The organism is Enterococcus lactis (assembly GCF_015751045.1).
GTDB lineage: Bacteria > Bacillota > Bacilli > Lactobacillales > Enterococcaceae > Enterococcus_B > Enterococcus_B lactis.
Genome location: NZ_BNJW01000003.1, coordinates 115,343 through 173,013, shown reverse-complemented (window position 1 = coordinate 173,013; position 57,671 = coordinate 115,343). Strand labels below are relative to the sequence as shown.

Annotated in this window: 59 protein-coding genes, 1 tRNA gene, 1 pseudogene, 1 riboswitch and 1 other annotated feature (2 of these 63 running past the window's edge); of the genes and pseudogenes, 52 read left to right on the top strand and 9 right to left on the bottom strand. The window is 38.9% G+C overall.

All coding sequences use genetic code 11. The features are described from left to right. The 5 genes from trxA to KFO35_RS02765 form a co-directional block, all read left to right on the top strand. On the top strand, positions 1 to 215 hold the 3' portion of the coding sequence (gene trxA, locus KFO35_RS02785; RefSeq protein WP_002290803.1) for a thioredoxin. 100 nt of this gene lie to the left of the window's left edge; the window shows 215 of its 315 coding nt (coding positions 101-315); the start codon falls outside the window, past its left edge; its stop codon occupies positions 213 to 215. Positions 216 to 396: 181 nt separating this feature from the next. Beyond that, on the top strand, positions 397 to 2,175 hold the full coding sequence (uvrC, locus tag KFO35_RS02780) for an excinuclease ABC subunit UvrC (protein ID WP_002290804.1): 1,779 nt from the start codon (positions 397 to 399) through the stop codon (positions 2,173 to 2,175). A gap of 143 nt (positions 2,176 to 2,318) precedes the next feature. Beyond that, positions 2,319 to 3,218, top strand: a complete 900-nt coding sequence (locus KFO35_RS02775) for an ABC transporter ATP-binding protein (RefSeq protein WP_002290805.1) — start codon at positions 2,319 to 2,321, stop codon at positions 3,216 to 3,218. Beyond that, positions 3,211 to 4,473 (top strand): ABC transporter permease, encoded by a 1,263-nt coding sequence (locus KFO35_RS02770; protein WP_002296456.1) that lies wholly within the window; start codon positions 3,211 to 3,213, stop codon positions 4,471 to 4,473. Before KFO35_RS02775 ends, KFO35_RS02770 begins: the two co-directional genes overlap by 8 nt. A gap of 160 nt (positions 4,474 to 4,633) precedes the next feature. Next, complete coding sequence (locus tag KFO35_RS02765) at positions 4,634 to 6,532, top strand: fructose-bisphosphatase class III (RefSeq protein ID WP_070872194.1); 1,899 nt, start codon at positions 4,634 to 4,636, stop codon at positions 6,530 to 6,532. A 480-nt stretch (positions 6,533 to 7,012) separates the two neighbouring features. Here KFO35_RS02765 and KFO35_RS02760 read toward each other — a convergent pair whose 3' ends face one another. After that, positions 7,013 to 7,732: a gamma-glutamyl-gamma-aminobutyrate hydrolase family protein gene (locus tag KFO35_RS02760; protein WP_002314650.1), complete on the bottom strand. Its 720-nt coding sequence runs from the start codon at positions 7,730 to 7,732 to the stop codon at positions 7,013 to 7,015. 189 nt (positions 7,733 to 7,921) lie between these two features. Further along, positions 7,922 to 7,969: a sequence feature (sodium ion sensor (DUF1646 type); this cis-regulatory element may regulate processes involved in with the transportation of sodium ions), on the top strand. Positions 7,970 to 8,068: 99 nt separating this feature from the next. On the opposite strand from KFO35_RS02760, the gene KFO35_RS02755 reads away from it, so the two are divergent. From KFO35_RS02755 to KFO35_RS02710, 10 genes are read left to right on the top strand one after another with little or no spacing between them, the layout of a single operon-like run. Beyond that, the gene (locus tag KFO35_RS02755; protein WP_002320976.1) at positions 8,069 to 8,401 is read left to right on the top strand and encodes a hypothetical protein; all 333 of its coding nucleotides are present in this window, start codon (positions 8,069 to 8,071) and stop codon (positions 8,399 to 8,401) included. After that, complete coding sequence (locus KFO35_RS02750; protein WP_070873139.1) at positions 8,388 to 10,391, top strand: V-type ATP synthase subunit I; 2,004 nt, start codon at positions 8,388 to 8,390, stop codon at positions 10,389 to 10,391. Before KFO35_RS02755 ends, KFO35_RS02750 begins: the two co-directional genes overlap by 14 nt. Before the next feature lie 18 nt (positions 10,392 to 10,409). Beyond that, the gene (locus KFO35_RS02745; protein WP_002292848.1) at positions 10,410 to 10,880 is read left to right on the top strand and encodes a V-type ATP synthase subunit K; all 471 of its coding nucleotides are present in this window, start codon (positions 10,410 to 10,412) and stop codon (positions 10,878 to 10,880) included. A gap of 20 nt (positions 10,881 to 10,900) precedes the next feature. Further along, positions 10,901 to 11,485 carry a V-type ATP synthase subunit E gene (locus tag KFO35_RS02740; protein ID WP_002308528.1) on the top strand — a complete coding sequence of 195 codons (585 nt, stop codon included), beginning with the start codon at positions 10,901 to 10,903 and terminating at the stop codon, positions 11,483 to 11,485. 14 nt (positions 11,486 to 11,499) lie between these two features. After that, positions 11,500 to 12,486: a V-type ATPase subunit gene (locus tag KFO35_RS02735; protein WP_070704768.1), complete on the top strand. Its 987-nt coding sequence runs from the start codon at positions 11,500 to 11,502 to the stop codon at positions 12,484 to 12,486. Beyond that, complete coding sequence (locus KFO35_RS02730) at positions 12,476 to 12,787, top strand: V-type ATP synthase subunit F (protein WP_070704765.1); 312 nt, start codon at positions 12,476 to 12,478, stop codon at positions 12,785 to 12,787. Before KFO35_RS02735 ends, KFO35_RS02730 begins: the two co-directional genes overlap by 11 nt. Positions 12,788 to 12,808: 21 nt before the next feature. Continuing rightward, positions 12,809 to 14,590 carry a V-type ATP synthase subunit A gene (locus tag KFO35_RS02725; protein WP_002292843.1) on the top strand — a complete coding sequence of 594 codons (1,782 nt, stop codon included), beginning with the start codon at positions 12,809 to 12,811 and terminating at the stop codon, positions 14,588 to 14,590. Continuing rightward, positions 14,583 to 15,959: a V-type ATP synthase subunit B gene (locus KFO35_RS02720; RefSeq protein WP_002313473.1), complete on the top strand. Its 1,377-nt coding sequence runs from the start codon at positions 14,583 to 14,585 to the stop codon at positions 15,957 to 15,959. The genes KFO35_RS02725 and KFO35_RS02720 overlap by 8 nt, the downstream gene beginning before the upstream one ends. A gap of 6 nt (positions 15,960 to 15,965) precedes the next feature. Next, positions 15,966 to 16,601, top strand: a complete 636-nt coding sequence (locus KFO35_RS02715) for a V-type ATP synthase subunit D (protein WP_002292841.1) — start codon at positions 15,966 to 15,968, stop codon at positions 16,599 to 16,601. Positions 16,602 to 16,630: 29 nt separating this feature from the next. Continuing rightward, a complete protein-coding gene (locus KFO35_RS02710) occupies positions 16,631 to 17,986 on the top strand; it encodes a TrkH family potassium uptake protein (RefSeq protein ID WP_002334872.1) in 1,356 nt (451 codons plus the stop codon). A gap of 198 nt (positions 17,987 to 18,184) precedes the next feature. On the opposite strand, the gene KFO35_RS02705 is transcribed toward KFO35_RS02710, so the two are convergent. Next, complete coding sequence (locus KFO35_RS02705; protein ID WP_002334871.1) at positions 18,185 to 19,579, bottom strand: aminotransferase-like domain-containing protein; 1,395 nt, start codon at positions 19,577 to 19,579, stop codon at positions 18,185 to 18,187. 91 nt (positions 19,580 to 19,670) lie between these two features. On the opposite strand from KFO35_RS02705, the gene KFO35_RS02700 reads away from it, so the two are divergent. Both KFO35_RS02700 and KFO35_RS02695 read left to right on the top strand, forming a co-directional pair. Continuing rightward, positions 19,671 to 20,642, top strand: coding sequence for an ornithine cyclodeaminase family protein (locus KFO35_RS02700; protein WP_002314658.1), 972 nt, complete (start codon positions 19,671 to 19,673; stop codon positions 20,640 to 20,642). Then, on the top strand, positions 20,639 to 21,421 hold the full coding sequence (locus KFO35_RS02695) for a PhzF family phenazine biosynthesis protein (RefSeq protein WP_002292837.1): 783 nt from the start codon (positions 20,639 to 20,641) through the stop codon (positions 21,419 to 21,421). Before KFO35_RS02700 ends, KFO35_RS02695 begins: the two co-directional genes overlap by 4 nt. A gap of 166 nt (positions 21,422 to 21,587) precedes the next feature. Here KFO35_RS02695 and gloA read toward each other — a convergent pair whose 3' ends face one another. Continuing rightward, the gene (gene gloA / locus KFO35_RS02690) at positions 21,588 to 21,959 is read right to left on the bottom strand and encodes a lactoylglutathione lyase (protein ID WP_002308538.1); all 372 of its coding nucleotides are present in this window, start codon (positions 21,957 to 21,959) and stop codon (positions 21,588 to 21,590) included. Between the two features lie 133 nt (positions 21,960 to 22,092). On the opposite strand from gloA, the gene KFO35_RS02685 reads away from it, so the two are divergent. Further along, positions 22,093 to 22,536, top strand: coding sequence for an NUDIX hydrolase (locus KFO35_RS02685; RefSeq protein ID WP_002314659.1), 444 nt, complete (start codon positions 22,093 to 22,095; stop codon positions 22,534 to 22,536). A gap of 48 nt (positions 22,537 to 22,584) precedes the next feature. On the opposite strand, the gene yidA is transcribed toward KFO35_RS02685, so the two are convergent. Genes yidA through KFO35_RS02670 form a run of 3 tightly spaced genes read right to left on the bottom strand, consistent with a single transcriptional unit; the run spans position 22,585 to position 25,594 of the window. Next, positions 22,585 to 23,394, bottom strand: coding sequence for a sugar-phosphatase (yidA, locus tag KFO35_RS02680; protein WP_002292832.1), 810 nt, complete (start codon positions 23,392 to 23,394; stop codon positions 22,585 to 22,587). 18 nt (positions 23,395 to 23,412) lie between these two features. Continuing rightward, positions 23,413 to 24,780 (bottom strand): HD domain-containing protein, encoded by a 1,368-nt coding sequence (locus KFO35_RS02675; protein ID WP_002308544.1) that lies wholly within the window; start codon positions 24,778 to 24,780, stop codon positions 23,413 to 23,415. Next, positions 24,764 to 25,594 (bottom strand): lipoate--protein ligase family protein, encoded by an 831-nt coding sequence (locus KFO35_RS02670; protein WP_002342855.1) that lies wholly within the window; start codon positions 25,592 to 25,594, stop codon positions 24,764 to 24,766. The genes KFO35_RS02675 and KFO35_RS02670 overlap by 17 nt, the downstream gene beginning before the upstream one ends. Positions 25,595 to 25,756: 162 nt before the next feature. On the opposite strand from KFO35_RS02670, the gene KFO35_RS02665 reads away from it, so the two are divergent. The 5 genes from KFO35_RS02665 to KFO35_RS02645 all read left to right on the top strand — a co-directional run bounded on the left by KFO35_RS02665 (position 25,757) and on the right by KFO35_RS02645 (position 29,559). After that, entirely contained in the window at positions 25,757 to 26,194 is a 438-nt protein-coding gene (locus tag KFO35_RS02665) for a YwiB family protein (protein ID WP_156272067.1), read from the top strand. A gap of 75 nt (positions 26,195 to 26,269) precedes the next feature. Further along, complete coding sequence (rpoE, locus tag KFO35_RS02660) at positions 26,270 to 26,890, top strand: DNA-directed RNA polymerase subunit delta (protein WP_002292825.1); 621 nt, start codon at positions 26,270 to 26,272, stop codon at positions 26,888 to 26,890. Positions 26,891 to 27,155: 265 nt separating this feature from the next. Beyond that, a complete protein-coding gene (locus tag KFO35_RS02655; protein WP_002292824.1) occupies positions 27,156 to 27,662 on the top strand; it encodes an RNA polymerase sigma factor in 507 nt (168 codons plus the stop codon). Positions 27,663 to 27,678: 16 nt separating this feature from the next. Continuing rightward, positions 27,679 to 28,578, top strand: a complete 900-nt coding sequence (locus KFO35_RS02650; RefSeq protein ID WP_002292823.1) for an RsiV family protein — start codon at positions 27,679 to 27,681, stop codon at positions 28,576 to 28,578. A gap of 90 nt (positions 28,579 to 28,668) precedes the next feature. Further along, the gene (locus KFO35_RS02645; RefSeq protein WP_070873138.1) at positions 28,669 to 29,559 is read left to right on the top strand and encodes a polysaccharide deacetylase family protein; all 891 of its coding nucleotides are present in this window, start codon (positions 28,669 to 28,671) and stop codon (positions 29,557 to 29,559) included. 115 nt (positions 29,560 to 29,674) lie between these two features. Here KFO35_RS02645 and KFO35_RS02640 read toward each other — a convergent pair. Beyond that, positions 29,675 to 29,746 (bottom strand) — tRNA-Arg (locus KFO35_RS02640). Between the two features lie 59 nt (positions 29,747 to 29,805). Here KFO35_RS02640 and rpoN point away from each other — a divergent pair. The 9 genes and pseudogenes from rpoN (at position 29,806) to KFO35_RS02595 (ending at position 39,455) form a co-directional block, all read left to right on the top strand. Then, positions 29,806 to 31,137, top strand: a complete 1,332-nt coding sequence (gene rpoN / locus KFO35_RS02635) for an RNA polymerase factor sigma-54 (protein WP_002346069.1) — start codon at positions 29,806 to 29,808, stop codon at positions 31,135 to 31,137. Positions 31,138 to 31,286: 149 nt separating this feature from the next. Further along, entirely contained in the window at positions 31,287 to 32,378 is a 1,092-nt protein-coding gene (locus KFO35_RS02630; protein ID WP_002316430.1) for a sugar-binding transcriptional regulator, read from the top strand. 40 nt (positions 32,379 to 32,418) lie between these two features. Continuing rightward, positions 32,419 to 33,420 (top strand): type I glyceraldehyde-3-phosphate dehydrogenase, encoded by a 1,002-nt coding sequence (gene gap / locus KFO35_RS02625; RefSeq protein WP_002292818.1) that lies wholly within the window; start codon positions 32,419 to 32,421, stop codon positions 33,418 to 33,420. A 109-nt stretch (positions 33,421 to 33,529) separates the two neighbouring features. Further along, complete coding sequence (locus tag KFO35_RS02620; RefSeq protein WP_002292817.1) at positions 33,530 to 34,720, top strand: phosphoglycerate kinase; 1,191 nt, start codon at positions 33,530 to 33,532, stop codon at positions 34,718 to 34,720. A gap of 103 nt (positions 34,721 to 34,823) precedes the next feature. Then, positions 34,824 to 35,579 (top strand): triose-phosphate isomerase, encoded by a 756-nt coding sequence (tpiA, locus tag KFO35_RS02615; RefSeq protein ID WP_002292815.1) that lies wholly within the window; start codon positions 34,824 to 34,826, stop codon positions 35,577 to 35,579. Positions 35,580 to 35,694: 115 nt separating this feature from the next. Beyond that, positions 35,695 to 36,993, top strand: a complete 1,299-nt coding sequence (eno, locus tag KFO35_RS02610; protein WP_002292812.1) for a phosphopyruvate hydratase — start codon at positions 35,695 to 35,697, stop codon at positions 36,991 to 36,993. 535 nt (positions 36,994 to 37,528) lie between these two features. Next, a pseudogene (locus KFO35_RS02605) lies at positions 37,529 to 37,732 on the top strand (hypothetical protein); the annotation flags it as partial. A gap of 2 nt (positions 37,733 to 37,734) precedes the next feature. Then, on the top strand, positions 37,735 to 38,097 hold the full coding sequence (locus KFO35_RS02600; protein ID WP_002346068.1) for a hypothetical protein: 363 nt from the start codon (positions 37,735 to 37,737) through the stop codon (positions 38,095 to 38,097). A gap of 218 nt (positions 38,098 to 38,315) precedes the next feature. After that, positions 38,316 to 39,455, top strand: a complete 1,140-nt coding sequence (locus KFO35_RS02595; RefSeq protein ID WP_002313485.1) for an ArgE/DapE family deacylase — start codon at positions 38,316 to 38,318, stop codon at positions 39,453 to 39,455. Positions 39,456 to 39,519: 64 nt separating this feature from the next. Here KFO35_RS02595 and KFO35_RS02590 read toward each other — a convergent pair whose 3' ends face one another. Further along, positions 39,520 to 40,095: an ECF transporter S component gene (locus KFO35_RS02590; RefSeq protein ID WP_070873136.1), complete on the bottom strand. Its 576-nt coding sequence runs from the start codon at positions 40,093 to 40,095 to the stop codon at positions 39,520 to 39,522. Between the two features lie 4 nt (positions 40,096 to 40,099). Then, positions 40,100 to 41,074, bottom strand: coding sequence for a nucleoside hydrolase (locus KFO35_RS02585; protein WP_070704333.1), 975 nt, complete (start codon positions 41,072 to 41,074; stop codon positions 40,100 to 40,102). A 23-nt stretch (positions 41,075 to 41,097) separates the two neighbouring features. After that, positions 41,098 to 41,142, bottom strand: a riboswitch (PreQ1 riboswitch). Positions 41,143 to 41,356: 214 nt separating this feature from the next. Between KFO35_RS02585 and KFO35_RS02580 the strand changes: the two genes are divergently transcribed. The 20 genes from KFO35_RS02580 to KFO35_RS02485 all read left to right on the top strand — a co-directional run. Further along, entirely contained in the window at positions 41,357 to 42,325 is a 969-nt protein-coding gene (locus KFO35_RS02580; RefSeq protein ID WP_002292805.1) for an alpha/beta hydrolase, read from the top strand. A 112-nt stretch (positions 42,326 to 42,437) separates the two neighbouring features. Next, positions 42,438 to 42,716: a GNAT family N-acetyltransferase gene (locus tag KFO35_RS02575; RefSeq protein WP_002300467.1), complete on the top strand. Its 279-nt coding sequence runs from the start codon at positions 42,438 to 42,440 to the stop codon at positions 42,714 to 42,716. A 117-nt stretch (positions 42,717 to 42,833) separates the two neighbouring features. Then, complete coding sequence (secG, locus tag KFO35_RS02570) at positions 42,834 to 43,070, top strand: preprotein translocase subunit SecG (RefSeq protein WP_002292802.1); 237 nt, start codon at positions 42,834 to 42,836, stop codon at positions 43,068 to 43,070. Between the two features lie 102 nt (positions 43,071 to 43,172). Continuing rightward, positions 43,173 to 43,928 (top strand): alpha/beta hydrolase, encoded by a 756-nt coding sequence (locus KFO35_RS02565; RefSeq protein WP_002308573.1) that lies wholly within the window; start codon positions 43,173 to 43,175, stop codon positions 43,926 to 43,928. Between the two features lie 2 nt (positions 43,929 to 43,930). After that, a complete protein-coding gene (gene rnr / locus KFO35_RS02560; protein WP_002342838.1) occupies positions 43,931 to 46,288 on the top strand; it encodes a ribonuclease R in 2,358 nt (785 codons plus the stop codon). Between the two features lie 21 nt (positions 46,289 to 46,309). Next, positions 46,310 to 46,774 carry an SsrA-binding protein SmpB gene (gene smpB / locus KFO35_RS02555; RefSeq protein ID WP_002292799.1) on the top strand — a complete coding sequence of 155 codons (465 nt, stop codon included), beginning with the start codon at positions 46,310 to 46,312 and terminating at the stop codon, positions 46,772 to 46,774. 301 nt (positions 46,775 to 47,075) lie between these two features. Then, complete coding sequence (gene atpB / locus KFO35_RS02550) at positions 47,076 to 47,795, top strand: F0F1 ATP synthase subunit A (protein WP_002300474.1); 720 nt, start codon at positions 47,076 to 47,078, stop codon at positions 47,793 to 47,795. A gap of 52 nt (positions 47,796 to 47,847) precedes the next feature. Further along, the gene (gene atpE, locus KFO35_RS02545; RefSeq protein WP_002292797.1) at positions 47,848 to 48,063 is read left to right on the top strand and encodes an ATP synthase F0 subunit C; all 216 of its coding nucleotides are present in this window, start codon (positions 47,848 to 47,850) and stop codon (positions 48,061 to 48,063) included. Positions 48,064 to 48,153: 90 nt separating this feature from the next. Further along, the gene (gene atpF, locus KFO35_RS02540) at positions 48,154 to 48,678 is read left to right on the top strand and encodes a F0F1 ATP synthase subunit B (RefSeq protein WP_002292796.1); all 525 of its coding nucleotides are present in this window, start codon (positions 48,154 to 48,156) and stop codon (positions 48,676 to 48,678) included. Beyond that, on the top strand, positions 48,665 to 49,207 hold the full coding sequence (locus tag KFO35_RS02535; RefSeq protein ID WP_002292794.1) for a F0F1 ATP synthase subunit delta: 543 nt from the start codon (positions 48,665 to 48,667) through the stop codon (positions 49,205 to 49,207). The genes atpF and KFO35_RS02535 overlap by 14 nt, the downstream gene beginning before the upstream one ends. Before the next feature lie 22 nt (positions 49,208 to 49,229). Then, entirely contained in the window at positions 49,230 to 50,786 is a 1,557-nt protein-coding gene (atpA, locus tag KFO35_RS02530; protein ID WP_002292793.1) for a F0F1 ATP synthase subunit alpha, read from the top strand. A 13-nt stretch (positions 50,787 to 50,799) separates the two neighbouring features. Continuing rightward, the gene (locus KFO35_RS02525; protein ID WP_002292792.1) at positions 50,800 to 51,702 is read left to right on the top strand and encodes a F0F1 ATP synthase subunit gamma; all 903 of its coding nucleotides are present in this window, start codon (positions 50,800 to 50,802) and stop codon (positions 51,700 to 51,702) included. Between the two features lie 22 nt (positions 51,703 to 51,724). After that, positions 51,725 to 53,131, top strand: a complete 1,407-nt coding sequence (gene atpD, locus KFO35_RS02520; protein WP_002289006.1) for a F0F1 ATP synthase subunit beta — start codon at positions 51,725 to 51,727, stop codon at positions 53,129 to 53,131. 13 nt (positions 53,132 to 53,144) lie between these two features. Beyond that, positions 53,145 to 53,567, top strand: coding sequence for a F0F1 ATP synthase subunit epsilon (locus KFO35_RS02515; RefSeq protein ID WP_002289005.1), 423 nt, complete (start codon positions 53,145 to 53,147; stop codon positions 53,565 to 53,567). Between the two features lie 336 nt (positions 53,568 to 53,903). Continuing rightward, positions 53,904 to 54,134, top strand: coding sequence for a DUF1146 family protein (locus tag KFO35_RS02510; RefSeq protein ID WP_002300479.1), 231 nt, complete (start codon positions 53,904 to 53,906; stop codon positions 54,132 to 54,134). A gap of 99 nt (positions 54,135 to 54,233) precedes the next feature. Next, positions 54,234 to 55,535 carry a UDP-N-acetylglucosamine 1-carboxyvinyltransferase gene (gene murA / locus KFO35_RS02505; RefSeq protein WP_070704330.1) on the top strand — a complete coding sequence of 434 codons (1,302 nt, stop codon included), beginning with the start codon at positions 54,234 to 54,236 and terminating at the stop codon, positions 55,533 to 55,535. A 12-nt stretch (positions 55,536 to 55,547) separates the two neighbouring features. Then, positions 55,548 to 55,724: a DNA-directed RNA polymerase subunit beta gene (locus KFO35_RS02500; RefSeq protein ID WP_002292789.1), complete on the top strand. Its 177-nt coding sequence runs from the start codon at positions 55,548 to 55,550 to the stop codon at positions 55,722 to 55,724. 131 nt (positions 55,725 to 55,855) lie between these two features. Continuing rightward, entirely contained in the window at positions 55,856 to 56,152 is a 297-nt protein-coding gene (gene yidD / locus KFO35_RS02495; protein WP_002308581.1) for a membrane protein insertion efficiency factor YidD, read from the top strand. Between the two features lie 179 nt (positions 56,153 to 56,331). Further along, positions 56,332 to 56,802: a GNAT family N-acetyltransferase gene (locus tag KFO35_RS02490; protein WP_070873132.1), complete on the top strand. Its 471-nt coding sequence runs from the start codon at positions 56,332 to 56,334 to the stop codon at positions 56,800 to 56,802. Between the two features lie 81 nt (positions 56,803 to 56,883). Continuing rightward, positions 56,884 to 57,671: the 5' portion of an ROK family protein gene (locus KFO35_RS02485; protein ID WP_002308583.1), read on the top strand. The gene runs 97 nt beyond the window's last position; 788 of the gene's 885 nt are visible here — the first part of the coding sequence; its start codon is at positions 56,884 to 56,886; its stop codon lies off the right edge, out of view.

The following is a 57,671-nucleotide window of genomic DNA, read 5'->3' as shown; positions in this document are numbered from 1 at the left end:
AGGCACCGATTTTGGATCAATTGGAACAAGAATATGATGAAGAAGAATTCAGAATTGCTAAAATGGATGTGGATGAAAATCCAGAAACTCCTCAACAATTCGGAATCATGAGTATTCCAACATTAATGTTGAAAAAAGATGGTCAAGTAGTAGAAAAAGCTGTTGGTGTTCATTCAAAAGAACAACTACGTCAAATGATCGATCAATATTTATAAAAGCTTAAAGCAAAAATAAGCTGAGGATGGGACTGAATTCAGTTCCGTCCTCGGTTTTTTTGCGGTTGAGTTAAGGTTATTCAAATTAACATTTTTTGAGTATAATTACGTTGTCAGGCTGGATTGTTTTTTTGACAGACATGCTATAATAACTTTAATTGAATATGAAGGGGAGTACCAGATGAACGAACGAATCAAAAACAAACTAGCTTTACTTCCTGATCAGCCCGGCTGTTACTTGATGAAAGATAAAAATGGAACGATCATTTATGTCGGAAAAGCCAAAATATTGAAAAATCGCGTCCGCTCATATTTTACTGGCAGCCATAATACGAAAACGGAACGGCTTGTTAGTGAAATTGAAGACTTTGAATACATCGTTACAGAATCGAATATAGAAGCTTTGCTCTTAGAAATCAATCTGATAAAGAAAAATGATCCTAAATACAATATTATGTTAAAGGATGATAAAACCTATCCTTTCCTTAAGATAACGAATGAAAAATATCCCCGTTTGGTGATTACTCGCAAAGTACTAAAAGACAAAGCACTGTATTTTGGACCATATCCAGATGTCGGTGCGGCGAATGAGACAAAGAAGATTCTCGACCGATTATTTCCTCTGAGAAAATGCAAACCTAGTCAGACGAAGGAGCCTTGTCTTTACTATCATTTGGGGCAATGTCTGTGTCCTTATTATTTCGACGTAGATCCGAAAGTCTATACGAAAATCGTTGATGAAGTGAAAAACTTTTTAAACGGAGGACACGAAAAAATCGAGTCAGAGATCCATCAGAAAATGGAAAAAGCTGCTGAAAACATGGAATTTGAAAAAGCTGCAGAATACCGAGACCAGATCCGTGCTATCGAAACAATCATGACTCGCCAAAAAATGACAAATACTGATTTACTGGATCGAGATGTATTTGGTTATGCGATTGATAAAGGCTGGATGTGTGTCCAAGTGTTTTTTGTAAGACAAGGAAAGTTAATTGAACGAGATGTTTCAATGTTTCCTTTCTATAACGAAGCAGAAGAAGATTTTTTGACTTATATTGGTCAGTTTTATCAGGAAAATGAACATTTCATTCCTAAAGAAGTCTTGATTCCTGATACGATCGACAAGCCAAGTGTAGAAGCTTTGTTGGATACGAAAGTTCTACAACCGAAACGAGGCGAAAAGAAAAAATTAGTGGAATTGGCGAATAAGAATGCCTCAGTTGCTTTGAATGAACGATTTGATCTGATTGCTAGAAAGCAGGAACGGACGATCGGAGCAGTGGAACGTTTAGGAAACGCAATGAATATCCCGACCCCAATACGCATTGAATCATTTGATAACTCTAATATCATGGGGACGAATCCTGTGGCTGCGATGGTCGTATTCATTGATGGAAAACCAGCAAAAAAAGAATATCGGAAATATAAAATAAAAACAGTCAACGGACCGGATGATTATGCATCGATGAGAGAAGTCATCTATCGCAGATATTCACGAGTGATTCGTGAAGGGTTGCCTTTACCTGATTTGATCTTGATTGATGGAGGAAAAGGACAAGTCGATGTAGCAAAAGATGTCTTAGAAAATCAATTAGGAATCGATATTCCTATTGCTGGTATGGCAAAAAACGATAAACATAAAACAAATGAGTTGCTATTCGGTACAGATTTGGCTGTAGTACCACTTGAACGAAATTCACCTGAGTTTTTCCTGCTCCAGCGGGTCCAAGATGAAGTCCATCGATTCGCAATCACTTTCCATCGGCAGCTGCGTAGTAAAAACAGTTTTGCTTCCCGATTAGACGAAATTGAAGGGCTAGGACCGAAACGAAAAAAAATGTTGCTTAAAGAGTTCAAATCATTGAAAAATATCACAGCAGCTACGATAGAAGAATTACAAGAAATCGGACTACCGAAAAATGTCGCACAAAACGTATTTGATAAATTACATCAGGAATGAGAAAAGGGCACTTTACAAAGAAAGTAAAGTGTCCTATCATTTTAATTACAACAACAAGAGAGTATACGTTTTGTTGGTAAATAATAAATCGCTTACATCTGGTGTCTTAGGATATATGGATTTATTGAAGAAGGAGTGAAGAAATGTTAGAAGTCAAGAATCTTGTTAAAACTTTTGGGAACTACACAGCTGTCGATCATGTCTCTTTCCAAATCCCAGACGGAAAAATCATGGGGCTGATTGGTCAAAACGGTGCTGGGAAGACAACGACTTTTCGTTTGATCTTGGATTTTTTGACACAAGACCAGGGAGAAGTGTTATGGAATGGTCATCATCTTGGGGAGAAAGATTATGATATCATCGGCTATCTTCCAGAAGAACGAGGACTTTATCCAAAAGTAACGATTCAAGACCAACTGCTTTATTTTGCAGAACTTAGAGGGAAATCAAGAAAAGAAATTGAACCAAAAATCGATTTTTGGATGGAAAAATTTCAGGTAAAAGGGAAAAAGACGGATAAAGTAAAATCTTTGTCTAAAGGAAATCAGCAAAAAGTCCAGCTTATCGCCACATTGATCCATGAACCTAAATTGATCATTTTGGATGAACCATTTAGCGGGTTAGATCCGGTAAACGCGGAATTACTGAAAGATGGAATATTGGAATTGAAAAAACACGGTTCATGTGTCATTTTTTCTAGCCATAATATGGATAATGTAGAAAAAATCTGTGATCATTTGATCATGCTGCGAAACGGAAAAATGGTTTTGAATGGAAAAGTCCATGAGATCCGTGAATCATTTGGCCGTACGAAGTTATTCTTGGAATCTGGGTTAAGTCAACAGGAAGTAGAAGAAATCGAAGGCGTGAAAAAAGTGATCCTTCGTGAGGATAATACGTTAGAGATCACATTAGAAGATCCTGAAGCTGGGAAAGAAATCTTTACTCGTGCGACTCAGTTCGGCTACATTCCTATGTTTAACCAGCAACCGCCAACTTTGGAAGAGATTTTCAAATTGAAAGCAGGTGAAATCGATGCGTAAGTTTTGGATTATTACCAAAGATGTCTATTTAAAAAATGTTAAGTCGATTTCTTTCTTGATCATGATATTAGTCCCTTTTATCATGCTGGGTATCATTTATGTAGCAGGAAACTTTGCTCAACAAAATAGTGATGTCAATAAAATCGGCGTATTGGCTGATAATGAGCAAATCAGTCAGCAAATGAGCCAAGTCAAAACAGATGATTTTGAGTTCAAAGCAGTTGATTCTGAAGAAAAAGCACAAAAAGAGCTTTCGGAAGAAAAAATCGATGCGTATTTAGTAGTCTCAACTGAGAATGATAAGATAAATGGGATGCTTTATAGCGAAAATTCATTAGGACAAAGTACACAACTACTGATACAACAACAACTGACTGGCTTGCAATCGATGCTTCGAGCAAGTCAATTAGGCATTTCACCAGAAGAAGTAGCTAGCTTGAGCCAACAAGCAAGTTTGACTCGACAAAAAGTCAATTTTGATTCAAAAGGAAAAATGACAGTTGGAGAAGATAACTCGACAGTCCAATATGTCGTAAGTTATGTAGCAACGATTGTCTTGTTCATTATTATTTTGACGTATGCGCAGATCATTGCACAAGAGATCGCTTCTGAAAAAGGCACGCGGATCATGGAAGTGATCCTGTCCAGTACGACTGCACAAAAGCATTTTTACGGAAAACTAACAGGTGTTTTACTTGTTGCATTAACGCAAATGGCATTATACGGTATTATTTTTGGTATAGGATACAGTCAATTCAAAGATATGGAAATGGTCAAAAATATATTAGACGGTATCTCATTGGATAACTTGATTGGACCATTCTTGTGGTATTCTCTTCTATTTATGATCTTTGGCATTTTGATTTTTTCTGTTTTGGCAGCTTTATGTGGCTCTTTGGTCAACAAAGCAGAAGATACAGCAAAAGCAATCTTGCCAGTGACTTATTTATCTTTAGGCGGATACATGCTTGGGTTGATATTAGGTGCGTCAGATCCAAATAATATCGTTATTCGGATCACTTCGTATATTCCATTTTTATCTTCCTATATTATGCCGGTTCGCTTGGCAAATGAGACAGTCGGTATGGGTGGAGCATTGATTTCCTTGTTGGTACTTGTAGCCGTGACATTCTTATTGATGATCTTGTCTGCAAACATGTACAAATCGAATGTACTCGTGTATAGCGAAGGCGGATTATGGAGTTCATTGAAACAATCGATTTCAATTATGAGAAATGAACGAAAAAAAGCATAAAATATAGAAAAATATAGAAGGAAGCTGGACATTTATTGTTCCCAGCTTCTTTTTTGTATAGACCTATTTCTATTTTTTTATTATATTGGATATATATTCATTGAAAATAGCGCATAACAACTTTATAATGTTGAGTATACCAATTTTTGGAGGCGTTTTAATGGACCGCTATTTAGATTTACTTTCAGAGAAGTTCCCTACAACGGAAGATGTCATCACGGAAATCATCAATCTCGAAGCAATTTTGCAGCTTCCAAAAGGAACAGAGTTATTTTTGAGCGATATACATGGCGAATTTCCTGCTTTTGATCATATTCTGCGTATCGGTTCAGGAAATCTTAAAGAAAAGATCAAAGACCTTTTCTCTGAACAAATGACGGAAACGGAGATCAGCCAATTCACTATTTTTACGGCTTATCCAGAATATGTATTGACGACTGATTGGTACAAAAAACAAGATAAATCCCAGCTGATCCATCGTTTGATTGATCTTTTACGGTTTACGACAGTCAAATACACTCGATCAAAAGTTCGAAAAGGATTGCCGAAAGAATATAGCTATATCATTGAGGAACTCTTGTATATCGATGATCGTATCAACGGGAAAAAAGACTATGTAAAAAAAATCATTGAACAACTTGTCTTAATGAAGGAAGAAGAAAAATTTTTAACAAAACTTGCGCAGACGATCCAAAAATCTGTCATCGATCATTTGCATATCGTGGGTGATATTTTTGATCGGGGAACTCAAGCAGCCAAAGTAATGGATCGAATCATGGATTTTTCCTCTGTAGATATCCAGTGGGGGAATCATGATATTTTGTGGATTGGTGCGTATTGCGGCTCTGAGGCATGTTTATTGACGCTTTTACGGATTGCTGCACGCTACAACTATTTATTTGAATTAGAGAAAGAATATGGAATAAATTTACGTCCATTATTTTCTTTTGCCCATCAAACCTACCAGAAGAATCCTGTATTTACCCCTAAAAACAGGGAAAATCTATCTGAAAGAGAGCAAGAAGAATTAGAAAAGATCCATCAAGCGCTTTCTATCCTCCAATTCAAATCAGAACATCAGTTGTTGGATCGACGACCTGAATTTAAAATGGACGATCGTAAATTGCTGGAAAAAATCAACTATGAAGAATCAACAATCGATTTAGAAGGTCAGCTCTATGAGTTGAAAGGGACTTGTTTTCAAACGATCCAGCCAGATGATCCCAAAAAATTCTTGGAAGAGGAACAAAAAGTGATCGATAGTTTGATGTATTCATTCCAGCACTCGTTAAGAATGCAAAAACACATGACGTTTTTGATAGAAAAAGGGGGAATGTATCTCACGAACAATCAACATGTACTGTTTCATGGCTGTATACCTGTAGATGAAAAGGGGCAGCTCTTAGCATTTGAATTAGACCAATCTTATCGCGGAAAAGAACTACTGGGATTTTTTGAAAAACAGATAACTGAAAGCGCAAAAGATTTGACTGCAAAAGAAGATTTGGCGACCGATTTGATTTGGTATGCGTGGAGCGGGCCATTTTCGCCTTTATTCGGCAAGAGTAAAATGGCCACTTTTGAGCGCTATTTTCTCACAGAGCCTCATACGCACGTCGAAAAAAGCAATACCTATTATCACTTGCGAGATGAAGAGTGGTTCAGTGAAAAAATTTTGGCAGAATTCGATGCAAAAGAAGAAGGTTCAGCAATCATCAATGGGCACACGCCAGTAAAAGTAAAAAAAGGAGAGTCACCGATCAAAGCAAACGGAAAAGCATTTGTTATTGACGGAGGTCTATCCAAAGCTTATCAAAAAAAAACCGGGATTGCTGGCTACTCATTACTATGCAATTCTTACGGTTTCCAAATCGTGACACATTATCCGTTCTTGCCTATTGAACAACAATTTGCAAAAAAATCTGATCAAACGAATGTAAAAAAAGTGATCGAGCAGCAGCTCCCACGCAAACTTAATCGGGATACGACAAAAGGAATGGAATTACAGCAACAGATTACTCAGCTCCAAAGGCTGTTGGATTATCGAAAGGACGATTGAGAAAAATGCTAGCCAACATTGCTCAATAGACTAAAAAAGGACTGCAACAAAAGGCGTATCGCAGTCTCCTTCGGAATTAGCTCAAAAAACGGAAAAATATGAGGAGCTATTTTTCCGTTTATTTCTCTAATACTCAGGTCAGGGCGCTGATTTCACGACCTCTGGGTAAACGGTGTTCAAAAGCCAGTTTCTCGGTATTAAGCCAAATTTATGTAAAAATGTGGAAAGCCATTTTCACAAAATTTTTCTTCATACTCGAAACTAAGCGACTTTTTCACGACCTCTTCCTTAAACGGTGTTCAAAAGCTTGCATCTGCGGTAATAAGTCCAACCAATTTAAAAACATAAGGAGCTGTTTTTACTTGGCTATTCTTATTACATTAAGCCAAATTTATGTAAAAATGTTGAAAGCCATTTTCACAAAATTTTTCTTAATACTCGAAACTAAACAGCTTTTTCACAACTTCCTCAGAAAAACGATTAAAATTCATTCACAAAGAAATCGAATAAACGCTGTTCAGATGAATTTACACGATGAGAAAGTTCCGGATGCCATTGGACACCAAGGATTTTGTGCATATTATCTTTACTTTGGACTGCTTCAATGAGTCCATCGTTGGAAAAGGCGATGGCTTTTAACAAAGGAGAAAGATCTTTGACTGCCTGATGATGATAGGAATTCACAAAGTATGAATCAGGGAGAAGGTCACTTAATAAACTGTCCGAAACGATTTTGACTTCGTGAGTTGCAAACTGCGGGGCAGTGGGCTGTTGTTCGTGTTTTACAGACCATTTTGGATATAATGAAAGATCTTGATAAAGTGTTCCCTCCAACACGACATTCAATAGTTGAAGTCCTCGGCAGACTGCAAAAATCGGTTTTCTTTGTTTCAATGCTTCCAAGATCAATGCCTGTTCGAATTGGTCTCGTTGAATATTTGTTTCCGTCAGTTTGGGATGAGGGTCTTCCATGTAAAGTTGCGGACTAACATCCTGACCGCCTGCAAGAATGAGTTTGTCGATTTTCTCAATTAGTTGAGGCGCTGAATCTGGATACATGACTGGCAGAATAAGAGGTAATCCTTGAGCATCTAAAACTGCATCCACAAATCCCTGCGGTGTATAGCTTACTTGATTTCCTTGGAAAGTATCTGTCGCTCGAATCAGTTGATTCCCGGCAATGCCGATGATTGGTTTCATTTTTATTCCCCCTAAAGTAGACTAATTGTAACAAGGATTTAAAAAAATTTAAACTATGTAAGACTTGCCCCTATACTTATCTGTTCTTGCTGTGTTACTATCTGTAAAGAGAATTTTCGTGTGAAATTCATGACGATAGTTGAAAATATTGCTTAATTTGTTATAATAAAAAGTAAGCAGAAATAAAAAGGTTGGGCGTAAGCTTCAAGGATCTAGTTCTTCAAGGGGTGAGAAGGACATTTTATTGAAGGGGCCTGCCTATACTAAGTTATCTTTAGAGGTACATACTTTCAATGAAAAAAGAAAGCATGTACCTCTTTTTTAAATCGAAAGGAAGTGAAGCAAGTGTTAGAAGCTTTGGAACAAATCCGAAAAGCAGAAGAAGAAAATGAGAAGCGTGCTCGAACCCTACGGCAGCAGTTGAAGACCTATGCAGAAGAAAAAGAGCAAGAATTGGAGATAATCCAAACGAACAGTCGGCAACAGCTGAAACAGTTGGTAGAAGAAAAAGAACAATTCGAAAAGCAAGAATTAGAAAAAGAAAAAATGAAATTGAAAGCAGAAGCAGACAAGGTGCAAGCAACTTTGAAAGACCAATATCAAAAGCATCAGAGTCAAGCAATCGGTGCAATCATTGAAAGGGTGAAAGAAACTTATGGCCGTCACTAAGATGGAAAAAGTGACCCTCATTTCAGATAAAAGAAATCAGGAGAGGATTTTACAAGCAGTACAAGGAATCCAAAATGTTGAAATCCGGGATCTGTATCAAAATAGAACAAACAACCAGTGGGTAGAAAAATATTTTCCAGATACCACGATTATTGATAAAGAAGCAAAATTAAGCGCTTTAGGCAATCGGCTGAAAGACATCCAAGAAGCTATCCAATTCATACAACACCACGGCGATAGCCGTCAAAAGAAACTCCATTTGAAACGTCAAGAACTTTCCTTACAAGACTTGGAAGCAAATTATTCCGAAGAAAATTTCATGAATAAATTAGAAGAAGTCCTTGATTTAAAAGAAAAGTGGGAACAGCTAACTGAAAAACGTGATCGTTTAGAAGGAGAGGAAGAATGGCTTCTTCATTGGCAACAGCTGGATATTGCTCCAAGTATGTATGCAAGTAAGACGACCATTTTTGAGATGGGGACTGTGAGTGCAGCAAATTTTGAAAGTTTCAAGGAAGAACTAAGTAAGCTTGATGACGTTTATATGGAAGAAATAGATTATACGCCAAAACAAGTTTATCTTTCGTATGTTGCTTTAAAAAAATCAGCTGCTGCTATAGAAGAAATTGCTGGGAAATACGGGTTCAATAAAGAAACGTATCCTTATGAACAAAATCCTAAAGAAAAACTGCAAGAAACCAAACAGCAATTGTCCGTTGTTCACGAGCACCAAAAGAAGATAACGACAGCGTTAGGTCAGTGCAGCGGCTATATCCAAGAATTTGAATGGGTAGAAGAAGTCACACTTGCCGTTGCAGAACGAGAAAAAGTAAAAGAACGGTTTATCCATGCGACTTATCTGATCGTTTTGCAAGGTTGGGTAGATGCAGAAGAAAAACAGAATTTGATGCATGTGTTAACCGAAACTGTATCAGAAGAAGATATATATATTAGTTTCGAAACACCAAACTCAGAAGAGATTCAGCAGGAAGTCCCTACTAAATTGAAAAACCATCCGCTTATCGAACCTTTTGAATTGCTGACTGAAATGTACAGTCTGCCAAAATATGAAGAAGTAGATCCAACGCCTTGGATGACACCATTTTATCTTGTCTTCTTCGGGATGATGGTCGCAGATGTTGGTTACGGATTGCTGATGCTCATTGGGACAATACTAGCTCAAAAACTACTTGTTTTACCACGTGGGATGAAACGTTTCGTAAAATTCTTTGAGATTCTCTCGGTACCATCGATCATCTGGGGATTGATCTACAGTTCATTTTTCGGACAGGCATTACCAAAAGAACTATTTGGCATCCGCTTGCCTTTCCCAATCCTATCTACAACGGATGACGTCAATACGATTTTGATTTTATCCGTGATTTTCGGTCTGATACAGATCTTGGTTGGATTATTTGTGGCAGCAAAGGAAAATATCAGGAGAAAAGATTACTTGAGTGCTGTCAGTGATGGATTTGCCTGGCAAGGGATCCTGATTGGGATCGTTATTGCATTGATTGGTGCCATGTTGATAAAAAATACAGCATTTGTTTATCTTGGCGCGGGGCTATCGATCATTGCTGCTTTATGTATCTTAATCGTGCCGATTATCCAATCGCCGTCTAAAGTCAAGGGTGCTGCCAAAGGAGCGTATAATCTTTACGGATTGACGGGTTATATCGGTGATTTAGTCAGTTATACACGTTTGATGGCATTAGGTATTTCAGGCGGAAGTATTGGCGCGGCATTCAATATGCTGGTTACTTTCATGCCGCCAGCCGCTCGATTCAGTGTAGGGATCCTTTTGATCATCGCTTTACACGCACTGAATATGTTTTTGACACTGTTGAGTGCCTATGTCCATGGTGCACGATTGCAGTATGTCGAATTTTTTGGAAAATTTTATACAGGAGGCGGACGTGCCTTTGACCCGCTGAAAACGGCGGAAAAATACGTCAACATCAATCATAAGAAAAAAAACAATAAATAATTGGAGGATTTTTATACAATGATGGATTACTTAATTAGTCAAAATGGTGGAATGGTATTTGCAGTATTAGCGATGGCAACAGCGACGATTTTTTCAGGGATCGGTTCAGCTAAAGGTGTTGGAATGACAGGTGAGGCAGCAGCAGCGTTAACAACAAGTCAACCCGAAAAATTCGGACAGGCTCTGATTCTGCAATTGCTTCCAGGTACGCAAGGGTTGTATGGATTCGTTATCGCCTTTTTGATTTTTATCAACTTAGGAAATGATATGTCAGTTGTACAAGGTTTGAACTTTTTAGGCGCTTCTCTGCCGATTGCTTTTACAGGCTTGTTTTCAGGTATTGCCCAAGGGAAAGTTGCAGCAGCAGGTATCCAAATTTTAGCGAAAAAACCTGAACATGCTACAAAAGGAATCATTTTTGCTGCGATGGTTGAAACATATGCGATTTTAGGTTTCGTTATTTCCTTCCTATTAGTATTGAATGCCTAAGCATAAAGGAGGAAAAGCAGATGAACGCCATTGAAAAAATCATCTCTCAGATGAATGAAGCAGCAGAGCAAGAAAGAGCGGCGTTAGAGCAAGAAGAGCGAATGAAGATCGATCAAAACTTTGAACAAAAACGTACGCAAATCGAAACAGAACATCAAAAACAAAAAGAAAAACAAATCGAATTACTTGAAAAAAAATACCGTCAGCTTAGGAATCGCCAACAAGTAGAAGTACGACAAGAAAATTTGAACGCGAAGCAGGAATTTTTACGACGATTGTTTGCAGATGCAATAGCTGAAATGGAGAATTGGGATGAATCTGAACAAATCCAGTTTATCAAAAATTCATTGTATTCATTACCTTTGACAGGCAAAGTAACATTCATTGCTGGAGAAAAATCAGCAGCTTATCTTTCTCAGACATTGCTGGATGAATGGAACAATGAACTTCCCTTTACGATGGTTTTAAGCGATGAATCTGTTGCTGGTCAAGCTGGTTTTCTGATAAACGATCAAGGAGTTCAGTATAACTTTCTTTTCAGCAGCCTTGTACAAGATATCCAAGGAACGATGAGTTTTGAGATTGCCAATCAATTATTCGAATAAGGAGGGATCAGTGTATGGAATACCACGAACTAAATCCCTTGATTCGCGGAAGAGAGCTTGAACTTTTGTCCAATGAGACATTTGAACGGATGATTCAAACCAATTCTGTCGAAGCACTTGGTGAGATATTGAAATCCACGATTTACAGTCCATATATCTATGACGGGTATGAATATGACTTTGAACAGAATCTTTTAAAGGAGCAGAGCCGTCTATTTCGCTGGTTAAAGGAATCAGCACCGGAGCCTGAAATCGTTTGGATCTATACGATGCGTTATACTTTCCATAATCTGAAGGTTTTGACAAAAGCCGAGATGACAAATCAAAATCTGGACCATTTGTATATCGACGATGGGTTTTATTCATTAGAAACCTTGAAGGATGCCATTCATACGCAAGTTTCAAATGAACTCCCTGAAAGTATTATGGATAGTATACGAGAAGTCCGCGATTATTTTGAAGAGTCTACCATTCTTCAGGGAATCGATGTGATCTATGATCGGCAGTTTTTGACAGAGCAGCGACGGCTTGCCGATAAGCTAGGATATCAAGAATTGCTGAAAGAAGTCATTGCTTTTATTGACTTGACCAATATCACAACGATGGCTCGAGGAATATTGCAGAAAAGAACATATGGGTTCATGACGACGGTGCTTTCCAGTTCGGGAAGTATCGAAAAAGAAGTATTTTTGAACTTTGTAGATAAAGATATGGAAGCTTACACGAACTTTCTATTAGAGACAGATTATGCTGAGTTTCTGCGTCCTGTCATCCGTGAGGGAAATCTTGATCTCGTAAAGCTTGAACAGTTGAAAGATGATTATCTAAGTTCATTGTATCAAGAAGCACAAACCCAGGCTTTCGGACCACTGCCACTACTAGCCTTTTTGAACGCAAAAGAGGTAGAAAGTAAAAACCTTCGTTTACTGGTTATCGGCAAAAGAAGCCATTTTGAACCAGAAACAATCAGAAAGCGGGTGAGACAAGTCTATGACGTATAAGATCGGTGTAGTTGGCGACAAAGATTCTGTTTTGCCATTCAAATTGTTTGGCTTTGATGTTCGTTATGGTACAACCAAGCAGACCGTTCGTCAGGCAATTGAAGAAATGGCAAAGAATGAGTATGGCGTGATTTATGTCACGGAGCAATGTGCAGCACTGAGCCCAGAAACGATCGAACGTTACAAAGAACAAATGATACCTGCTATCGTATTGATTCCCAACCATCAAGGATCATTAGGGATTGGGCTGGAAGAAATTCAAAAAAACGTAGAAAAAGCAGTAGGTCAAAATATCTTATAGTATGAAAAGGAGATAGAAATTTTGCAAATTGGAAAAATCATAAAAGTCTCCGGACCTCTTGTAATGGCTGAGAACATGTCTGATGCCAGTATCCAGGACATGTGTTTAGTGGGAGATCTAGGAGTTATCGGAGAAATTATCGAGATGCGTGGCGATGTGGCGTCTATTCAAGTATATGAAGAGACCTCAGGAATTGGTCCAGGCGAACCGGTTCGTTCTACTGGTGAAGCTTTATCTGTTGAATTAGGACCAGGGATCATTTCACAAATGTTTGACGGAATCCAACGGCCATTAGATACCTTTATGGAAATCACACAAAGTAATTTCTTAGGACGGGGAGTCCAATTGCCTGCATTGGATCATGAGAAAAAATGGTGGTTCGAACCCACATTAGAAGCCGGAGAAACGGTTAGTGCTGGCGATGTGATTGGAATCGTAGAAGAAACAAAAGTTATCAAACACAAAATCATGGTGCCAAATGGGATAAAAGGTACGATCAAAACAATCGAAAAAGGATCGTTCACTATTGATGAAACCGTATGTGTCGTTGAAACTGAAAATGGTGACAAAAACTTGACGATGCTCCAAAAATGGCCAGTCAGACGTAGTCGGCCAATCAAAGAAAAATTAAACCCTGATGCACCGATGATCACCGGACAGCGAGTGATCGATACGTTCTTCCCAGTGACAAAGGGGGGAGCAGCAGCTGTTCCTGGTCCATTTGGTGCAGGAAAAACAGTCGTTCAGCATCAAATCGCAAAATGGGCCGATGTGGACATGGTCGTTTATGTGGGATGCGGTGAACGTGGAAATGAGATGACGGATGTTTTAAATGAATTTCCTGAATTGATTGACCCTAATACAGGAGAATCATTGATGGAACGTACGGTATTGATTGCCAATACATCTAACATGCCGGTAGCGGCTCGAGAAGCTTCTATCTATACGGGAATCACGATTGCGGAATATTTCCGTGACATGGGTTATGACGTTGCTATCATGGCTGACTCCACTTCACGATGGGCAGAAGCACTTCGTGAGATGAGCGGACGTTTGGAAGAAATGCCTGGTGATGAAGGTTATCCAGCTTATCTTGGTTCCCGTCTTGCGGAATACTATGAACGATCTGGAAGAGTCATTGCTTTAGGATCAGAAGGTCGCGAAGGAAGTATAACCGCAATCAGTGCTGTATCGCCTTCTGGAGGGGATATTTCGGAACCAGTCACACAAAATACATTGCGGGTCGTAAAAGTATTCTGGGGACTTGATTCGACTTTAGCCCAAAAAAGACATTTTCCTTCAATCGATTGGATCCAAAGTTATTCTCTTTATTCAACAGAAGTAGGGAAGTACATGGATCATATCCTTCAAGCTGACTGGGCATCCATGGTCACTGAGGGCATGCGTATTTTGCAGGAAGAACAGCAGCTGAATGAAATCGTGCGTTTGGTAGGGATTGATTCCCTTTCAGATAATGACCGTCTGACATTAGAAGTGGCAAAATCCATTCGTGAAGATTATTTGCAGCAAAATGCTTTTGATGATGTTGATACATTCACTTCAAGAGAGAAACAATTCAAAATGTTGAAGATGATCTTGACCTTTGGTGAAGAAGGACGCCGTGCGTTGTCGTTAGGTGCTTATTTAAGTGAGATCATGGACGGTACCGTGTCGATTCGTGAAAGGATCGGACGAAGCAAATATATCCCGGAAACAGAATTAGAAAAACTAGATCAAATTATCGGTGAAATCAAACAAACGATGCAAACAATCGTTTCAGAAGGAGGCATGAGCAATGATTAAAGAATATCGTACGATCGGTGAAGTCGTCGGTCCATTGATGGCGGTTGAAAAAGTTGCTGGTGTCAAATATGAAGAATTAATCGAAGTCCGTATGCAAAATGGCGAGATTCGTCGTGGACAAGTATTGGAAGTCCAAGAAGATAAAGCAATGGTCCAAATATTTGAAGGAACAAGTGGGATCAATTTACGTGACTCTTCTGTACGATTTTTAGGACATCCTTTAGAACTAGGTGTATCGGAAGACATGATCGGTCGAGTATTCGATGGCTTGGGACGTCCAAAAGATAATGGACCAGAAATCCTGCCTGAAAAGTATTTGGATATTAACGGAGAAGTAATCAATCCAGTAGCTCGGGATTACCCAGATGAGTTTATCCAAACAGGTATCTCTGCAATCGATCATTTGAACACATTAGTTCGTGGACAAAAATTACCAGTATTTTCTGGTTCTGGTCTTCCTCACAAAGAATTAGCTGCTCAGATTGCGCGACAAGCAACGGTACTTGATTCATCAGATGATTTCGCCGTAGTCTTTGCTGCTATTGGAATCACTTTTGAAGAAGCAGAATTTTTCATGGAAGATTTTCGACAAACTGGTGCAATCGACCGTTCTGTCATGTTCATGAATTTAGCAAACGACCCTGCAATCGAACGTATTGCTACTCCTCGTATGGCTTTGACTGCTGCAGAATATCTTGCTTATGAAAAAGGAATGCATGTATTGGTTATCATGACAGACATGACCAACTATGCAGAGGCATTGCGAGAGATTTCTGCAGCACGGCGAGAAGTTCCAGGAAGAAGAGGCTATCCTGGGTATCTTTACACGAACTTAGCTACTTTGTTCGAACGAGCAGGAAGGATCCGCGGACTAAAAGGATCAGTTACTCAAATTCCGATTTTAACAATGCCAGAAGACGATAAGACACATCCGATCCCTGACTTGACCGGTTATATTACAGAAGGCCAGATCATCTTGACTAGAGAGCTTTATAAGAGTGGGATACAACCACCAATTGATGTACTTCCGTCTCTTTCGCGGTTAAAAGATAAAGGAACTGGACCCGGAAAGACAAGAGAAGACCATGCGGCTACGATGAATCAGCTTTTTGCAGCCTATGCACAAGGAAAACAGGCAAAAGAATTAGCCGTAGTTTTAGGAGAATCTGCTTTATCTGATGTAGACAAGATCTATGCGAAGTTTGCTGAGCGGTTTGAAAAAGAATATGTCAATCAAGGATTCTACACGAACCGTTCGATTACTGAAACACTTGATCTAGGGTGGGAACTGCTATCGATGTTGCCAAGAACCGAATTAAAACGAATCAAAGACGACATGCTGGACAAATATCTGCCAGAAGGGAAGTGAGTTCTGATGGCACGATTGAATGTGAATCCGACCCGCATGGAATTGACCCGATTGAAAAAACAGTTGACAACTGCCACAAGAGGGCATAAATTATTAAAAGATAAGCAAGATGAACTGATGCGTCAATTCATTCTGTTGATTCGAAAGAACAACCAACTGCGTCAAGAAATGGAAGAGTCCATGACAGAAGCAATGTCTGATTTTGTATTGGCAAATGCTTCAATCACGGAACCTTTCATCGAAGAATTGTTTGCTTTGCCGGCGGAAAACGTTGATTTATCTATCGTAGACAAAAATATCATGAGTGTAAAAGTACCTGTGATGAATTTTGAATATGATGAACAGCTGACAGACACCCCTTTGGAATACGGGTATTTGAATTCCAGTGCCGAACTGGATCGGTCAATCGATCGGTTTACTACCTTGCTTCCAAAACTTTTGGAACTGACAGAAATCGAAAAAACTTGTCAGCTAATGGCAAGTGAGATCGAAAAGACACGTCGGCGAGTCAATGCATTAGAATATATGACGATCCCTCAATTAGAAGAAACAATCTATTATATTCGTATGAAGCTAGAAGAAAACGAGCGCGCAGAAGTAACAAGGTTGATCAAAGTAAAAAATATGGGTACCACTGACTAAGTGGTATCCTTTTTTAAAAGAGGAAAACGATGATTAAACAAAACAAACAAATAAAGAAACGCTTGCCGGCCGTTCAGCTTCTCGCATTAGGATTTTTTCTCCTGATTTTAGTTGGCGGTGGTCTACTTACCCTGCCATTTTTTAGTAATAGTGGGCATGGGACAAATTTTATCGATGCGCTTTTCACTGCAACTTCTGCCGTCTGCGTGACGGGATTGACGACATTGAATACAGCAGAACATTGGAACAGTGCTGGTCAGTTTTTGATCATGCTTTTGATTGAGATTGGCGGTCTTGGTTTTATGATGGTTCCGATTCTATGCTTTGCATTGATAAAGAAAAAAGTCAGTCTCAGCACACGTATCATATTAAAAGAAGCGCTAAATCTAGAAGAAGTATCAGGTGTGATGAAGCTCATGCTTTACATCCTGAAATTGGCCTTTGTGATCCAATTGATTGGTACGATTGCTTTATCTTTTGTATTCGTGCCTGAATTTGGCTGGTTGAAAGGGATCTGGTACAGTTTGTTCCACGCAATCTCTAGTTTTTGTAATGCAGGGTTTGATTTGTTAGGAGACAGTTTAGCCAATCACCAGCAAAATGTTTATTTGATCATGGTGGTATCTGCTTTGATTATTTCTGGCGGATTAGGCTTTATCGTTTGGCGTGACTTATTAGAATATCATCAGAAAAAGAAGATGACGATTCATTCAAAAATCGCATTAACCGTTACAGGTACCCTTTTATTAGGCGGTTTCGTTGTGTTCTTTTTCACAGAACACAATGGGGCAACATTAGTGGAAGGGAATATGTTTCAACGATTGGCAAATACTTTTTTTATGAGTGTAACACCTAGAACGGCTGGATATTATTCAGTTGATTATCTCCATATGAGTCATGCCGGTCTGATCTTAACGATGTTTTTGATGTACATTGGCGGAACATCTGGGTCGACTGCCGGCGGATTGAAAACAACTACGTTAGGTGTGTTGCTGATCCAGATGCGTTCGATGTTGAAAGGACGTACGAGAGCGGAAGCATTTGGCCGTACAATCCGTCAAGGCGCAGTGTTGCGAGCACTCACGTTGTTTTTTATCACGTTGACACTGTGTGTAGTCGCCATCATGATTTTATCAGTGACTGAAACGATACCTAAAACTTCTGGCATCGAATATATTGCTTTTGAGGTCTTCTCTGCATTTGGAACAGTAGGACTTACGATGGGATTGACGCCAGACTTGACTGCAATAGGGAAATTGATTATTATAGCGCTTATGTACATTGGACGAGTTGGGGTATTGACTGTGGTCTTCTCTCTGATGACAAAAGCACAAAGAACTCAATCAAAATACAAATATCCAGAAGAAAGTGTCATGATTGGATAATTTCATCTTCTGACAGAAATCTAGTGATCTAGCAAAATAAGAAAATAAAATATAAGACAAATTTTTTTGCTGTTTGGTTACTTTAAGTGCAAAATGTTCATTTGCTTTTTGAGGCACTATCCGTTGTTGAACTTCGGGTAGTGCCTCTTTTTTATCGAAAGGAATCAATCAGCTATGATTCCTTTATTTATCAATAGATTATAATTCATATTTTTTTATTTTTTCTTTTACGATACTTAGTCCAGAAGCTAAAATCTCAAGGTTGTTTGAAGATAGGGAAATACGAACGTATGCATCCGGTTGTGCTCGCGTAGTAAAGCGTCGGGAATGATAGAGTCGGATGCCGTTAGACAGAAAGTCATTCTCAATCCTCTTAGGATCAATCTCAGGATCAACTGGAAGAATTCGATAATAAGGAACACGATTCGTTGGTTTTTCTACTTTGAAAAGAGAATCAAAAAGCTGATTAGCTCTTTTCGTAAGATTTAATTTAGTTTCTAAGATTCTATTTGCTTCATTTGAATGGAGGATTTGAGTGATGACCTCCACATCTAATCCAGAAGTTTTCACATTTATATTAAAAATTGCTTGTTCTATCTTGCTTTGGACATGTACTGGAGCTACAAGATAAGCAACTCGCAATCCAGAACAAATAAATTTTGTCATTCCAGCTAAGTAGATTGTTTGGTTAGGTAACAATTTTTGGAAAGGAGGAATAATCTTATGTTGATAATAAGTTGTTAAAAAAGAATGGATATCATCTTCGATAACCCATAGACCTTCTTTTTCAATTACTTCGGCTAATTGCTCTCGTCTTTGGTGAGAGATTTGAAACCCTATAGGATTATTGCAAGAAGGCATAAGAAAGACACCATGGATCTTCTTTTTTCTACATTCCTGAATCAATATATCAGGTCGCATTCCTTGCTCGTCAAAATCAATTGGAACGATCTCTAAATGATATAATTGAGCCAATTCAATGAAATTAGCGTACGTATATCGGTCTGTTGCTATTCTATCACCTGGAGAGAAAAGTGCAGAAAGTGTGATAGCCAATCCATTTTGAACACCGGAAACAATAGACAGAGATTCTAAAGACGGAATGACTCCTTGAGTTTTTAACCAATTTGCTGCAGTAGTCAATTGAAAATTTGTGCCTTTGGGATCTTGGTAATTAAGCAAACCAACAAGATTTGGGTTATTACCAGTTGATTGAATAAACGGGACAACGAATTTATTACATTCTTCAAAAGAACTAACCAGACCAAAATCAATGATATGTTCGGTTACTTCATTGGTAGAGATGGTAATGGATTCAAAGACATTGGGAGAAATAAAAGTGCCACTTCCAATATTCGTATACAGCAAACCTTTCTCAATTCCGTATTTATAAGCCTTGCCAACGGTAGTAAAATTTAAATCTAAATAATCAGCTAGCTCTCTTTGGGAGGGTAACTGAGTGTTTTTCTGTAATTTATTCTTTAAAATATCTTGTTCTAATTGTTGAATCAACGATCGATAATAAGGACGCTTCAATTTTTGTTTGTCTGGCCGCCAAGTTAACGGGTAGTTGTCATAAGAATTAATAGGCATTTTCTCCACTCCTTAAAATTGTATACCATACAATTTTACCATTGATTGTATTGATTTTAGAAGTTAATCTTTTGTGAGGAGGGAATTGTCTATGAAAATTATTAATTTTGAGGAAGTAGTAGCTTCTTTTAGTTTTGAAGAAGCGATCCAAGTAATGAAAAAATGTTTCTTTGATTATGAAAGTGGTAAAATCAGCCAAAATCCTCGATTGGTGGAAATTTTACCGGACGGAAAAGACAAAAATGTGTTTGCGATGATGCCTGCCTATTTGGGAGAGAATAGATATTTTGGAACAAAAGTCATTACCGCTTTCTCGGATAATCATCAGTATCATTTACCTTCTCATTTAGGAGAGATTTTCTTGTTTGATGCTCAAAACGGACTACCCAGAGCATTGATAAACGCAAATGCAGTCACTTGGATTCGAACAGCTGCTGTATCTGCGCTAGCAACAGATTACTTAGCAGATCAGCATGCAGAAACACTTGCTTTAATTGGAGCTGGTCAACAAGCATTGTCGCATTTGGCTGCGATTTCTACCATTCGTCGCATCACTACAGTGTTTGTTTACGATATTTTAGAAGAAAGACGAAATGCTTTTATCGCTAATGCTAAAAATCAGTATCCTAAAATGACGTTTATAAATGCAATATCAGTAGAAGATGCAGTACGCTCAGCGGAAATCATTTGTACGTTGACCCCTAGTAAAGAGGCATTTCTTCAAAAAGAGTGGGTAAGGGAAGACGCACATATCAATGCTGTGGGCACGTTTACTCCTAATACAAGAGAGATAAGTACACCATTGATGGAAACTTCTCAAATCTATGTAGATGATTACTCAGCTGCCTTAACAGAAAGCGGAGACCTACTTATAGCCATGTCAGAAGGAGATTTAGAGGAATCTTGTATTGTTGGTACATTAGGCGAATTAGTTTCTGGGAAAAAAACATTTTACAAAGGAGAATCGAGTCCGACGATTTTCGACGCAGTTGGTCTAGCTGTTGAAGATCTTTGCTGTGCAGAATATATTTATAACAAATTAGAGAGAGGATCTTTAAAATGAACTTAGATTATTACGTAGTTGATGCATTTGCAGATGAGGTGTTCAAAGGAAATCCAGCAGCAGTGTATGTTCTAGAAGAATGGCTGCCAGAAGGTACGATGCAAAAAATTGCCATTGAAAACAATTTATCTGAAACAGCATTTACAGTGAAGAAAAATCAAGGATTTGAGCTTAGATGGTTTACGCCAGATCGAGAAATCGATCTTTGTGGTCACGCGACATTAGCAACAGCATTTGTTTTATTTAACTATTACAAAATACTTGATGAAACGATTAAATTTTCTACTCAAAGCGGTAATCTATTTGTGACAAGAATTGAAGATTATTATTGCATGGATTTTCCTAGTATTATGCCAAAAAAAGTACCAATATTGTCTGAATATGAAGAAGCGATAGGGGCTAAGATTAAAGAAGCCTACTTAGCACGTGATTTATTTTTCGTATTAGAAGATGAAAAAGCGGTGGCTAAATTGCAGCCAGATTTCACAAGTATCAAAAATTTTGATTTAGGAATAGGGGTCATCGTGACAGCAGAAAGTGTACAAGAAGACTTTGTTTCTAGAACCTTCTTTCCAAAATTAACAATCAATGAAGATCCAGTATGTGGATCAGCACATTCTAATCTTATTCCTTATTGGGCAAAAAGAATGAGTAAAACAAAATTGTCAGCTTACCAAATGTCATCAAGGGGCGGGTATCTAGAGTGTGAATTAAAAGAAGATCGTGTGATAATAGGAGGAAAAGCAGTTTTGTTTTCTAAGGGAACCTCGTTTATTTGATTTCTTTCAAATGAACTAAAAATAAATAAGTGTAGAGTGGCAGCCTTATAGCTACAATAGTTGTTAAAAAAAGACGCAAACTTTTTCAATTTAAAGAAAGTTTGCGTCTCATTTTAATTATTGGCGTTTGTTTTTTGTTCAATCAAGAGCAAAATGCCCCTACTAACTAGCCTCGGATGACTTCGATTTTATAACCATCAGGGTCAATGACAAAGTAGTAAGAAGGCGCAGTGCCAGGTAATCCTTTTAAGTCAGTAATTTCAAGACCTGCAGCTTTATGCTGTTCATGTAATTTTTCTAAATCATCAGCTGCAATAGCGATATGACCATAACCATTTCCTAAATCATAGGCACCATGATCGTAGTTATAAGTCAACTCCAATTCATAGTCATCCCCAGGAAGTGTCAAATAAACAAGTGTAAATTTGTTTTCTGGAAAATCACGGCGGCGGCTTTCTTCAAAACCAAATGCCTTTTGATAAAATTCGATTGATGCTTCAAGATCTTTCACTCGAACACATGTGTGAGCCATTTTCATAGATTCATCTCTCCCTTTCCTTTTATTTAATCATAACAAAAAGAAGTAAGGAAATAGTTGATTTGTGCTTGTTCATGAGAAATTTCTCATGTAAAATGGATAGAAAATAAAACTGTTAAGGTGGAAACTATTCATGGATAAACCAATTTTTGGTGAAAAAAAGCAATTTGCTGATTATCAAACCCGTTATGCAGCATATATCGTCATAGAAAGAGATCAGCAGATTGCAGTAATCGAGGCTCCAAATGGTGCTTTTTTTCTTCCTGGCGGGGAAATTGAAGGAGATGAGACGAAAGAACAAGCAATCGTTCGTGAGCTAGTAGAAGAAATGGGGATTGCGGCAGAAATTGCTTTCTATCTGGGAGAAGCAGATGAGTACTTTTACTCGAATTATCGTGCAACTTATTACTATAATCCAGGATATTTCTTTGCTGCTGATTCTTGGAAGCGTATAGGAGAACCCACAGAAAAGACCAATAAAATCTGGTGGGTCAGCCCCCAAGAAGCACTTGAAAAATTGAAACGTGGCAGCCATCGATGGGCAGTCGAGAGATGGGTCGAAAAAAATAAAAAATAAAAACTGAAAGAAAGCGAGTAGACCAGCTTTCTCTCAGTTTTTTATTTATTACAGAACGTATTTTTTGATTGCTTCAGCTACGCCGTGTTCGTCGTTCGATGAAGTGATGACATTTGCTGCTTCTTTGACAAGAGAAACGGCATTTCCCATAGCTACTCCTAGACCAGCATATTCAATCATGGATAAGTCGTTCTCGTTATCTCCGATAGCCATGATTTCATCTTGATCAATACCAAGATGCTGTCCGAGATTCGCAACTGCCGCACCTTTACTTGCTTCTTTATTTAGTACTTCAAAGTAATAGGGTGCACTTTTGACCGTTGTGTATTTATCACGGAAAGTTTGTGGTAAACGTGCAATTGCTGCGTCTAAAATTTCTGGTTCGTCGATCATCATCATTTTGACGATGTTCATGTCTGGTGTCATTTCTTCAGGTGTTCGATATTTTAGCGGCATCTTGACTAAGCTTGCTTCGTGGATCGTATAAGCGCTGATATCTCGATTAGGTGTGTAGATCGCTTTGTCATCAATCGAATGGAGATGACTGCCAACACGGCGTGCCATCACTTCGATCTCTAGAAAATCTTCATGAGTCAGACCGTGACGGGCAATGATTTTACCTGATTTTGTTTGTTGTACGAGTGCCCCATTATAAGTAATAACGTAATCATTATCTTGAAAAAGGTCCAGCTCATTTAACTGTTCTTGGACACCTGGTAAGGGGCGACCAGTACATAAAACGATTGAGACCCCTTTTGCAACAGCAGCGGCAATCGCTTCTTTTACTTCTTTTGTTACTTCTCTTTTCTCATTTAATAAAGTACCATCGATGTCGATAGCGACTAGTTTGATAGCCATAATTTCCTCCAATATATTTCAGTTTATTTCAATCAATGCGCCATTACGGATATGGCTGGCAAATTCTTGATAAGTTTCATCAAATAAATCATAATGATCACGCAAGGATGGGTCAACCATTTCTTTTGGAAAGAAAAATCGCTCATCTCCTTGTTCTTGTCCCGCTAAAGCGGCAACAAGCTGACTAACCTGTGATAATTCTATCAAAGTTCCGTCATTTCGCAAAATCTCGATTTGCGTACGATGTCTGCCTTGTTCTGGGCGATAAAAATCATAAGGCAGATCGTAGCTAGAGTTGACAGCAGTGTAATAAACAGGGTTATAGCCAACCTTTTCTACTAACAAAGTGAGTTTTTGAATCAAATTTGAATCTCGGTTGCCAGAAAAAGTGGCGGATTTCAGTGGTTTACGATTCAAAAAACGTTTAGCTAAATCATTTAAAATAGGATCAGCAGATTCAGACCATTGAGTAAAGTAAGTACCCAAGACCCCATCATCAAGTTTGAGGTATTCTTCTAAAGTAAAGCTTCCGTCAAGAAATGGCAAGAGTAGTTGAGAGTGTAGTTCAAAACTGCTGGCATCTTCTTGATACAACTCGTGCGCGCGATGAAGCAGATGCTCCAAGATCACTTCCATACCACGGGAAACAGGATGGAAGTACACTTGCACATACATTTGATATCGGCTAACGATATAATCTTCCACTGCATGCATGCCGCTCATGGAAAAGGCGATCCCGCCTTCATATGGACGAATCACACGTAATATTCGGGTAAGGTCAAATGTTCCATACTCCGTTCCGGTGAAATAAGCATCCCGAAGCAAATAGTCCATTCGATCTGCATCGATCTGGCTGGAAATCATTTGGACAACTTGCGGATTAGAGTAGGTTTTTTGGATCACGCTCGCTACTTTTTCAGGAAAACCTTCTTCTACTCGGTTAAGGATCTGATACACCTCTGTTTCTGGAGAAGTGATGATCTCTACAGTGATAGCCTCGTGATTCGTATGGAAGATGTGCTCGAATGTATGAGAGTAAGGACCGTGACCGACATCATGCAATAGTGCCGCACATAAAGTTACTAGCCGTTCCTGATCATCCCAGCCTCCGTTGCCTATCTTTTCTTTTGGAAAATTTCGAGAAAAGATATCGCAAATTCGTCTTGAAATCTCATAAACACCTAATGAATGGGTAAAACGGCTATGTTCTGCTCCGTGAAAAGTGAAAGAAGCAGTGCCTAATTGTTTGATTCGTCGCAGACGTTGGACTTCTTTCGAGTTGATCAAATCTAAGATTACTTGATGCTGGACATGGATATAGTTATGGACTGGGTCACGAAAAACTTTCTCCATAGGCAGCATTTGATATTTATAAGGGGTTGTCATATTGTAGCTCCTTTATGTTATTGCGTTGTTCCATTCTCTGGATTTGGTTGTTCCATTGCTCCAGCTGGATTTCTTTTTTTAGCCAGTCGGTAGAATCCAGTAAATCACTTGCAGAATACAGCTTTTCAAAAGCTTTTGCAAATGCTTCTTTGACTTCTTCTACGAGAAGGGGATAGTCAAGCAGTTCTTCAAGTGTTGCCATTGTGGCGGGATCGACTGCAGGATAGCCATTTGTACCAAAGCTTTCTTTTAAAGCAGATTGATAAAATCGTTTCATGACTTGCCCACGCTTTTCCTGATTACCGTTGACACTTAAGTACATCATAACAGAAATCCCATTTTTGATGCGACGCTGAGCGATGCCGGCAAATTTTTTGCCATGGATGCTTAAATCATAAGTTCCAGGACAATAAGAATGGGTGATTTCGAATGCTTGAATCGGTGCCTTCGGAAAGGCGTATTTAGTCAATCGGAGCATTTGCTCGTAAGCTCCATCGATGGTTATTTTTTTTTGGTCATTCTGGGGGAAAATCAAAGAAATATTCAAAATCCCTTCGTCTGATACGATTCCTAATCCACCTGAGTTTCTGATTACCGGAGCATAACCTGCATCTTTCAGTGTTTGGATCCCGTCTCTAAGAAAAGGTGTCCGAACATCTTTCATACCTAAGATGACGGTGCAGTCATATTGCCAGAAATGCAAAAAGATCTGCTGGTGTTCTTTGGAATATTCCGTTAATATATCTGTTAATGCGAAAGGGGAAAAGTCGTTTTTTTGATAAATGTGCTGATCTAGTCGAATCGCAGGGTTCATTCAACCGGCTCCTTTTTATAAATTCATATTTTCTACAATATTATACTCTAAATTCAAGGAGTTGTTTTGGAAAAAAGGTTTTCTGTAAAAATGGACAAGTTGGTTGACAAAACAAAAGAAACTAGGAACAATGTAGCTATGAGAAGTAAAGGAGAATGAAGAATGGAATTATCACAAGGAACACCGATTTCGATCAAATTGCGTACAAAAGTGAAACAACAAGGGGAAGTGCAAGATTTTTATTTGGATTTGAAAGGGCAAATGGTAACGATTGGCGATACGCTGTACATACGGTATAAAGAGATGCAGGAGGAAACAGGCGATGAAATCCCTGTAACGATCAAATTAGTTCCAGATGGTCATGTACAGCTGATTCGTGCAGGAGAAATGCGAATGCGTTTGAAATTTGGTTATAAAGAACGGTTAGAAACAGCCTACCGAACACCATACGGTATGATTCAGATTGCTACCTTTACGAAAGAACTGCATGTAAGTTTGAAAGACCGTCCCACAGCAGGAAAGGTTCGGATCGATTATGATTTGTTCATGGGACTAGAAAAAATCGGCGAATATTATTTGACATTGGATTTTACAGCGTAAATATAAAAGAAAAGTTTGATTTTTTGTGTCTGATTTTGTATGATAAGGAGTAGACTGTGAAAGGACGTGTCCTGATTGGAAATTAGTGTATTTGAAGGTGCAAACAAAAGCGAATTATCAATGATCGAAGTAGCACACGCGATCTTAGAACAACGTGGCGATGTCATGGATTTTTCTGATTTAGCCAACCAAATCCAAAACTATCTTGGTAAATCAGACAGTGAAATTCGTGATTCACTCGCACAATTTTATACTGACTTGAATATTGACGGCAGCTTTATCTCATTAGGGGATAATCGTTGGGGCTTGCGTTCATGGTATGCTATCGATTCGATCGATGAAGAAGTAAACCATGGAATGGACGAAGAGGATGAAGATACTCCGCGTCGCCGTAAACGCAAGAAAGTCAACGCCTTTATCAATGATGATGAAGACGCGATCGATTACAATGACGATGACCCAGAAGATACAGATCTGACAGAAGAAGACGACGATGATCTGTTTGATGACGATGATGATGAAGATGAAGAAATCGCTGCTTATAATTCTGACTTGCAAGAAATTGGAGCAGATGACCCAACAGATGATGAAGAAGACTTGCCTGGGAATATCGAAGAAGATTTAAGTATCATAGACGAAGACGATGATGATGAAGACTATGAAGAGGAAGAATTTTCTGACTCTGAAAAAGAATAAACATCATTTACTGTAGAGGCTGTGACGGAAGTGGTCAACTTCAAGAAATTTCCACTTATTTCCGAAGAAGCTACTTCTAGAACACCGTGTATCAGAGGTTGCAACAGAGACGTTGAAGCTATCAGAATAAGAAGGTGTGACATGATTTTTGTCACACCTTCTTTTTTGTATATAAAAATTCAAAGTAAATACATAAAAAATAAAATAATTGAAACTTTTAGCGTACCTTGTACGTCATATTAAGTGAGGCGGAAAGGAGTGGAGAATGATTTTTACTGGATATAAGAAAAAACGGCAGATTGAAAAATACCGTCACCTGCTGAATGGACTCATCGAAACTGATTATCAAAAAATGTTCCGTATCACGATGAATTACGTACATGATAAAGAAGAGGCCTTAGATGTGATGCAAGATAGTTTCCATAAAGCACTGAAGTATTTTGAAAAAGAAAAAGAAATCGAGCATTTTAGTGCATGGTTTTACCGGATATTGATCCGCACGGCATTAGATAGTTGGCGCAGACAAAAAAGGACACCTGTTGACTTATTTGAAATTCAAGATATCCCGCAGCAATTACCTTTAGAAACTTCCGTTGCAGAACTTCATATGATTTTAGATAAAATAGACAGTCCGGAAAAAGAGATTCTGATCCTTTACTTTTTTGAAGGATTTCGTTTGAAAGAAATTGCGACTATCTTAGATATGAACGAAAACACAGTTAAAACAAAAATGTATCGTTCACTGAATGTTTTACGTCAAATCCTAGAATGAAGGAGAGAAGACCGCTATGTATTCTCAAAAAGAAAAGTTAAAAAAACTAAAGAAAACTTATAAAGAACAAGAAATTCCAAGAGGGCTTCAAGAGGAGATCCGCCAGCGTTTTCTTATCGAAGAGCAATCATTCATAAAAGCAAGACGGAGAAAGAGACGCCTCCAAGGGTTCGGAGTATCTTTGGCTATCGTGATGATTACAACAAGTAGTCTCCTTTTTAATAGTCAAGTTCGAAGCTTTGCAGAAGACTTGCCAATTTTAGGATCAGTCATTGAATTGATCTTAGGTGAACGTTTTACTGATCAATCTGAAAAAATAGATATTCAAGTACCGAAGATCCATACTCAAAATGAGAAAGAAAACAAAACGATTCATGGATTAAACCAAAAATACTTTCACGAAGGACAAGCAGATTTTAAAAAAGCTGAAAAAGAATACGGAAATCTTGAAACGGATCATTACCAAGTTCTGGGTGATTATCAGAAAATCGTAGACGATGACCGGTTTCTTGTGATCGAAAGACAGATTACCCAAACAGCAGCGGATAGCCACGTTGAAAAAAGATACGACACGATCGACAAGAAAAACAGTGTCCAGCTCTCACTTCCGCTGTTATTCAAAGATGACACCTATTTATCTGTTTTGACAAAAGAAGTCAAGCGGCAAATGGCCGAACAAGTCAAGGAAGATCCGTCTAAGTACTATTGGACTGAACAAGATATTCAAGAAGGAACGATAGAAAAACCAACACTTGTTACACCAACACGAAGTTTTTATTTGAATAAAGAACATCAATTAGTTCTAACTTTTTCTCAATATGAAATTGCTCCTGGTTATATGGGAACACCAGAATTTGTCATTCCCAAGTCCGTGACAAAAACGATTTTGGCATCGGAAGATTATCTGGATCATTAGGCGAGAAGTAGTTGCGACTAGCAGTTTCAATTCTTTACAGTTATTTTCAAGTAAGTAATTAAGAAGAGAAAAAGAGAAAGAAGAGATATAGTGAAAAGAAATTATTTAGTTATCAGTATCATTGCTTTATCCGTGCTTTTATTTTTCGAAGTCACTTCGGTTGCCTCCTTGATCAGCGAAGAGAAAGGACAAGTAACTTCTTCGGAGCGTTCGTCACAAGCTTTCAAACAATCAGAACAATCAACGAATAAAAACAAGTCGACTGAAACAGCTAGCGTCAACGAATCCACTCAAGAATCAGTGAAATCAACACAAAGTCAATCAACTGAACCAGAACCAACACAAGAAAGTACAGAAGCTGTCCAAGATCCGACTGTCAAAAGTATTGCCATCAGTTTTGATGATGGACCAGGAGCGACTACGACACCACAGCTTTTGCAAATACTTAAAGAAAAAAACGTGCATGCTACTTTTTTTGTTTTAGGAGAAAATACGGCGCAACATCCTGAAATTGTGAAGCAGACAGCTGAAGCAGGACACGAGATCGGCAATCACACGTATGATCATCAGGATCTGGCGACGCTTTCTGCCCAGTCGATTACGGAGGAAGTGACAAAAACAGACACTGAGATCAAAAAAGCCACTGGCAAAACCTCCCCTTTCGTTCGTCCGCCCTATGGTTCGATCACAAGTGTAGGAGCAAGTGTTATCCAGCGGCCAATCATCGAATGGTCGGTCGATTCAGAAGATTGGAAGACAAGAAATCCTGATTTGATTTTACAGAAGATCCAAGCAACAGTATACGATGGTGCAATTATTTTATTCCATGATATTTATCCTGAAACGATTCGTGCCGTTCCTCAAGTGATCGATTATCTGCAAGAGCAAGGGTACCGCATTACGACAGTGGGGGATTTATTAGGACATCCAACGACTGTCGAGAACTATTATGGCAGAAACGATCATCGGCCAGTCCAGTAAGTGAAAACAAGTATACTTATAATAAAAAACTGTCCGCCAATTTTTTTGGTGGACAGTTTTCACTTGAAAAATAAAGAAGCAAACATTCGGAAGTTATGCTAAAATGGCAATAGAACGCGTCCTGAGGGAATCGAACCCCCGTCTCAAGAACCGGAATCTTACGTGATATCCACTACACTAAGGACGCAAGCACTGGGATAATTGTAACTAAACAGATAAAAAATTACAAGGGGATTGGACAAAAAAATGAAATTTGAGCAAAATTTTTCACAAAAACAGCAGCAGACACAGAAACTAGCCATGACGCAACAGTTGCAGCAGTCCATCCAAGTTTTACAATATAACAGTGAAGAGCTGTTGGCATTCGTTGAGAACCAAGCAATGGAAAATCCATTGGTGGAAGTTGTTGAGCCGGAATGGCAGCCAGATTACATAAAAGCTTCTTCATCTTCTTATGAAGGAGAAGAGACAAATTACCTAAATCAGATTCCTGATACAAAAGGGTCTTTATTTGATTCATTGATCGAACAAGTCCATTTGAATTATCGAGATACTTTTTTAAGGAAAATCGTTCTTTATCTTGTAGAATACATCGATTTGAACGGATTTTTGACGATTAGTTTAGAGGAAGCTGGAAAAGAGATCGGAGCGACGCCTATTCAAATGCTCGATGCATTGACACTGATCCAGCAATTAGAACCAGCTGGAGTAGGTGCACGTAGTTTGCAAGAATGTCTCATGCTTCAAACGGAACGGGATGATTATGCGCCGGAACTAGCCTACATCGTGCTAGAAGAATGTTTTGAGCAATTGGTGGAGCGAAAATGGAAAGAGATTGCGCAGCGTTTTTCTGTTGATTTACACGCTGTTCAGCAAATATTCGACTATTTGCAAACATTGAGCCCAAGTCCAGGACGAATTTTCGACCGTAGTAGCGAATTGTACATTATTCCTGATGTCCGGGTATTAGTGGACGATGGAAATGTACAAGTCATCTCAAACCGAAAAAACCAACCGAATATCCGATTCCAAGAGACCTACTTCAAGCAAATGTCACAACAAGCAGATAAAGAAACTGAAAATTATTTAAAAGAACGGAAACAGGAATTCGAATGGTTGAAGAAAACGATCCTCCAACGCGGGGATACAATTTTGCGGGTTGCTCAAGTCATTGTTTCTCGGCAAAAAGCTTTCTTTATCGACAAGGAGCGGCCCATCAAACCTCTTACGTTAAAGGAAGTTGCGACCGAGATAAATGTGCATGAATCTACGGTCAGTCGAGCAGTCAACGGGAAATATTTGGAAACAGATTTCGGTGTATTTGAGTTAAAGAAATTTTTCACTGCAAGAATCCCTACTAACGGTGCAGAACAGACAGAAGATCTTTCGGCAGATACTGCGAAGAAAAAGTTGCAGGAATTAGTTGATCAAGAAGACAAAAGCAAGCCGTTGTCGGACCAGAAATTGGTTGAATTGCTGAAAAAAGATGAGATAGCGATTTCAAGACGGACAGTAGCAAAATACCGTGATTTATTAGGAATCCCGAGTTCATCAAAAAGAAAACGTTATGATAATTAATCATCCAAAAGATCAGAAAAAGTATTTTACTTTTTCTGATCTTTTTAGTTGAAAAACGAAAGCAAAACTGTTAGACTAACAGTCGTGAGGTTGAGATTTCCCTTTATTGATGTGAAATTCGAAAAGTTAATTTCTTTTTTTTATCGTATATGGGTCGTTTTAAGTCTACATTGGACGCAAAGTGTCCAACTAAGGAGATCGCTATGCTAGATGAAATAAAAATGATTGAATCTGTTGCACCAGATATTATCGAAGTGTTGCAAGAACGCTATAAAATTTTACGAAATATCTATTGGATGCAGCCGATTGGACGTCGAAGTTTATCAGAAAGTATGGGGATAACAGAACGAGTATTGCGAACAGAAACAGACCTTTTGAAAAATCTGAATTTGATCGATACCTCAAAAAGCGGTATGACGCTGACAACTAAGGGTGAAGAAGTTTATCAAAGTCTTGAAAACTTCATGGATCAGCTTTTAGGTACGCATCAAACCGAACAACAGTTGGCAGAATATTTTGGTAATCAGCGCTGTATCGTTGTTTCAGGAAACAGCGAAGAGCAAACCAAAGTGGCTGATGCATTCGGCGAAGCGCTGAGTGAAGCCTTAGACCGACTGCTTCCGGAAGGCGAGAATATCATCGCTGTGATGGGAGGAACCACCATGGCAGTTGTAGCAGAACAGTTGTCTAATCTGGAAAATAAAAAACGGCATAACCTATTTGTCCCTGCAAGAGGCGGGATCGGTGAAGCGATAACTGTACAGGCAAATTCTGTCAGTGCAAGAATGGCTGCCAAAGCAAACGGAAACCACCGTGCACTTTATGTTCCGGAGCAATTAAGTCTGGCAACTTACAATTCTTTACTCAATGAGCCATCTATCCAAGAAGTCTTAAACTTGATTAGTGAGGCGAATTGTGTTATTCATAGTATTGGGCGTGCATTACACATGGCAGCACGTCGAAAGATGACTGAAAAAGAATTAGTCATGCTGAAACAAGCAAATGCTGTAGCGGAATCCTTTGGCTACTTTTTCAATGAAAAAGGCGAAGTTGTTTATAAGGTCCCTAGGATCGGCATAGAATTGCAAGATTTGGCGAAAGTCCCAATCATCATGGCGATAGCGGGCGGAAAATCAAAAGCCAAAGCAATTCGAGCTTATATGAAAAATGCACCAAAACAAACGTGGCTCATCACTGATGAAGCTGCTGCAAACGAGATTTTAAAAGGGGTAACCCTTTAAAATAAATATTTTTTTGATTTTCATAAGGAGGAAATCTTAAATGACAGTTAAAGTAGGTATTAATGGTTTTGGACGTATTGGACGTCTAGCATTCCGTCGTATCCAAGATGTAGATGGAATCGAAGTAGTAGCAATTAACGACTTGACAGATGCTAAAATGTTGGCACACTTGTTAAAATACGACACAACTCAAGGACGTTTCAACGGAACAGTTGAAGTTCATGAAGGTTCATTCAACGTAAACGGAAAAGAAGTTAAAGTATTAGCTAACCGCAACCCAGAAGAATTACCATGGGGCGAACTAGGCGTAGATATCGTTCTAGAATGTACTGGTTTCTTCACTTCTAAATCAGCAGCTGAAAAACATTTGACAGCTGGTGCTAAACGCGTTGTTATCTCTGCTCCTGGCGGAAACGATGTTCCAACAATCGTTTATAACACAAACCACGAAACATTAACTGGTAAAGAAACAGTTATCTCAGGTGCTTCATGTACAACTAACTGTTTAGCTCCTATGGCTAAAACATTGAACGACAAATTTGGTGTTGTTGAAGGATTAATGACAACTATCCACGCTTACACAGGTGACCAAATGACTCTAGACGGACCTCATCCTAAAGGTGACTTCCGCCGTGCACGCGCTGCTGCTGCAAACATCGTTCCTAACTCAACAGGTGCTGCTAAAGCTATCGGTTTAGTAATCCCTGAATTGAACGGTAAATTAGACGGAGCTGCTCAACGTGTTCCTGTACCAACAGGTTCATTAACAGAATTAGTAACAGTTCTTGAAAAAGAAGTAACTGTTGACGAAATCAACGCAGCAATGAAAGAAGCTTCAAACGAATCTTACGGATACAACACAGACGAAATCGTTTCTTCAGATATCGTTGGTATGACTTACGGTTCATTATTTGATGCTACACAAACTAAAGTAATGACAGTTGGCGACAAACAATTAGTTAAAACTGTTGCTTGGTACGACAACGAAATGTCATACACTGCACAATTAGTACGTACTTTAGAATACTTCGCTAACTTATAAGATAGACAAACGTACAAGTGTAAATGATAGACATGTACATTTAAAAGCGGGGAAGCAATCGCGCTTCTTCCGCTTTTTTTGATAATAAGTTTATTCAGGAGGAAATAAAATGGCTAAGAAAACAGTGAAAGATATCGATTTAAAAGACAAAAAAGTTCTTGTCCGTGTTGACTTCAATGTTCCTTTGAAAGACGGCGTGATCACTGACGACACTCGTATCAAAGCAGCATTGCCAACAATCAACTACGTTTTAGAACAAGGCGGAAAAGCAATCCTTTTCTCTCACCTTGGACGTGTAAAAACAGAAGAAGATAAAGAAGGAAAATCTTTAGCTCCAGTTGCAAAACGTCTAGGCGAATTATTAGGTAAAGAAGTAACATTCGTACCTGAAACTCGCGGAGAACAATTAGAAGAAGCAATCCGCAACATGAAAGATGGCGACGTTGTCGTATTTGAAAACACACGTTTTGAAGATGTTGATGGTAAAAAAGAAAGCAAAAACGATACAGAGCTAGGTAAATACTGGGCTTCATTAGGTGATGTATTTGTTAACGATGCTTTCGGTACAGCTCACCGTGCGCATGCTTCTAACGTAGGTATCGCTTCAACTGGTATCCCAACAGTTGCTGGATTCTTGATGGAAAAAGAAATCAAGTTCATCGGTGAAGCAGTAGAAGAACCAAAACGCCCAATGATCGCAATCCTTGGTGGCGCAAAAGTTTCTGATAAAATCGGCGTAATCGAAAACTTGATTCCTAAAGCAGACAAAATCTTGATTGGTGGCGGAATGACTTACACATTCTACGAAGCAAAAGGAATCAAGATCGGTAACTCTCTAGTAGAAGCTGACAAAGTAGAACTAGCAAAAGAATTGATCGAAAAAGCAGGCGACAAACTTGTCTTGCCAATCGACAATGTCTGTGCACCAGAATTTTCAAATGATGTAGAAACACAAGTAATCGAAGGAGACATTCCTGACGGTTTGATGGCTTTAGACATCGGCCCAGCATCAGTAAAATTATTTGCTGATACATTACAAGGTGCAAAAACAGTTGTTTGGAACGGACCTATGGGTGTATTTGAAATGAGTAACTTTGCTAAAGGTACAATCGGTGTTTGTGAAGCAATCGCTAACTTAGAAGGCGCAACAACAATCATCGGCGGCGGAGACTCAGCTGCAGCAGCAGAACAATTAGGTTTTGCTGACAAATTCACACACATCTCAACAGGTGGCGGCGCAAGCTTGGAATTGCTTGAAGGTAAAGAATTACCAGGACTAGCAGCAATCAACGATAAATAAACAGCCAAGTTTGCTCTATTCTGACGAGTGATCGATCAAAAGGTGAAAGGAGTTTTCATGACTCCCTAGCCATTTTTCAATAAATTAAGGAGTGTGTTCCTCAATGCGTAAACCTATTATCGCAGGTAACTGGAAAATGAACAAAACTGCATCCGAAGCAAAAGAATTTGCTGAAGCAGTAAAAAACAAAATCCCTTCAAATGACAAGGTTGATTCAGTCATCGGATCTCCTGCATTATTCTTACAAGAATTAATGACATCAGCTGAAGGTACAGAACTAAAAATCTCAGCACAAAACTGCTACTGGGAAAACTCAGGTGCGTTCACTGGTGAAACTTCACCAGCAGCTCTTGCTGATCTAGGTGTTCACTATGTGATCATCGGACATTCAGAACGTCGTGAATATTTCCATGAAACAGACGAAGACATCAATAAAAAAGCAAAAGCTATCTTTGCAAACGGTATGACACCAATCTTATGCTGTGGCGAATCTTTAGAAACATATGAAGCAGGCAAAACTGCTGAATGGATCGAAGGACAAATTACAGCTGGTTTAGCTGATCTTTCAGCTGAGCAAGTGTCAAACATGGTGATTGCTTATGAACCAATCTGGGCAATCGGTACTGGTAAATCAGCTGACGCACAAATCGCTGACGAAATTTGTGGTGTTGTACGTCAAACAGTTGAAAAACTTTATGGAAAAGAAGTATCAGAAGCTGTTCGTATCCAATACGGCGGTTCTGTAAAACCAGAAAATATTGCTGAATACATGGCAAAAGAAAATGTTGACGGTGCTTTAGTCGGCGGCGCAAGCTTGCAAGCAGATTCATTCTTGTCATTGTTAGACGCTGTAAAATAATTGATGAAAATTTGCGAAAAATGCAAGAAATGTTTGCACTAATGAGCAAAATTAACTAAAATCGTATATGAGGGAAATCCCTTAGGAAAAAACAAACTCAAAGGAGAGACAAAACATGTCAATTATTACTGATGTTTACGCTCGCGAGATCTTAGACTCACGTGGTAACCCAACAATCGAAGTAGAAGTATACACAGAAAGCGGAGCTTTTGGCCGCGGAATGGTTCCTTCAGGTGCTTCAACTGGTGAATACGAAGCAGTTGAATTACGTGACGGAGACAAAGCTCGTTATGGCGGTAAAGGTGTAACTAAAGCTGTCGACAACGTAAACAACATCATTGCTGAAGCAATCATTGGCTACGATGTTCGTGACCAAATGGCTATCGACAAAGCTATGATCGCTTTAGACGGAACTCCTAACAAAGGTAAATTAGGTGCGAACGCTATTTTAGGTGTTTCTATCGCTGTTGCACGTGCAGCTGCTGACTACCTAGAAGTACCTTTATACCACTACCTAGGCGGATTCAACACGAAAGTATTGCCAACACCAATGATGAACATCATCAACGGCGGATCACATGCTGATAACTCAATCGACTTCCAAGAATTCATGATCATGCCTGTTGGCGCTCCAACATTCAAAGAAGCTCTACGTATGGGTGCTGAAGTATTCCACGCATTAGCTTCAATCTTGAAAGCTCGCGGATTAGCAACTTCTGTTGGTGACGAAGGTGGATTTGCTCCAAACCTTGGTTCAAACGAAGAAGGTTTCGAAGTAATCATCGAAGCAATCGAAAAAGCTGGCTATGTACCTGGTAAAGACGTTGTTCTTGCTATGGATGCTGCTTCTTCAGAATTCTACGACAAAGAAAAAGGCGTTTACGTACTAGCTGACTCAGGCGAAGGCGAAAAAACAACTGACGAAATGATCAAATTCTACGAAGAATTAGTTTCTAAATATCCAATCATCTCAATCGAAGACGGATTAGACGAAAACGACTGGGACGGATTCAAGAAATTAACTGACGTATTAGGCGACAAAGTTCAATTAGTTGGTGACGACTTGTTCGTAACAAACACTCAAAAATTATCTGAAGGTATCGAAAAAGGAATTGCTAACTCAATCCTTATCAAAGTGAACCAAATCGGTACATTAACAGAAACTTTCGAAGCTATCGAAATGGCTAAAGAAGCTGGCTACACAGCAGTTGTATCTCACCGTTCTGGTGAAACAGAAGATTCAACAATCTCTGATATCGCTGTTGCAACAAACGCTGGTCAAATCAAAACAGGTTCTCTATCACGTACTGACCGTATTGCTAAATACAATCAATTACTACGTATCGAAGACCAACTTGGTGAAGTTGCAGAATACAAAGGTTTGAAATCTTTCTACAACTTGAAAAACAAATAATTCTTTTCTAATGAAGATACATGATCGACCGATTGAAAGATAGACGAGCATGATCACTTAGTTAAGTAATCAGACTCTCTACCTGCTGATTTCAGCAAGTAGAGAGTTTTTTTGTTGTGAAAATCATTTGATGAATAAATCTCTTTTTTAAGAACAGAAAAATCGGGAGAGTACATAAATTATTATAATACAACTGTTTATTTATATATATCATATAAACCCTATTATATAAATATCCGTATTTATTAAAAATAACTCATAATTTTATTTTTGTAACTGGCTTCTGTATATAATATTTACAAATATCGATACGAGACAATCGTATCGAAAAAAGTCAGTTATCAAGAGATAACATCGTATAGGACCTTTTAAGGATAGAACAATAAGAGAGGAGGAAGCAGTCTTCGTTTCATTCATATCCTTTTACGCTCGGATAGGATGATTCTCTTCAAAAAGGGGTTGGCAATCTTCCTCTTTCGATAAAAATCATTTGAACAGGGAGACAGAAAAATGAAAAAATTTAGATAATTACAATGATAAAAATTATAAATATGGGATAACTACAAATATTTTTGGGATGGATCCGACTTACTGTTCTAAAATCGTCTGGCAAGCTTATTGGTATGCTTCGGCTGCCGTGCAAGTAGGAGGGATGTATCAGCCGCTTATTGCTTTGCCATACGATCTTCCTGATTATTTTGATGAAAGAGCGATCCATATCTTAACATGGGAGAATTGATGATGAGAAGGAGGATTTCTAAAAAAAGAAATTACTGTTCTAAGATTTTTATTTCGATAGGTTTACTGTTAGGGGGTACATGGCTCTATCAATTTCCAATCAAGAAACATATAGCTACACGAGCACTGTATCAATTATTAGAGGAGGAATACCAATTAACCGATTATGATATTTTTATTTCAAGAGTGGTGAAAGATACGAAAAGTGGTAGAGGCGGTGTCAGTATTTTTTTCATGGTAAGGAATAGTGTGTATGTGTATGAATATGACTACTCTCTTGAAGAAAATAATTGGCTACGTGGTTATTACGTAAGTAGGAGTAGCTATAGATCATGTGATACTCTTATTTTCAACGATGAGGAATAAAATGATTTGACTATAGAAGAACAGTTCAACGAAGTAGCTTCTCTTGTTTTTTTACTTGGTTGGATTTACTAGCGTAGAGGCAAGAATTGGAAAGCCATTTACTTGGAAAAGGGGAATGTGACGCTGCTTTTGTCACGCCCTTTTTTCTGTGGCCTCTCTTATTTGTAAATCTAGGTGCACTCCAATACAATAAAAGAAACAGCAAAGGAGAAGATTAGATGAAAAAAGAAGAAAAAATTGCGATTTTACAAGAGATCATCCGAATAAAATCAGTGAATGGGAACGAAGGCGAAGTAGCAGCTTATTTGAATAAGATTTTGGAAAAACATGGCATAATAGGTGAAATCGTTTCTTACAGTAATGGTAGAGATAATCTGATTGCTCAATTCCAAAAAGGGCAATCAGGAAAAGTGTTAGGCCTATCTGGTCATATGGATGTCGTGGCGGCGGGGAATGAATCGTCTTGGACCTATGCGCCCTTTGCAGCAGAAATCCATGGGAATCGTTTGTATGGACGTGGTGCTACAGATATGAAGAGTGGCTTGGCGGCGATGGTGATTGCCATGATCGAGCTCAAAGAGTCAGGAAAACCATTTAACGGAACAGTCAAATTATTAGCCACTGTCGGAGAAGAAGTGGGTGAATTAGGTGGGGAACAGCTCACGAAAGCAGGCTATGTGGATGACTTAGATGCCTTGATCATCGGAGAGCCAACTAATTACAGTTTGATGTACACACACATGGGATCAATCAACTATACGGTCATCTCGCACGGAAAAGAAGCGCATAGCTCTATGCCAGACCAAGGCTATAATGCGATCAATCATCTAAATGAATTCATTACGAAAGCAAATGCTGAAATGAATTACCTCGCTGAAACAATCGAGAATCCCGTCTTAGGAAAAACAATCCATAATGTCACGTTGATCAGCGGCGGCAATCAAGTAAACAGCATTCCGAGCCACGCGCAGCTTCAAGGGAATATCCGATCGATTCCTGAATATCCAAATGATAAAATCATTACATTACTGCAATCAATCGTCAAGGAATTGAATCAAGAGACAGACTACCATTTGGAATTGACGATCGATTACAACAAAATACCTGTCAAAGCTGATCCAGATTCTCCTTTGATTCATTGCATTCAGCAACAATTCAGTCAGCCATTACCTTTAGTTGGAGCGGCAGCAACCACAGATGCAGCCGAATTTACAAAAGCTGACCACTCCTTCGATTTTGTCGTCTTTGGGCCTGGTGTCGTTACTTTGCCTCATCAAGTAGATGAGTATGTCGAGCTCGATAATTATTTAGATATGATCGAAAAATATCAAGCCATTATTTTATCTTACTTAGCGTAAGTTTTTTTAATCGATGAAAAATAGAGCCAGATGAGCAACTTTTTGCTCATTTGGCTCTGTTTGTTCATCCTATTTTTTTCTTGGAATATATCAAGCGCTGCGGCAACATAGTGATGACTAATGTAACAACGACGATAGATAGCAGACGGTCAAGGTAGTCTGTGCCCGCCTGTACCAAGATCACACTGATGGTTTGATCGAAACCTAACCCATGTAACAATTGGACGATCATGCTAGATCCTGAGGAAGTGATTCCGCCAAATAACTGAACGGTAATGATCGAAGAGACAATCGTTCCAGGTACAGACAAAATCAAAGCGAGTAATAAGAGTTTCAAACGTTTTTTATCTTTGTTGAGATACCTTGGTAAAATCAATCCAGCCAACAAACCTGTGAGGATTTGGATCGGTGAATAATACAGTGAAAAAATATCTGTAGTCACCCCGCTTAATACCCCACTGGATAGTCCTGTCAACATTCCTGGTATGGGACCAAGTAACGCGCCAGCAAAAATCGTTCCAATAGAGTCTAGATAGATTGGCAAACGAAGCCATAAAGCAATCGTTCCTCCAACATAATTGATCCCAATACACAAAGCCATCATTGTAAGTACGCGAGTTGCCATCTTGTTTTTATTCATTTTGTCAGCCCATCTTTAACCTTTCCAAATCTTTCATAATCGTTTCTTCTTGTGCATTTAAAAGAACGGTTAAAAACTTTTGGAAAAAAAGAAGAGTATCTACTTTTGTCATAATTTTACTGTTAGCAGGTTTCTGCCAAAATTCATAACGGTCAACCAATGTTTGTCCACGACTTAGTCCTTCAGTTTCTACAGCAGTGAAGCTTTTAAAGCCTTCACAGATGGACTCATCGATAAAATAAGCAACAGCTAACGGATCATTGATGACACACCCCAAGATTCTTTCTTGTTTCCAGTGAAAGTCAAAATAAAAACGAGTGATCGTTTTTAGATACTCTCCCACTTCAGGATTCATTTGGCAGCAATATTCAAGGATAGTCGGTGTCAAGACGATTTCTCTTGTCACATCTAACCCAACCATTTCTATCGGTTGTTTGAGCTTCTCGAATACATAAGAAGCTGCTTCAGGATCACACCAGTAATTGTATTCAGCAACTGGTGAACAGTTACCATGGCTTTTGTAAGTTCCGCCCATTGAGACAAAACGATCCATATGTTTTCCAACAGATGGGTTGTTTTTCAAAGCAGAAGCGATATTGGTCAAAGGACCCAAAGCAATGACTGATGTATCTGTTTTTTCTTTGAAATAATCAGCCAGAAAATCAACTGCATGGAGCGATTCTGCCTGTTTTGCTAAGACCATCGGGAAATTTGTGTCCCCTAATCCATCCAACCCATGAGTGTCTTGCGCACTAATGAAAGGTTGCTTCAAAGGTTTTTCCATTCCTTGATAAACAGGAATATCTAAACGATCACAGCGTTCCAAACATTTCAGCACATTCTGCGTACCGATATCTACAGGGACATTCCCGCAAACAACGGTAATAGCAACTACTTCGATATCAGGGGATTTGACAGCTAGTGATAAAGCTAAAGTGTCGTCGATCCCTGGATCGCAATCAATAATTACTTTTCGCATTATTTCCAATCTCCTTTCTTTAGAGATACTTAGTTTTTTATTCTGGGAAGTTTCCGAACCAGTCCAAGACGAGCGTCTTGTTTATAATGCACGAAATTAGTATACTGGCTTTTATTGTGAATGTAAATGCTCTCTTACAAGTAAATCTATTGAGAAGAACTTTAAGTAAATGATACAATGAAAAGGAAATGGAATTTACGTGTGCCGAAGAAAAAGAATCCTATTGATCGGTATATTGTATAATAAATAGATTATAGTTTGGCAGAAAGCGGCGGGTGTACGATGGTTATTTTTTATTTCATTCTTATTCTGATAATTATAGGAATCAGTTACCATTTTCTTTCTTATTTTTATGCAAAGAAATTAGTAAGAGCGGGAGTTCAGAGAGGCTATGACTGGTATGAAGACACTGGGCACCGCTTGATGGATCCTGCTGCAGTCACGTCAGTAGAAAAAAAGCGACAAAAATTAGAAGAAGAGTGTGAAAGCTTCTGGGAACAAGGAATACCGAAAACGATCAAAAGCTATGACGGGTTGAAACTAGCTGGACAGATGTTCATCCAACCAACTCAGCAGAATAAATGGGTCATTTGTGTACATGATTATCGAAGTACAGGGAAAAGAGATATGTCTCATATAGGTAAAAGATATGCAGAGAAAGGATTCAACGTTCTTATACCCGATTTACGTGCGCATGGAGAAAGTGAAGGAGAAATCATCGGAATGGGATGGCTAGACCGGCTAGATTTAATTGCATGGATCCAACTCATCTTAGATGAACAACCAGATGCATCCATTATTTTGCACGGGGGTTCAATGGGCGCTTCTACAATTATGATGGCAAGTGGTGAAAAGCTTCCATCTGCAGTCAAAGGATTTATCTTAGACAGCGGATATGTTTCTGTTTATGCGGAATTTCGGTACATGTTAAGTAAAATCACGGTCTTTCCTAAAAAAATGATCATGAGATATGCGAATCACTATGCTCAGAAATACGCAGGTTATTCTTTAAAGCAAGCATCAGCTACAAGACAGCTTGGTAGTAACCATTTGCCTTTGTTAGTCATCCATGGTGAAAGAGATCATTTTGTTCCTACAGAAGCAGCATACACGATTCAAAACGCTACGGCAGGGGATAAAGCATTACTGCTTGTTCCAGAAGCAGAACATTTGGAAGCATCGATGAAAGATCCGAAGACCTATTGGACAGTGATTTTTTCATTTATTGAACAAAGAATAACGATGGATTGATTTCCTCTTCCTTTTTGTAAGCAATCCGAGGATAAATAATTGTTTATAGACCAGGAGACTGTTAAAATAAGGTAGGAATAAAAAAATATCAGTTATTTGAGGAGTGCGGCATATGGAAATCAAAGAGGAAAAAAATCGTCTTGCTTTATTCAATGATGAGCAACAAGAAATCGGAGAAATGACATGGTCGGATGCGGGGCCAGACATCATGATCATTGACCATACATTTGTCGATCCAGCATATCGTGGTCAAAAATTAGCTGAAAAGCTAGTGTATACTGGAGTAGAACTAGCAAGACGTGAAGGGAAAAAGATCATCCCTTTATGCCCTTACGCAAAAAAAGAGTTTGAGAAGAAACCAGAATATCATGACGTCTTACGCCAATCATAATAATAACAGCTGAAAGTTTTGCACTTTCAGCTGTTTTTCCATTTATATAGAGTTGTCACGGAGTTTTATCTATGATAAAGTTAAAGAGACGATATCTTTTGGGAAGGAGGCTGCTATATGTATAATTTAATTTTGGGAATCGTGATCGTTTTATCAATTGTTATGGTCATTGCGATTATGATGCAGCCAAGCAAGCAAAATAGTGCAGCGAGTGCATTTACCGGCGGTGCGGATCAACTATTCGGCAAACAAAAAGCTCGCGGCTTTGAAGCTGTCATGCAGCGATCAACTGCAGTCATGGGAGCTGTCTGGATGATCTTATTATTTGTCCTAGCATTTTTATCTTCGAAGTAGTCGAATAAGCCTCTCGCACAACGGCGGGCGGCTTTTTTTATTGCAAAGAGAACGCTTAAGAAGAAGTTATGAAAGAAACTATGGTAAAATGAGGCGAAAGAGGTGAAACGAGTGAAACAATTACCAAAACCCCTTTATGCAAAACATGGAAAACGAGCAGTTTTGCTGCTTCATGCGTATTCAGGAAGTCCAAATGATGTCCGGATGCTCGCACGGTTTTTAGAAAAAGCAGATTATACAGTCTATGCGCCGCTATTTAAAGGACATGGAACGATGGAGCCATATGATATCTTGCAAGAAAAAGCAGAAATCTGGTGGGCAGATACTAAAAAAGCCATCCATTTTTTACAGTCTGAACAGTTTTCTGATATTGCCGTATTGGGACTATCGATGGGTGGCATCTTTGCTGTACGGGCACTAGAAGAAGAATCAGTAATTGGCGGCGGTTTTTTCTGTTCGCCCCTGTCTCCTGTAAAAACAAACGTGCCTGAAAATTTTGAAAAATATGTACGTCAAGTGCTGAAGATAGCAGGCAAATCTGAAAAAGAAATCAATGAAAAAGCAGTGTCTTATCGCTCGTTAGCTGAACATCAATTAATGGATATACAAGACCAAGCAGCAATCGCAGAAAGTAGACTATCAGATATCCAACAGCCGATATTTTTAGCTCAAGCTGGGAAAGATGAAATGATTGACCCAAATGGTGTATTTGAAACGGCACGCAAATTGAGCCGCCAACGGGTGACACTTCAATGGTATCCTGAAAGCGGTCATGTGATTACAGTTGGCACAGCAAGACGCGAATTAGAAAAAGACGTGTTGGAATTTTTAGAAAAATTACCTTGGAATGAGGAATAAATATGACAAAAGAAACAATAAAAGAGAAAATTCTCTTTTTCATGGAAAGCAGTCGCAAACATAGTTTTTCTATGGAAGAAATCGCTGAAGGTCTAGGCTTTCAAAAAAGCGATGATTTTAAATTACTAGTACAAACGATTGCTCAAATGGAAAGAGAACAGAGTATCGTTTTCAATAAAAAAGGAAAAGTGAAACTTCCTTTAAAACCAATCTTGGTCGAAGGGACATTTCGGGCAAATGAACGAGGATTTGGATTTGTAACGATTGATCCCGAAGAAGATGATATCTATATCCCAAAAGAAGCGACTGGCTTTGCAATGGATGGGGATACCGTAGCAATTGATATCATGAAGCGAGCAAATACAGATATGGATCGCGGAGCAGAGGGAAAAGTAGTGGAGATTCGAGACCGAGCGACTACTCAGTTAGCCGGAGAATTTGTTGCTTATTCAGACGAAGAGATACAGGAAACGGATCTTTATGGTGTGGTCATCCCGAAAGATAGAAAGCTTAACCAATTCAAAGTGTATGCAGCGGCAGAGGGAGTTCGTCCAGTTGACGGAAGTATTGTACTGATCGAACTGACCCATTACCCTGAAAAAGGGTATGCGACTAGTTTAGAAGGGATAATCAAGCAAGTGATTGGTCATAAGAATGACCCTGGCATGGATATCCTCTCGATTGTCGTGGCTAACGGTATTCCTACAAAATTTCCTGATGATGTGTTGTCTGAGGCAGATGAAGTTCCAGACCAGATCAGCGAAACGGATATTGTTGGACGCAGAGATTTAAGAAATCAGCTCATTGTTACAATTGATGGAGAAGATGCAAAAGATCTAGATGATGCAGTAACGGTAAAAAAATTAGAAAATGGTAATTATTTTCTTGGAGTACACATTGCAGATGTATCTTACTATGTGACGCAAGGCAGTCAACTGGACAGAGAAGCATACGAAAGAGGAACAAGTGTCTATTTGACCGATCGAGTGATTCCGATGATCCCACAACGTTTATCCAATGGTATCTGTTCATTGAATCCCCATGTTCCACGACTCACCATGAGTTGTGAAATGGAGATCGATCCAAATGGACAAGTTGTCTCACATGAGATTTTTCCAAGTGTGATCCAAACAACAGAACGGATGACCTACACAGCTGTCAATCAAATCTTAGAAGATCAAGATGAAGAAACGATGCAACGCTATGCTCAGCTCGTGCCTATGTTCCAAGAAATGGGTGAATTGCATCGAATCCTTGAAACGATGCGAATCAAACGTGGAGCGATTTCTTTTGAGGATCGTGAAGCGAAGATCCTTGTTGATGCTGAAGGACATCCAAATGACATCCAGCTAAGAAGCAGAGGGATAGGTGAACGCTTGATCGAATCCTTTATGCTTGCCGCCAACGAAACAGTAGCTGAACATTATAATAAATTAAATCTTCCGTTTATTTATCGAATCCATGAACAGCCAAAAGAAGAAAAAATGCAGCGCTTCTTTGATTTTGCTTCAGCTTTGGGCATTCTGGTACGAGGAACGAAAGGAACGATTACACCAAAAGATTTACAGCATGTGATCGAAGGAGTAGAAGATAAACCAGAAGCAGCAGTTATCAATACTATGTTGCTAAGAAGTATGCAACAAGCACGCTATTCAGAAGATAATTTTGGACATTATGGCTTAGCAGCAGATTACTACACACATTTTACATCTCCTATTCGACGATATCCCGATCTGATCGTCCATCGGCTGATCCGTTCCTATAGCCAAGATAAAAGTGAAAGCATTCAAAGTTTATGGGCTGAGGAACTTCCTGAAATCGCAGATCATAGTTCTAAGATGGAGCGTCGCGCAGTAGAAACAGAACGTGAAGTAGATGCGATGAAGAAAGCAGAATTCATGATGGACAAAGTGGGAGAAGAATTCGACGGGATCATCAGCTCTGTTGTGAAATTCGGACTGTTTATCGAACTGCCGAATACAGTAGAAGGATTGATCCATATCAATGAATTGAAACAAGACTACTTCCATTTTATTGAAAATCATTTAGCACTTGTTGGTGAAAGAACCGGTCTGACTTTTAAAATCGGACAAAAAGTGCGCGTAAAAGTAGTCAAAGCTGATCCAGATGAACGAGCAGTGGATTTTGAACTCGTTTCCGCAGAAGAGGTCACTGCGTTGGAACGTCCAAAATCACGCAATGGAAAATCTGGAAAACGAGAAGGAAAACAAGCAGGCAAACGCTCAGAAAAAAATGGCAAGAAGAACAAACGATATAGTGATAGTAAGCAAACGTTCGGTAAGAAAAAAGGGAAAAAGCCATTTTACAAAGGTGTCAAAAAGAAGAAAAAGAAAAAATAAAATGAGTTGGAGGAAACAGCTATGCCAAAAGGCGAGGGAAAACTAATTGCACAAAATAAGAAAGCTCGCCATGATTATTCGATCATCGACACGATGGAAGCAGGGATGGTCTTGCAAGGAACGGAGATCAAGTCGATACGAAACAGCCGGATCAATCTGAAAGATGGATTTATTCGCGTCCGCAACGGGGAAGCTTTCTTGCATAATGTTCATATCAGTCCTTATGAACAAGGAAATATTTTTAATCATGATCCGTTGCGCACGAGAAAATTATTATTGCACAAGAAACAAATCGTTCGTCTTGAAAACGAATTGAAAAACACGGGAATCACTGTTGTTCCTTTAAAAGTCTATATTCGTAACGGCTATGCCAAGGTATTGATTGGTCTGGCAAAAGGGAAAAAATCGTATGATAAACGGGAAGATTTGAAACGAAAAGATATCGATCGACAAATTGATCGAACATTAAAAAATTTCTCTAGATAATTTCATTATCCTTTTTCGCATATTCGGTGCTTTTGCTTTTACTTAATGATAAAATTTGTTAGCATTTAATCTGATAAAACATGATTATCACAGGTTTTTTCTTAGATCAGGAGCACCGTGCATGGGGAAAAATTCGCTTCGTTTTTGACTGAAATAAAAAAGTGTCTAATTTTCATGAAAATGTTTTGAATTTTCTGTTTCATGGTGGTATGATACCGTGTGGTTAGAAACCGATTGGAAAAAACCAGATACGCACATTAATTGATTTTATGTGAATTTCGGGGAAAAGAGGTGAAATGGATTGGATGAACGCTCGCTAACGTTCCACATTGGACCAATTTGGTTTGATGGTACAGTTTGTATAATGGTGTTACTGACCTGTTTGATTGTTTTCTTCTTAGCTTACTTTTTTACAAGAAATCTTAAGTTGAAACCAACAGGCAAACAAAATGCGATAGAATGGGTCATTGATTTTAGTCGAGGAATCGTAACAGATAATCTGCCTAGAAAAGAATTGAGCAATTTCCATTTGTTGGCATTTACATTGTTTTTATTTGTTTTTGTTGCAAACAACATCGGTTTAGTAACAAAAATCGTCTTACCTAACGAAACAACACTTTGGAAAAGCCCGACAGCAGACCCGTTTGTTACTTTAACTCTGGCATTTATAATGATCTTACTTACTCACTTATTCGGGGTGAAAAAGTTAGGCTTCAAAGGATATTTCGTAAATTCGTTCTTGAAACCCTATAGTTTTATGTTTCCGATGAAACTGATTGAAGAATTTACAAACTTATTAACACTTGCTTTACGTCTTTATGGGAATATATATGCGGGGGAAGTTTTGCTAACCTTGATTGCAAAAATGATGACAAGCTTAGGCTGGTTCTCATTACCATTAGCAATTCCATTAGAGATGGTCTGGATCGCGTTCTCCTTGTTTATTGGGAGCATCCAAGCATTTGTCTTTGTTACTTTGTCAATGGTTTATATGAGCCATAAGATTGAAGTAGAAGAATAATACTCGGTTAAAAAACAAACTACTATTTATCTATTTTAGGAGGAAAACAATTATGAATTATATCGCAGCAGCAATCGCAATCATGGGAGCAGCAATCGGAGCCGGTTATGGTAACGGTCAAGTTATCTCTAAAACAATCGAATCAATGGCTCGCCAACCTGAAATGTCTGGTCAATTCCGTACAACAATGTTTATCGGGGTAGCTCTAGTTGAAGCTGTTCCTATCTTAGGGGTAGTTATCGCCTTGATTCTAGTTTTTGCTGTTTAATTGAATCAGTATTAAGGCAGAAACAACATCGTTTGTTACTGCTTTTTTACATGGAAACTAGAAATACTCCAAAGAAAGGAAGGCTCGCCTATGCTGAATCAATTGGCAATTGCAGAAGTTGGCAATGCGATGTTAGGTAATATCATCGTTGTCAGCGGCTCATTTTTGATACTACTGGCTCTCTTGAAGCACTTTGCTTGGGGACCAATCAGCGATATTTTGAAAAAACGTGAAGACAAGATCGCCAATGATTTAGATTCTGCAGAACAATCTCGCATCAACTCAGCGAAAATGGAACAAGAACGCGAACAACAATTGTTAGCCTCTCGTTCTGATGCAGCTGATATCATCAAAAATGCGAAAGAAAGTGGAGAATTAAGCCGCCAAAATATTTTGAAGGATGCTCAAGAAGAAGCAGCTCGTCTAAAAAGCAAAGCCCAAGCTGATATCACTGTAGAACGTGATTCAGCGCTAAACTCTGTAAAAGACGACGTTGCAGAACTCTCTCTTCAAATCGCGGAAAAAATCTTGAACAAAGAATTATCTCCAGAAATGCATGAATCATTAATCAATCAATACATTGAAGGTCTAGGTTCTTCAAATGAAACTAGATAAATATACAGTAGGAAGACGTTACGGGAAAGCTTTATTTGAACTGGCGATCGATTCAAATCAAGCAGAAGAAATCTATCAAGATCTCGTAAGTTTACGTCAAATCTATGAACAAGTACCTGGATTAGGAAATATGTTAAGTGATGTTCGTCTAGAACCTCATGAAAAACGAGAAATCATGGACAAGCTTGTCAGCGGTTATGATGGGATCGTTAAAAACTTTTTAGAAGTTGTTTATGAGTATAACCGAATGGATGACCTTTTGTTCATGATCGAAGAATATGAACGTCGATATGATGAACATCAAGGGTTACTATTGGGAAGTGTCACAACAGCAGTCCCACTTTCAGACGAACAACGAATACAATTAGAAAAGAATGTTGCAAAAACAATGGACTATCAATCAGTTGAATTAAAACAAATCGTTGATTCTTCTATTATTGGTGGCGCGATTGTTGAAGCCAACCATCGAGTAATCGACGGAAGCATTCGCACGCAATTAGAAAAAATGCGTAATCAATTAAATAGATAGTACAAAGAGGTAGGTGAATCGAATGGCCATCAAAGCAGAAGAAATTAGTGCCTTGATTAAAGAACAAATTGAAAATTATCAAAACGTGCTTTCAGTCGAAGAAATCGGTACCGTAACTTATGTAGGTGACGGGATCGCTCGTGCACATGGTTTAGAAAACGCGATGAGTGGTGAGTTGCTTGAATTTTCAAACGGCTCATACGGAATGGCGCAAAACTTAGAGTCAAATGATGTAGGTATCATTATCCTTGGCGATTTCGAGTCCATTCGTGAAGGAGATAAAGTAAAACGAACAGGTAAGATCATGGAAGTTCCAGTTGGAGAGGCCTTGATTGGTCGGGTAGTCAATCCGCTAGGTCAACCAATCGACGGACTAGGTGAAATCGTTACTGACAAAGCTCGTCCAGTAGAAGCGATGGCACCAGGCGTTATGCAACGTAAATCTGTTAACGAACCAATGCAAACAGGGCTAAAAGCGATCGACGCCCTTGTGCCAATCGGACGCGGACAACGTGAATTAGTCATCGGTGACCGTAAAACAGGGAAAACTTCTATTGCGATCGATACGATCATCAACCAAAAAGGCCAAGATATGATCTGTATCTATGTAGCAATCGGACAAAAAGATTCTACAGTTCGTACACAAGTTGAAACATTGAAAAAATATGGCGCAATGGATTACACAATCGTTGTGAATGCCGGTGCGTCTCAACCAGCACCATTGCTTTATATCGCACCATATGCTGGTACTGCAATGGGTGAAGAATTCATGTACAATGGTAAACATGTATTGATCATTTTTGATGATCTTTCAAAACAAGCTGTTGCTTATCGTGAACTTTCCTTGCTACTTCGCCGTCCACCAGGTCGTGAAGCTTATCCTGGGGATGTTTTCTACTTGCACTCACGTTTATTAGAACGTGCAGCAAAATTAAGTGATGATCTAGGCGGCGGTTCAATGACTGCTTTGCCATTTGTTGAAACGCAAGCTGGAGATATCTCTGCTTATATCCCAACAAACGTTATTTCAATCACTGACGGACAAATCTTCTTAGAAAGCGACTTGTTCTACGCAGGTACTCGTCCAGCGGTTGATGCCGGACTATCTGTCTCTCGTGTAGGGGGTTCTGCGCAAATCAAAGCAATGAAAAAAGTTGCTGGGACTTTACGTCTAGACTTAGCAAGTTATCGTGAATTAGAAGCATTTACACAATTCGGTTCTGATTTGGATGCGGCAACACAAGCAAAACTAAATCGTGGACGCCGTACAGTAGAAATCTTGAAACAAAAACTGCATGCACCGCTAGCTGTTGAAAAACAAGTAGTGATTTTGTATGCCTTGACACATGGATTCTTGGACAGTATCCCTGTAGACAGTATTTTAGACTTCGAACATGAATTATTCGAATATCTGGATACCAATCATTCAGATATTTTTGAAACAATCCGTACAACAAAAGATCTTCCAGAAGAAGAAACGTTGAACAGTGCGATTCAGGAATATAAAGACATGTTCTTAGCTACAAAAGGAAATAATTCCTCTACAGAAGATAAATTGAAATCCATTCAAAATGCATAGTGAGGTGAGATGAATGGGTGCTTCATTAAATGAAATCAAGACACGTATCGCTTCAACAAAAAAAACGAGCCAAATCACGCGGGCAATGCAGATGGTGTCTGCTTCTAAGTTGACAAAATCTGAAGCTTCTTCACAGAAGTTTCAGGTTTATGCAACAAAAGTAAGAGAAATCGTTACGCATTTGACTGCTACTCAGTTAAATGATATTGCCTCAGAAAATCCTAGAGGGGATATCAATTACAACAGCATGTTGCTCAGCCGTCCTGTGAAGAAAACCGGTTATATCGTCATCACTGCAGATGGCGGTCTGGTCGGTGGATATAACAGTTCGATATTGAAACAAACGATGTCTATTTTAGAAGAAGACCACCAATCACCCGATGATTACGTGATGATCGCAATTGGCGGAACTGGTGCAGACTTCTTTAAAGCACGCGGTATCAACCTAGCATATGAGCTGCGCAATTTATCTGATCAGCCAAGCTTTGATGAAGTCCGCAAAATCGTAAATATGGCAACAACTATGTACCAAAACGAAGTATTCGATGAATTATACGTATGTTATAACCATCATATCAATTCGCTAACTAGTCAGTTTCGTGTAGAAAAAATGCTGCCAATCTCAGACTTAGATCCAGAAGAAGCAACGACTTTCGAACAAGAATATATTTTTGAACCTTCAAAAGAAGAAATCTTGTCTCAGTTATTGCCTCAGTATGCTGAAAGTTTGATCTACGGTGCGATCGTTGACGCCAAAACAGCAGAACATGCTGCTGGTATGACAGCAATGAAAACAGCAACTGATAATGCTGCTAATATCATTGATGAGCTGACGGTTTCTTACAACCGTGCAAGACAAGGGGCTATTACCCAAGAAATTACCGAAATTGTTGCCGGAGCTTCGGCACTAGAATAGTATTGAGATTGGAGGAAAAAAGATGAGTTCAGGCAAGATTGTTCAAGTAATCGGTCCCGTTGTCGACGTGGAATTTTCTTTAGACCAATCCTTACCAGATATCAACAACGCATTAGTTGTTTATAAAAATGACGAAAATAAATCAAAAGTTGTTCTTGAAGCAGCATTAGAATTAGGGGACGGAGTGATCCGAACCATTGCAATGGAATCAACAGATGGTTTACAAAGAGGAATGGAAGTCATTGATACAGGCAAAGCAATCTCTGTTCCTGTAGGTAAAGAAACATTAGGTCGCGTATTCAACGTACTAGGAGATACGATCGATTTAGAAACACCTTTCCCAGAAGATGCGGAAAGAAGCGAAATTCATAAAAAAGCACCAGCCTTTGACGAATTAAGTACAAGTACAGAAATTTTGGAAACAGGGATCAAAGTTATCGACTTGCTTGCCCCATATTTAAAAGGTGGGAAAGTTGGACTATTTGGTGGTGCCGGTGTTGGTAAAACCGTACTGATCCAAGAACTAATCCATAATATCGCCCAAGAACACGGTGGTATTTCTGTATTTACCGGTGTTGGTGAACGTACTCGTGAAGGTAATGACTTGTATTATGAAATGAAAGATTCAGGAGTTATCGAAAAGACAGCCATGGTGTTCGGTCAAATGAACGAACCACCAGGTGCACGTATGCGTGTTGCGTTAACTGGTTTGACGATTGCAGAATATTTCCGTGATGTAGAAGGCCAAGATGTACTGTTGTTCATCGACAATATTTTCCGTTTCACTCAAGCTGGATCTGAAGTATCAGCCTTGTTAGGACGGATGCCTTCTGCGGTTGGTTATCAACCAACATTGGCAACAGAAATGGGTCAATTGCAAGAACGTATCACATCTACGAAAAAAGGTTCGATTACATCGATCCAAGCCATCTATGTGCCAGCCGATGACTACACTGACCCGGCGCCGGCAACAGCATTCGCCCATTTGGATGCGACAACCAACTTGGAACGTAAATTAACAGAACAAGGGATTTATCCAGCGGTAGATCCATTGGCTTCTTCTTCAAGTGCTTTAGCACCTGAAATCGTGGGAGAAGAACACTATAAAGTAGCAACAGAAGTCCAACACGTATTGCAACGATATCGCGAATTACAAGATATTATTGCTATCTTAGGTATGGATGAATTATCCGATCAGGAAAAAGTGTTAGTTTCTCGTGCCCGCAGAGTCCAATTCTTCTTGTCACAAAACTTTAACGTGGCTGAACAATTTACTGGTCTTCCAGGTTCTTATGTTCCTGTAGAAGAAACAGTGAAAGGATTCCGCGAAATCTTGGAAGGCAAATACGATGATCTTCCTGAAGAAGCTTTCCGAAGTGTTGGCCGAATCGAAGACGTCGTAGAAAAAGCGAAAACACTAGGCTACTAGAAAGGGGTGCCCCATGGATCAATATTTAACAGTAAATGTGGTAACTCCTGCCGGTTTGGTCTATGATCACCATGCAGCTATCGTCGTCGCACGTACGACAGCTGGTGAGCTTGGGATTTTGCCTAAACATGCACCGATCATCGTTCCTTTGACGATTGATGAAGTTCGTGTAAAACGGACAGATTCAGATACCCATGTCGATTGGATTGCTGTGAATGGCGGAATCATGGAAGTGCGTGATAATGTTGTTTCAATCGTTGCTGATAGTGCGGAACGTGAACGGGATATCGATGTATCTCGTGCGGAACGTGCAAAACAACGTGCAGAACGCCAGATCGAAGAAGCAAAAGCAAAACAAGATACGAACGAATTGAAGCGGGCAACTGTTGCGTTGCATCGAGCAATCAATCGTATTAAAGTATCTAAGCACTCATAAAATGAGAAGCGGATGTTTATCCGTGTATCAGAGGTCGTGAGCCTGCCATTCAGCTCCGAGGTCACAAGGAACAAATTAAAAAAAACAGGTTCTCATGTTTGATGAATATTGTGGCTTGTGACCGAGGAGTTGGCAGGAGAACACCGTTTATTTAGAATAAAGGACTGAGACAAGACTTTTGTCTCAGTCTCTTTTTTTGCATATTTTTTCCCTTATTTCCTAAAAATGTAAGGGTATTCCTCTATTTTTAAGTATACTTGTTTTTCCTTTTATACATTTTATGGTATTATCATTTTATTAGTTATTATAAAAACAACTGTTAGAAAGGACGTCATTATGCAAGTATACGGAATTGATGCGATACTTCGAATCGTGAGTCATTTGGCGTTTATCTACTTAGCCTTCTGGTCTTTACGTTCGTTACGCATTGAGACTTTTTTTAGACCAATGCATAATACGCAAATTAGAATGGCAATCGTACTTTTTTCAATTTTTTTAGGGTACACTGCAAGTAATTTTTTCTTAGAAGTTATCGCTTTATGCCGAAATCTTTTCGTTAGCCTGTAAATTTTAAAAAAAGGTACTATTTTAAAAGCAAGGGTGTTATAATAGAAAAGATTTTGAGTAAGTGTATGCTCATTGGAATTTTTTGGAGGGAACAACAACATGGAAGAGATCATCGTAAGAGGTGGCAATCAATTAAATGGAACAGTAAGAATTGAAGGAGCTAAAAATGCTGTATTGCCTATTTTAGCTGCCAGTTTGTTAGCAGAAGAAGGTATTACGACATTAGACAACGTTCCGATTCTTTCTGATGTCTTCACTATGAATCAAGTGATTCGTTACTTAAATGTAGATGTAGATTTTGATGAACAAAAGAATCAAGTAACAATCGACGCTTCAAGACAATTAGAGATCGAAGCGCCTTATGAATATGTTAGTCAAATGCGTGCTTCAATCGTTGTGATGGGACCGCTACTTGCTAGAAATGGACATGCAAAAGTGGCTATGCCTGGTGGATGTGCGATTGGTAAACGCCCAATCGATTTACATTTAAAAGGATTTCAAGCTTTAGGAGCAAAAATTATTCAAAAAAACGGCTATATTGAAGCAATTGCAGATGAATTGATCGGTAACACGATTTATTTAGATTTTCCTAGTGTAGGTGCTACTCAAAATATCATGATGGCTGCCGTAAAAGCAAAAGGAACAACCATCATTGAAAACGTAGCTCGCGAACCAGAAATCGTTGATTTAGCAAATATTTTAAATAAAATGGGTGCTCATGTCTATGGAGCGGGTACTGAAACAATGCGTATCGAAGGCGTTGATCATTTACATGCAGTCAACCATTCAATCGTACAAGATCGTATCGAAGCTGGTACCTTTATGGTCGCTGCTGCAATGACAGAAGGCAATGTACTGATTGCTGATGCTATCTCTGAACATAACCGCCCATTGATTTCTAAATTGATCGAAATGGGTGCAGAAATCATTGAAGAAGAAGGCGGAATCCGTGTCATCGGACCAAAACATATCTTACCTACAGATGTAAAAACGATGCCTCATCCTGGTTTCCCTACAGATATGCAAGCTCAAATGACAGCCATCCAATTAGTGGCAGAAGGTACAAGCGTAGTAACTGAAACAGTTTTTGAAAATCGGTTCCAACATTTAGAAGAAATGCGCCGTATGAACGCCCACGTCAAAATCGATGGAAATGTAGCAATCATGGATGGAAACCATGAATTGCAAGGTGCGGAAGTGTATGCAACAGACTTGCGTGCAGCAGCAGCATTAGTTTTAGCTGGCTTGAAAGCAAATGGAATCACACGTGTCCGTAACTTGAATTATCTAGATCGTGGCTATTATAACTTCCATATCAAACTACAAAAATTAGGTGCAGATGTTGAACGTGTAGACATGGATCAAACTCCTGCTGAAAAAACAGCACAAACGATTGCATAAGGAAGTGGCTGAATGAGTAACCAACGATATATCTTATTAACTCTGATAAAGATTTTAGTGGTGATCTTATTACTTATCCTTCTTTTTGTAGCCGGAACGATGATTGGATATGGCGTCATCGGTGGTGGCAATCCATTTAAAGTATTTCAACCAAGCTTGTGGATTCATATTCGAGACTTTTTTCATTGATAATTAATTACGGTGGTTCTAGTCGATAGGAAATGAGCTATGAAGCAGCATAGGATAAAAGAAAACAGAAGGGAACGTTGACTTTAGTCGCGATCCCTTTTTTTAGTAAAAGAAAAGAAGGAATCTAGTTGATGAAGAAGATATTGATTTATTTAGTTAGAGGATATCAGCGCTTTATTTCGCCTGCATTTCCTCCTAGTTGCCGCTATTATCCAACCTGTTCTAATTATATGATAAAAGCAATTCAAACTCATGGTGCGCTAAAAGGGACGGTAATGGGAACGGCTCGGATCTTACGCTGTCATCCCTTTGTCAAAGGCGGTATTGACTATGTACCTTTGACCTTTCAATTAACGAGAAATAAGAAAGATAAAAAAGAACCAGATTATGAAAAGGTTGTGAAAAATACGGGTAGCACTGAACAATAAAGAAATAATTTGGAAAATAGCTTCCCATATTTTGCAAAATTGTGAGTTATTGTCGAAGCGCTGGATTTTGAACACCGTCAAAAAAGATTGTGAAAAATACGGGGAGTACTGGGCAATAAAGAAAAGAGAGAGTGACTATCAAAGCAACGACTTCATGACTACATATATGGAGGTCAAAAATGATCGAAGAACTCAATAAGATAGATTTACCATGGTCCTTGTTATTAGATGCAGATCCTGATAAAGAAAAAGTTCAGGTATATGTTTCAAAGGGGAACGGCTGGATATGGAAAGAAAAAGAAAAAACAATAGGTATACTGATCTATATAGTAAGGGAAAAAGAATTCGAAATCGTTAACGTAGCTGTAGAACCTTCGCATCAAGGAAAAGGGATTGGTGGGAAACTCCTTGAGACAGCTTTTCAGGAGCTTTCACAGCTCGCTTCCAGTCAAACTCAGATCATCATACGAACCGGCAGTACTAGCAGTGCTGCGTTACATCTCTATCAAAAAATGGGCTATGTGGAGGTTGGTCGAGTCAAAGACTATTTTATCCATCATTATTCTAAACCGATTTTTGAGAACGGAGAACATTTGCGAGATCAAGTGATTTTAGCAATTCACTTACACAAAACCAGCTTTAACGAATAGACTTGTGATCCGAGAAAATGCTTTCAAATACTAAACATATACATTACAATAGCTTTAGCAAGCAAAAAGGAGAATATGTTTATGGGGATATTAGTTTTTGATTTTGGCGGGTCGGCTGTCAAATATGGTTGTTGGGATAGTAAAGATGTCAAAGGCAAGGGCCAATTTGCAACGCCCGAATCTTGGGAAGAGATGAAAGCGCAATTATTACAAGTCTATAAAGACATGTGTCTTTCTTTTGAGATTGAAGGAATTGGGATCAGCTCACCTGGAGTAGTGAATAATGAGAAACAGGTAATTGAGGGAATCAGTGCGATCCCTTATATTCATGGCTTTAATATTTTTAGAGATTTGGAAACTTTGTTTCAACTTCCGGTAACGATTGAAAATGACGCCAACTGTGCCGGAATGGCTGAGTTTTATGAAGGAGCTGCTCGTGATTATCAAGATGTTGCTTTTGTCGTGGTAGGAACTGGGATTGGTGGGGCGATGTTCACGAAAGGCCAAATCAATAAAGGTGCACATCTTTATGGTGGAGAGTTCGGTTTGATGTTCTTAGAGGGCGATCAGACATTTAGTAAACTTGGTACAGCCGTACAGATGGCTTGGCGGTATTGTGAACGCAAAGGAGTCGATAAGAATACTTATACCGGAAAAGACGTCTTTGAATTAGCAGAAACTGGGGATGAAATAGCAAAAGAAGAAGTTGAGAGCTTTTATACGTACCTTGCAAAAGGTTTATTCAGTATCCAATTTTCATTCGATCCGGAAGTTATCGTATTAGGCGGTGGCGTTTCTGCAAAGGATGGGCTCATCGATGAGATCCAAAGTAGAATGAAGAAGTTGACAGATCAATTCGACCTGCATGA

Bases quoted from the DNA above. Each gene is read 5' to 3' on its own strand.
- KFO35_RS02665 (WP_156272067.1), top strand. From the start codon at position 25,757: ATGGAATTATCACAAGGAACACCGATTTCGATCAAATTGCGTACAAAA.
- KFO35_RS02730 (WP_070704765.1), top strand. From the start codon at position 12,476: ATGACGTATAAGATCGGTGTAGTTGGCGACAAAGATTCTGTTTTGCCA.
- KFO35_RS02620 (WP_002292817.1), top strand. From the start codon at position 33,530: ATGGCTAAGAAAACAGTGAAAGATATCGATTTAAAAGACAAAAAAGTT.
- murA (WP_070704330.1), top strand. From the start codon at position 54,234: ATGGAAGAGATCATCGTAAGAGGTGGCAATCAATTAAATGGAACAGTA.
- KFO35_RS02655 (WP_002292824.1), top strand. From the start codon at position 27,156: ATGATTTTTACTGGATATAAGAAAAAACGGCAGATTGAAAAATACCGT.
- yidD (WP_002308581.1), top strand. From the start codon at position 55,856: ATGAAGAAGATATTGATTTATTTAGTTAGAGGATATCAGCGCTTTATT.
- atpE (WP_002292797.1), top strand. From the start codon at position 47,848: ATGAATTATATCGCAGCAGCAATCGCAATCATGGGAGCAGCAATCGGA.
- rpoN (WP_002346069.1), top strand. From the start codon at position 29,806: ATGAAATTTGAGCAAAATTTTTCACAAAAACAGCAGCAGACACAGAAA.
- uvrC (WP_002290804.1), top strand. From the start codon at position 397: ATGAACGAACGAATCAAAAACAAACTAGCTTTACTTCCTGATCAGCCC.
- KFO35_RS02750 (WP_070873139.1), top strand. From the start codon at position 8,388: ATGGCCGTCACTAAGATGGAAAAAGTGACCCTCATTTCAGATAAAAGA.
- KFO35_RS02720 (WP_002313473.1), top strand. From the start codon at position 14,583: ATGATTAAAGAATATCGTACGATCGGTGAAGTCGTCGGTCCATTGATG.
- atpF (WP_002292796.1), top strand. From the start codon at position 48,154: ATGCTGAATCAATTGGCAATTGCAGAAGTTGGCAATGCGATGTTAGGT.
- tpiA (WP_002292815.1), top strand. From the start codon at position 34,824: ATGCGTAAACCTATTATCGCAGGTAACTGGAAAATGAACAAAACTGCA.
- KFO35_RS02735 (WP_070704768.1), top strand. From the start codon at position 11,500: ATGGAATACCACGAACTAAATCCCTTGATTCGCGGAAGAGAGCTTGAA.
- KFO35_RS02685 (WP_002314659.1), top strand. From the start codon at position 22,093: ATGGATAAACCAATTTTTGGTGAAAAAAAGCAATTTGCTGATTATCAA.
- atpA (WP_002292793.1), top strand. From the start codon at position 49,230: ATGGCCATCAAAGCAGAAGAAATTAGTGCCTTGATTAAAGAACAAATT.
- KFO35_RS02650 (WP_002292823.1), top strand. From the start codon at position 27,679: ATGTATTCTCAAAAAGAAAAGTTAAAAAAACTAAAGAAAACTTATAAA.
- KFO35_RS02700 (WP_002314658.1), top strand. From the start codon at position 19,671: ATGAAAATTATTAATTTTGAGGAAGTAGTAGCTTCTTTTAGTTTTGAA.
- KFO35_RS02580 (WP_002292805.1), top strand. From the start codon at position 41,357: ATGGTTATTTTTTATTTCATTCTTATTCTGATAATTATAGGAATCAGT.
- gloA (WP_002308538.1), bottom strand. From the start codon at position 21,959: ATGAAAATGGCTCACACATGTGTTCGAGTGAAAGATCTTGAAGCATCA.
- KFO35_RS02770 (WP_002296456.1), top strand. From the start codon at position 3,211: ATGCGTAAGTTTTGGATTATTACCAAAGATGTCTATTTAAAAAATGTT.
- KFO35_RS02760 (WP_002314650.1), bottom strand. From the start codon at position 7,732: ATGAAACCAATCATCGGCATTGCCGGGAATCAACTGATTCGAGCGACA.
- KFO35_RS02695 (WP_002292837.1), top strand. From the start codon at position 20,639: ATGAACTTAGATTATTACGTAGTTGATGCATTTGCAGATGAGGTGTTC.
- KFO35_RS02525 (WP_002292792.1), top strand. From the start codon at position 50,800: ATGGGTGCTTCATTAAATGAAATCAAGACACGTATCGCTTCAACAAAA.
- KFO35_RS02740 (WP_002308528.1), top strand. From the start codon at position 10,901: ATGAACGCCATTGAAAAAATCATCTCTCAGATGAATGAAGCAGCAGAG.
- KFO35_RS02710 (WP_002334872.1), top strand. From the start codon at position 16,631: ATGATTAAACAAAACAAACAAATAAAGAAACGCTTGCCGGCCGTTCAG.
- yidA (WP_002292832.1), bottom strand. From the start codon at position 23,394: ATGGCTATCAAACTAGTCGCTATCGACATCGATGGTACTTTATTAAAT.
- KFO35_RS02745 (WP_002292848.1), top strand. From the start codon at position 10,410: ATGATGGATTACTTAATTAGTCAAAATGGTGGAATGGTATTTGCAGTA.
- rnr (WP_002342838.1), top strand. From the start codon at position 43,931: ATGACAAAAGAAACAATAAAAGAGAAAATTCTCTTTTTCATGGAAAGC.
- smpB (WP_002292799.1), top strand. From the start codon at position 46,310: ATGCCAAAAGGCGAGGGAAAACTAATTGCACAAAATAAGAAAGCTCGC.
- KFO35_RS02575 (WP_002300467.1), top strand. From the start codon at position 42,438: ATGGAAATCAAAGAGGAAAAAAATCGTCTTGCTTTATTCAATGATGAG.
- KFO35_RS02515 (WP_002289005.1), top strand. From the start codon at position 53,145: ATGGATCAATATTTAACAGTAAATGTGGTAACTCCTGCCGGTTTGGTC.
- KFO35_RS02490 (WP_070873132.1), top strand. From the start codon at position 56,332: ATGATCGAAGAACTCAATAAGATAGATTTACCATGGTCCTTGTTATTA.
- KFO35_RS02705 (WP_002334871.1), bottom strand. From the start codon at position 19,579: ATGCCTATTAATTCTTATGACAACTACCCGTTAACTTGGCGGCCAGAC.
- KFO35_RS02675 (WP_002308544.1), bottom strand. From the start codon at position 24,780: ATGACAACCCCTTATAAATATCAAATGCTGCCTATGGAGAAAGTTTTT.
- KFO35_RS02630 (WP_002316430.1), top strand. From the start codon at position 31,287: ATGGGTCGTTTTAAGTCTACATTGGACGCAAAGTGTCCAACTAAGGAG.
- KFO35_RS02535 (WP_002292794.1), top strand. From the start codon at position 48,665: ATGAAACTAGATAAATATACAGTAGGAAGACGTTACGGGAAAGCTTTA.
- eno (WP_002292812.1), top strand. From the start codon at position 35,695: ATGTCAATTATTACTGATGTTTACGCTCGCGAGATCTTAGACTCACGT.
- KFO35_RS02595 (WP_002313485.1), top strand. From the start codon at position 38,316: ATGAAAAAAGAAGAAAAAATTGCGATTTTACAAGAGATCATCCGAATA.
- KFO35_RS02585 (WP_070704333.1), bottom strand. From the start codon at position 41,074: ATGCGAAAAGTAATTATTGATTGCGATCCAGGGATCGACGACACTTTA.
- KFO35_RS02590 (WP_070873136.1), bottom strand. From the start codon at position 40,095: ATGAATAAAAACAAGATGGCAACTCGCGTACTTACAATGATGGCTTTG.
- KFO35_RS02670 (WP_002342855.1), bottom strand. From the start codon at position 25,594: ATGAACCCTGCGATTCGACTAGATCAGCACATTTATCAAAAAAACGAC.
- KFO35_RS02715 (WP_002292841.1), top strand. From the start codon at position 15,966: ATGGCACGATTGAATGTGAATCCGACCCGCATGGAATTGACCCGATTG.
- atpD (WP_002289006.1), top strand. From the start codon at position 51,725: ATGAGTTCAGGCAAGATTGTTCAAGTAATCGGTCCCGTTGTCGACGTG.
- KFO35_RS02775 (WP_002290805.1), top strand. From the start codon at position 2,319: ATGTTAGAAGTCAAGAATCTTGTTAAAACTTTTGGGAACTACACAGCT.
- KFO35_RS02510 (WP_002300479.1), top strand. From the start codon at position 53,904: ATGCAAGTATACGGAATTGATGCGATACTTCGAATCGTGAGTCATTTG.
- KFO35_RS02500 (WP_002292789.1), top strand. From the start codon at position 55,548: ATGAGTAACCAACGATATATCTTATTAACTCTGATAAAGATTTTAGTG.
- KFO35_RS02765 (WP_070872194.1), top strand. From the start codon at position 4,634: ATGGACCGCTATTTAGATTTACTTTCAGAGAAGTTCCCTACAACGGAA.
- secG (WP_002292802.1), top strand. From the start codon at position 42,834: ATGTATAATTTAATTTTGGGAATCGTGATCGTTTTATCAATTGTTATG.
- gap (WP_002292818.1), top strand. From the start codon at position 32,419: ATGACAGTTAAAGTAGGTATTAATGGTTTTGGACGTATTGGACGTCTA.
- KFO35_RS02600 (WP_002346068.1), top strand. From the start codon at position 37,735: ATGAGAAGGAGGATTTCTAAAAAAAGAAATTACTGTTCTAAGATTTTT.